Consider the following 55,403-nt stretch of genomic DNA (forward strand, 5'->3'; position numbering starts at 1 on the left):
CGCGCAGCCTTTCGGCATAGTCGCGATAGATGCGCGCGTCATCCTCTTCAGAGGAGATGGCCAGCGCCAGCACCTCTTGTTCGCTCAGGTCTTTGAAACGTTTGCGGTTGAGGGAAAATCGCATCGAGAAGGCTCCGTGGTCTGGCCCTCACAGTAGGGCCATCGGCGGGTTCCAGCAAATGCAAAGCGCCTTGCCCTTGGCGGCGCGCGTGATGGACCTACCTGTTGCGGGATGGTCGGCCCTTGCTCCGACGCCACGCGAATAACGAGGTTTGGAACATGAGATTAGTTTTCTTGGCACCCCTATTGGTGGCGGGCTGCGCCGAAGTGGCGACAGCGCCGGTGCAAAACCCCATTCCGGCCCCGGTTGCGCCGAGGGGGCAGATTACGCCACCGGCGGCCACAACAACACCGCCCACACAGACCGCGCCACGCCCCGCACGGACAGAAGCGCGCGCCTCCACGACCAAGCCCAAGCCCCTGCCCAATTCGGTGATCGACGCGGTGAATGAGCCGTCTAGTAACTCTAGCAGTTCCAGCACGCCTACAGCGCCCACGCCTGCCAAGCCACTGGCGGAATCCTGCAAAGAAGGCAGTTGGTGGGGTCTGATTGGCCGTCCCCGCGCGGCGGCAAACATCGTGTCCGAGCCCAAGCGCGTCTATACCGAGGGCGACCCGGTGACGATGGATGCCAACCCCAACCGCACCAACATCGTGTTGGACGCGGAAGGGAAGATCGCCAAGGTCACCTGCGGCTAGGCTAGGTTTTCGGTCTAGCCCTTCGGACGCTTGTCGAGAATGCGCACGGCTTTGCCCTCTGACCGGGCAACGCCGCCTACGTCCATGACCTCGACCTTGACCGAGATGCCGACGGTTTGCTTGATTTGCGCCGAAAGCGCTTTGATCGCGGTGGCGCGGGCGTCGGGGGTCACGCTGGCATCGGCGCATTCGCAGAACACGCGCATCTGATCCATTCGGTCGGGCCGCGACAGTTCGATCTGGAAATGCGGGGCAAGCCCCGGCGTGGCCATCAGCGCTTCTTCGATCTGGGTGGGGAAGACGTTGACGCCGCGCAGGATGATCATGTCGTCGCTGCGGCCCGTCACCTTCTCCATCCGCCGCATGGAGCGCGCGGTGCCCGCCAGCAGCCGTGTCAGATCGCGGGTGCGGTAGCGGATGATCGGAAAGGCCTGTTTGGTGAGGGAGGTGAACACCAGCTCGCCCATCTCGCCGTCCTCAACCGGCGCGCCGGTTTCGGGGTTAATAATCTCGGGGTAGAAGTGATCCTCCCAGATGTGCAGCCCGTCCTTGGTCTCCACACATTCCATCGAAACGCCCGGCCCCATGACTTCGCTGAGGCCGTAGATATCGACCGCATGCATGTCGAAGGCCTGCTCGATCTCAAGCCGCATGGCATTGGTCCAAGGCTCAGCCCCAAAGATGCCCACCTCTAGCGAGGATTGGCGCGGATCAATACCTTGGTTGGCGAATTCATCCAAAATCGACAGGGCGTAGGAGGGCGTCACCGTGATGCCTTTGGGCTGGAAATCTTCGATCAGCCGCACTTGGCGCGGGGTCATCCCGCCCGAGATTGGCACGGTCGACAGGCCAAGCGCATCGGCCCCAAGGTGAATGCCCAAGCCGCCAGTAAACAGCCCATAGCCATAGGCGTTGTGCAGCATGTCGCCGGGACGCATCCCCGCCGCGCGCAGGGAACGGGCGACGACTTGGCCCCAGTTCGCCAGATCATCCTTGGTGTAGCCCACCACCGTCGGCTGCCCGGTGGTGCCAGATGATGCGTGAATGCGCGCCACCTGATTGCGCGGCACGGCGAACATGCCAAAGGGGTAATTGTCGCGCAGATCGGTTTTGACGGTGAAGGGAAAGCGCGAGAGATCGGAAAGCTGTTTCAGATCGTCGGGGTGCACGCCTGCATCGTCAAAGCTTTGCTTGTAGAAAGGCACGTTGTCATAGGCGTGGCGCAGGGACCATTTCAGACGGTCCAATTGCAGGGCGCTGATCTCGTCCCGGCTGGCGATCTCAATCGGGTCGAGCGTGTCCTTCGCGGGGGTCAGGTCTTTCATCAGGTCGGCTCCTCCTCGGTAAATAGCTGGCCCTTGATGCTGCGGGAGAGCCCGCGAAACAGGGCCACGACACGGTCATCCTCACCCGTGACGGTCACATCATAGATGCCCGACCTACCGCTGCGCGACACTTCGCGTGCGGTGGCGGTCAGCCGCTCCTCCGGCTGGCCGGGGCTGAGATATGTGATCTGGTTTTGCTGGGCGACAGTGGTCTGGTTGTAGCTGTTGCAGGCAAAGGCAAAGGCGCTGTCGGCCAGTGTGAAGATAAATCCGCCGTGGCAAATCCCGTGACCGTTCAGCATGTCCGGGCGCACCGACATCGACAAAACCGCGCCGCCGGGGGTCACATCGTCGATGGTCATGCCCAATCCGGCAGAGGCCGAATCTTGGGCGAACATCACCTCGGCACATTTGCGGGCGCGGGCTTCTGGGGTCATTCCATCGGGCCTTTGTGTTTCATTTTTTCGATTGGTTGCACAATTTTGTAACGCTTTCAAGAAATTTTGAGCGGCGCATTCGACCATGTCAGGGCTTGATTTGGCCCCCATCAGGGTCAACTGTAAAGCCATGAGCATAGAGCCCCCATCGCCGATCACGGCCTTCGAGCGCCCCGCGGAACAGGTCGCATTCCACCGCACGGAACTGTCGCTGATCCTATCGCTTTATGGCCGGATGGTCGCCGCCGGAGAGTGGCGCGATTATGGGATTTCCCACCTTAAAGAAGTGGCGGTCTTTTCAGTCTTTCGGCGCACGGCGGAGATACCGCTTTACCGGATTGAAAAGCGGCCAAAGCTGCGCAACCGCCAAGGCATGTATGCTGTGGTGGGCACCGGCGGGCAGGTGCTGCGCCGGGGCCACGACCTTAAGGCCGTGCTGCGGGTGTTGGAACGCAAGCTGATCCGGTCGGTGGATTAAACGCCGGGGCGGCGATGTGCAGTCACCGGCCCGTCGCCAGCGGCTTCGATCCGGGCGATGGCATCGGTGATGTTTTCATAGCTCACGGCCATCGCGTGGGCATTGGCGTGGATCATCGTTTCGGCATCGACCACCAACGCGACATGGCCTTTCCAGAACAGCAGGTCGTTGGGTTGGTAGTCACCGTCGACCGGCGCGCCCACGGTGCGCTCCTGCTGGTGGCTGTCACCGGGGCAGGGGATGCCGCAGGCCAGCAGCGCCGCCTGCACGAGACCGGAACAATCAATCCCCCAGCGGCTGTTGCCGCCCCAAAGGTAGGGTGTGCCGAGGAACAGCGCCGCGATCTGCGCGGGGTCGGCCTCCTGGCGATCGATGGGGGCAAGGTGGCCGCGCGGGATATGGCCCTGCGGGGTCTCGGCAAAATCCTTGGTCTCAGCAATGACCGTGACGGGTGAGCCGAAACTGAGGCTCAGCAGGTCGGGCGATTTCAGATCGGCGCTGGTATAGGCATGGGTGGCAGGCACGCACACGCGATGCGTAGCCTTGCGCGGTATGCTCAGCGCGCGTTGCAGGACGTAGCCGCAATAGCCATCCTTCTCGGCCTGCACATAGGCCCAGCCCGAAGCTTCATGCAGCACGGTCAACGGCTCACCAAACAACACCTGCCGATCGCGTGGGCCGTCGGGACGGCGGAAGAGGTCTGCCACCGGCACCGCCACCTGCGCGGCGCGGCTTTGGCTCGCCAGCGCCGGGTCCGGGGTGAGACGTGGATCGCTCATGGCTTTAGCAGGGCTGGCAGCGCAGCATAGAGCGCGCGGGTGCCTTGGCCCGCGCCGCCTTTGGGGCGGGCGGGGGCGTCGGCGGGCTGCCAGCCGTAGATGTCAAAATGGGCATATTTGCTCTCGGTCACAAAGCGGCGCAGGAAAAGCGCTGCGGTGATCGACCCGGCAAAGCCGCCCTTGGGCGCGTTGTCGAGATCGGCAATACCGGGCTCGATCAGCGCCTCGTAAGCGTCATGGAAAGGCATCCGCCAGACCGGATCGGCAGACCCCGCAGCGGCGTCTTCCAAGGCCGAGACGAAAGCGGCATCGTCGCTGTAATAGGGCGCGAGGTCAGGCCCCACGGCGACCCGCGCGGCCCCGGTGAGCGTCGCCATCGAGATGATCTGATCCGGTTTGTCCTCATCCGCCAGCGCCAGCGCATCGGCCAATACCAGACGCCCTTCAGCGTCGGTGTTGTTGATCTCAACCGTCAGCCCCTTGCGCGAGGTCAGGATGTCACCGGGGCGGAAGGCGTTGCCGGAGACCGAATTCTCTACCGCCGGGATCAGCACGCGCAGCTGCACGGCCATGCCGGTGGCCATGATCATATGCGCCAGACCCAGCACGGCGGCGGCGCCGCCCATGTCCTTTTTCATCAGCGCCATGGACGCACCGGGTTTCAGGTTCAGCCCGCCGGTGTCGAAACAGACGCCTTTGCCCACCAGCGTCAGCTTTGGCCCCGTGTCGCCCCATGCCATGTCGATCAAACGCGGCGCGCGGTCGGCGGCGCGGCCAACGGTGTGGATCATCGGCAGGTTGTTCTCTAGCAGCGCATCACCGGTTGTGACTTCGATCTTCGCGCCATGCTGCTCGGCCAATTTGCGCGCGGCGGCTTCCAGGTCGGGCGGCCCCATGTCAGAGGCGGGGGTGTTGATCAGGTCGCGGGTCAGCATTTCACCCGTGGCCAGCGCCGCGATCTGATCGGCGTCGATGCTTTTGGGCGCGACAAGACGGGCGGCCAGCGTGGTTTGGTCGCGGTAACGGTCGAAACGGTAGCCCGCCAGCAGCCAGCCAAGCGCCTCGTTCGCGGCTTGGTCCTCTGGCAGGCCGCTTTCGATCCGGTAGTCCCCCGCAGGCAGGCGGGCGGCTGCGGCGGCAAGGTGAAAGCGGCCCCTGCGGCGCGCGGCTTCGGTGCCGTAGCCCGCCAATGCCAGCGCGGGGGTGCCTTCCTCCCCCGCACCACAAGCGCCTGACCAAGAGCACCCGCAAAACCGCTGGCCTTGACCCATGCCTGCACCGGGCCGGGCTGATCGGCAAGCCAGCCTTCAAGCGCGGCCTCGCTCAAGACATGAAGCGGCAGGGCGGCGGCGGAGGGGGCGGCGAATTCGGCGGACATGACAAACCTTTGCAAATCTGGATTTGCGTGCAGCCTACCTTTTCCATCGCCACCCGCAAGCAGTCAGATCGTGATGTCGGGCAAGTCCCATATCGCGGTGAGCGACCGTTCCCCGCTGCGGATCAACCGCGACAGGGTGGCGGCGGTCGCGGTGTCATCCCCCGCGTCGATACAGATCACCACATCCGCCGCCACCCGTGCGACCAGCGCCATGCCGACCTGCTCTGCAATGGCGATCAGGCGGTGCACGCTTTTGCGCAGCCCGGCGCGGTCTTGGTCCTTGTGCAGCTTTTTGCAATGCGACAGGCGCAGGGCCAATTCCTCCATCGCGCGGCAGACGACATCTTCGGCGCCCACCTCCCCGAGTTGCGTGTAGAGCAGGCCAAGCCGCTCTTGATCGACATAGACCTGCTCAGTCGGGCGTATTTGCATAAGTTGCATTGGTATCATCCTTCAATCAGCCCCCACGGCCTTGAGACAATATGGCGCGGGAAGGTGTGCAAAGGGTTGCGATGGCTGTGCCTTTTCTCTCGAATTCGTATGGCATTTGCGCTATCTGCGCTAAAACCACATCACGCATTAAGGGACGTTTACACATGGACAAGGCCAAGGCTCTGCCGTCGTATCTGTTGCAACGCTATCAAGGGTGGAAGGCGACCGGCTATGCCGAGAACCAAACCTGGTACCGCCGATTGGCCGCCGAGGGGCAACGCCCGCGCGCGATGGTGATCTCTTGCTGCGACAGCCGCGTGCATGTGACCTCGATCTTCGGGGCCGATCAGGGCGAGTTCTTCATCCACCGCAATATCGCCAACCTCGTCCCGCCCTATGAGCCGGATGGCAAACAGCACGGTACTTCGGCGGCGGTGGAATATGCCGTCAACGCGTTGAAGGTCGCGCATCTGATCGTGCTGGGCCATTCCAGCTGCGGCGGCGTCGCGGGCTGCATCCAGATGTGCAAAGGCAACGCGCCCGAGCTTGAGAACCAAGACAGTTTCGTGGGCCGCTGGATGGACCTGCTGCGCCCGAAATACGAGACGGTTGAAAAGGTCGAAGACCCGGCAGAGCAGCAGCTTTTGCTGGAGCGTCAGGCGGTGATGACCTCGCTTGAGAACCTGATGACCTTCCCGTGGATCAAAGAAAAGGTCGAAGATGGCACGCTGAGCTTGCACGGCCTGTGGACCGACATCGGCGAGGGAAGCTTGGAATATTACGACGCCAAGGCGCAGACCTTCGAGCCGGTTTGAGCCCATCGCAGACGCATGAGACAGAGACGAAAAAGGGGGCCGTTTGGCCCCCTTTCTTATTCTTAGACTGGGGCTGAACCTCAGCCCTTTTTCAGCACTTCGCGGCCCAGCAGTTCGGCGATTTGAACGGCGTTCAGGGCGGCACCCTTGCGCAGGTTGTCGCTGACGCACCACAGGTTGATGCCGTTGTCGATGGTGCTGTCCTGGCGGATGCGGCTGATGAAGGTGGCGAAGTCACCCACACATTCCACCGGCGTGACGTAGCCGCCGTCTTCGCGCTTGTCGATCACCATGAGACCCGGCGCTTCGCGCAGGATGTCGCGGGCTTCGGCTTCGTCGAGGTGGTCTTCGAATTCGATGTTGATCGATTCCGCATGGCCCACGAAGACCGGCACGCGCACGCAGGTCGCGGTGACTTTGATCGACGGGTCGACGATCTTTTTGGTCTCGGCGACCATCTTCCATTCTTCCTTGGTCGATCCGTCTTCGAGGAAGACGTCGATATGCGGAATCACGTTGAAGGCAATCTGCTTGGTGAACTTGCTGGCGGGCTTGTCATCGGTCGGGTTGTAGATGCTTTTGGTCTGATCCCAAAGCTCATCAATGCCTTCCTTGCCCGCGCCGGAAACCGACTGGTAAGTCGAGACGACGACGCGCTTGATCTTGGCGCGATCGTGCAGCGGCTTCAGCGCCACGACCATCTGCGCGGTCGAGCAGTTGGGGTTGGCGATGATGTTTTTCTTGGAATAGCCGTGCACGTCCTGCGGGTTCACCTCGGGCACGATCAGCGGCACGTCTTGATCATAGCGGTAAAGCGAGGAGTTATCGATCACCACGCAGCCCGCCTTGGCAGCGGCAGGGGCGTATTTCTTAGTCGCTTCCGAGCCCACGGCAAAAAGCGCCATGTCCCAGCCAGTGAAGTCGAAAGTGTCGAGGTCTTTGGTCTTGAGGGTCTTGTCCCCAAAGCTGATCTCGGACCCCAGCGAGCGGCGGCTGGCCAGAGCCACGATCTCGTCCACGGGGAACTGACGCTCCGCAAGGATGTTCAACATTTCACGGCCCACATTGCCTGTGGCACCGACGACGGCGACGCGATAACCCATCTGATTACTCCAGTCTGTCCAATTAAATTTGACGCCATTTAACGTGCCTGCGGGGCATTGGCTAGGGCCAGCCGCGCGCAGACCGTGCAGAGCGCCGCTCTGCCGGGGTTAAAGAACCTTGATGACGTCCTTGTTGATCGCCAGCATATAGCCACGCCGGGCGATGTTTTTGACCAGCAGTTCCGACACCAATTGATTGCCCAAGGTGTCGCGCAAACGCTTGATCCGCGTGGCCCCGGCGGCCTCATCACAGTCGGCGGCGTTGCGGCCCGATATCATGCCTTCGATCTCGGACCCTGACAGCACGTCATCGTCCATCCGCGCTTCGGCCAAGACAGACATCGTCTCCATCGCCGCTGCGGTCAGTTTGAAACCGAGGTTGTTAAGGTAAACGGTATTCTCTTCGCGGCTGATCAGCAGGGAATTCACCTGAATGCCGGTCCGCTCAATCTGCGCCATGCGGCGGTTAAAGCCGACCAGCATGAACAAAAACACCATCGCCGCGACCAGCATGGCGCTGGCAAAGACCAGCAGCACGACGATCACGATGCGGTAACTGGCCAAAGTCTCAGAAAAGGCGGTGCCGGACTGGGCGAGGATTTCGAGAAGCTTGATCTCGGCTTGGGTGGTCAGATCGTCATTCTCGATAAAGATCCGCTCAACCCGAGCATTAAAGACGTTCGCATCCGGCAGCGCCCAAAGCAGGACAAGCGCCCCGACCAAAAGCACGGCGACCACGGCGGCGATGCCACCGATCACGAAACGCCCGCCAAATCTGCGCATGTCAGAAGCGGAGGTAGAATGTTCCTGCACTGTCTTTCCTTTGATCCAAGCCTTCGTCACCGAAGACAGACAGCACATTCAACAATGTCCAGCCCTCCGCTGCAAGACGCGGCGTGAGTTCGGTTTCGGCGGAGGCTGGCTCACAGGCCCCGGAAATCTGCGCCACCCCGTAATGGAGGCGCAGCGGATTGTCTTGCTTGGCCTTGTAATCGGCAAAGCATCCAGCCGTTGCCGCAGCGGGCAGGGCCAGTATGACCGCCAGCGCGGTCAGCAAGGAGAGACATGGGTTTGAGAGACATGGGTTTTTCATATGTTTTTAATGCGCTTTCGCCCGCTGTTATTCAATAACCAAGGCGTTTTGGGCGCCTTGTTATTGGATAACGCCCCCTGTTATTGCCTGTCTTAGGCCCTCACCCCAATTTGGTGGCACCAACAGACACACGAACCGATACGCGGTCCCCGAGTTATGACCGCAGAGGATCAAGGGCGCAGCAACGCGCCGATAAACGAGAAGGGACCAGACCCATGTACCGCAAGTTCATTGCTACCATCGCCGCCGCAGCGGTTGCCATCACCGCTTTTGGTGCCCGCCCTGCCGCCGCCGATGAAAAGGAAGTGTTGCGCACCCTCGCCGCGATTGCGGGCGTCGCGATCGTGGGCAAGATGATCTACGACAACAACAAAGAGCGCAACGAGCGTGAGACGGTCACCCGCCGCCGTGCCGCCCCCGTCTATGAGGCGCCGCGCTATTACCCCACGGTTTCCAAGAGGCCACACCCGCGCCCCTATATCGATCCGCGCCCCGAGCCGCACCGCAGCGCCCGGACCTACCCAGAGCGCGACCGCGCCACCTACCCCGAGCGCGAAGTGCGCCCCCTGCCAGAGCGGGTGGACCGCAAGCTGCTGCCGCAGCAGTGCTTCCGCAGCTATGACGGCGAAGACGGCAAGGTGATGATGTTTGGCGAGCCCTGCCTTGAAAAGAATTATTCCCAAGTCGACCGACTGCCCAACTACTGCGCCAAGCGCGTGAAGACGGCGGACGGCGCACGCTACGGCTATGATGCCCGCTGCCTGCGCGACTCGGGTTACAGCTTGGCCCGTCGGTAAATCCGGCGTGCCTTGACCGAGCGGCACGTCCCTGTCGCTCGGGTGTTGAAAGGGGGGTGTTCGGGCGCCTCCCCTTTCTCTTTTTTGGTTGCACCTTTTCGGCGCATGCGGTTTCACCTCGCCCTATGATACCTGACTTTGAATTTGAACGCGGCGCGGCTGCCCGCGGCTTTCGCACCATTGCCGGGGTGGACGAAGTGGGCCGGGGCCCGCTTGCCGGGCCGGTCACCGCCGCCGCCGTGGTCTTTACCGAAGGGCAGATCCCCGAGGGGCTGAACGATTCCAAAAAGCTGACCGCCCGCGCCCGTGAACGGCTCTATGATGAGATCATGTCGGTGGCCGTGGTTTGCGTGGCCCATGCCACCGTCGAAGAGATCGAAGAACACAACATCTTGCGTGCCAGCCATCTGGCGATGACCCGCGCGCTGGCCGGATTGGCCTGTGCGGCGGACTACGCATTGATTGACGGCAATATGCTCCCGCGCGATCTGGCGCTGCCTGCGCAACCTGTGGTGAAGGGGGACGCGCGCTGCCTGTCCATTTCGGCGGCTTCCATCGTGGCCAAGACCGTGCGCGATAACCTCATGGTGGATTTGGCGCAACAGCATCCGGGTTACGGTTGGGAAACCAATATGGGCTACGGATCGAAAAGCCACATGGCCGCGCTGCAGGATCTTGGTGTGACCCCACACCATAGACGTTTGTTCAAGCCGGTACACAATATCTTGTATCAAGCCAATTTGTTAACCGATTGATTCAAAAAAGAAATTGACCACGAATCTCTGATGGCCCATTTTATCCACAACCAATGAGCGCTTAAGCGCCGGGTAATGAGGCAGAGATATGAAAACGATGACAAAGGGCGCTGCGGCGCTTCCCTTGAACACTATTGTTGCGGGCGATTGCATTGAGGCAATGAACGCCCTCCCAGCAGAGTCGGTAGATCTGATCTTCGCGGATCCGCCCTACAACTTGCAGTTGCGAGGTGATTTGCATCGCCCGGACAACTCCAAGGTCGATGCAGTTGATGACGAATGGGACCAATTCGCCAGCTTTAAGGCCTATGACGATTTTACCCGCGCTTGGCTCAAAGCCGCACGGCGTTTGCTGAAACCCGATGGCGCGATCTGGGTGATCGGCAGCTACCACAACATCTTCCGTGTCGGCGCAGCGCTGCAGGATCAAGGTTTCTGGATCCTTAATGACGTGGTTTGGCGCAAGTCCAACCCGATGCCGAACTTCCGCGGCAAGCGTTTCACCAATGCCCATGAGACGATGATCTGGGCCGGCAAGAGCGAGAACAGCAAATACACCTTTAATTACGAAGCGCTGAAGGCGCTGAACGAAGGCATTCAGATGCGTAGCGATTGGGTGCTGCCGATCTGCACCGGCCATGAGCGTCTGAAGGACGAAGCAGGCGACAAGGCGCATCCGACGCAAAAGCCCGAAAGCCTGCTGCACCGCATCCTCGTTGGTTCGACCAACCCCGGCGATGTGATTCTTGATCCGTTCTTTGGCACCGGCACCACCGGCGCTGTCGCCAAGATGCTGGGCCGTGATTTTATCGGCATCGAGCGCGAGGAAGCTTACCGCAAGGTGGCCGAGAAACGCATCTCGATGGTGCGCAAGTTCGACAACGAAGCGCTGCAAACCACCACCTCCAAACGTGCCGAGCCGCGCGTGCCCTTCGGCCAGTTGGTCGAGCGCGGCATGCTGCGCCCGGGTGAGAACCTCTATTCCATGAATGGCCGCCACAAGGCCAAGGTCCGTGCCGATGGCACCCTCATTGGCAGCGATGTCAAAGGGTCGATCCATCAGGTGGGCGCGGCCTATGAGAAAGCGCCAAGCTGCAACGGCTGGACCTATTGGTGCTACAAGAAAGACGGCAAGAATGTCCCCATCGACATTCTGCGTCAGCAGATCAGGGCCGAGATGGCCAACTGATCTACTCCGAACAATCGAACACCGCCGGCACCCGTGGCCCCTCTGCGTGAGGGGCAGCCACACGGGTGCCTACCTTGACCCCGCCCCACGGCGGGGTTTTTTTGTTGGATCGGCCTAATTCACCCACCGCTTGCGGGCCTGAAACTCACGCAGCACGGCGTCAATATAGCGGGCATCGAAATCGGATTTATTCACCACGTAGAGCACCCCGGCAGAGGCGGCTTTTTCCCACATGCCGGGGGAGGGCCAATCGCTGACCATAATCACCGGCGTCTGTGCATGGCGGTCGTCGCAGGCCAGTTCCAGCGCGAAATTCGCGCCCAACCCGTCGGGCAGGTTGTTGTCGAGCAGGATCAGCGCCTTGTCCCCCGCGCTTAGCGCCTTGCGCGCGGCGTCGATGCTGGGGGCGAACTCCACCCGCATCCCGCCATAGGCGCGGGCCAGAACGCGGCGCAGCCTCTCTCTGTCAAACTCACTGTCCTCGACGATCAGACAGGTGCCATCATACGCCGCCCCCGAGGGCGCTTGCTGTTGCTGCATCAATACCACTCCACTGGTAACAATCGCAGCCTATGTGACAGGCAAAGTTTAACTTTGCGTTGCCGCGCTCAGAGACGGGGCAGGGGATTGCTGGCTTTGTTGTAGGCTTTCCAGTCGGTGATCTCAGGGTAGTACATCTCGCGCCATTTGCGCACGCGCGGGTTCATGATGCGCCGCCACAGCGGGGGGACCATCGCGGCCATCGTCATCACCGGATAGCCATAGGGCAGCTGCGGCGCGTCGCCCGTACCATAGGTTTGCAAGACCGGGAAACGCCGATCGGGTTTGTAGTGGTGATCGGAATGGCGTTGCAGGTTGATCAACAGCCAGTTCGACGCTTTATGGGCCGCGTTCCAAGAGTGGCGTGGCTGAACGTGCTCATATTTACCGCCGCCCAGATGTTTGCGCGTCAGCCCATAGTGTTCGATGTAATTGACCAGTTCCAATTGCCAGATCGCGACCCCGGCCTGCACGAGGAACAGGCCCAAGCCGCTCCATCCGCCCAGCACCAGTGCTAGCAACAGAAAGGCGGCTTGCAGCGCCCAGTATTTGAAAAACGGATTGCCCGGATCGGTCCACGGCAGCCCCTTGCGCGCCAGCATGTTCTTTTCCGCATGAAAGGCCGAGGTCAGCGACTCGCGCAGCACGCGCGGGTAGAAGCGTTGAAACCCTTCGTTATAGCGCGCCGTCACCGTGTCACGCGGGGTGCCGACATGGCGGTGGTGCACCAGCAGATGTTCCGACCGGAAGTGAGAATAGAGCACCATGGCCAGCAAAATATCCGCTAGCCGCCGTTCGGTCTTGTTCCGCTGGTGCATCAATTCATGGCTGTAGTTAATCCCGATGGTGCCGGTGATGACGCCCACGCCGAAGAACAGGAGAATACGCTCTGCCGCATCCAGATGCGCGGCCCGCGTGGCGTAATAGATCAGACCAAAGACGGTCAGGAATTGCAGCGGTGTCCAGATCAGCGTGACGAGGCGATACCAATAGAGATCATCCTCCGTCGCCTCCAGATCAGCGTTGTCGAGGTTCAGCCCCAGCACCGCGTCGAGCAGGGAAAAGAGATACCACGTCACCAGCGGCAGCAGCGCGATGGTCCAGCCGCCTTGCAGGGCACAAAACCACGCCAGCGGGATCAGCAGCAGCGACAGCCAAAACGGCAGGGCGCGACTGAGGCGGGCAAGGTCTTGTGGGGCGATGATGCGGTTCGGCATGGGGCACCTCATTGTTGTGCGCCAGATATACCGCAGATCGCCGGGGGTACAAAGCCTGACGCGGCGCTAGCGGGTCAGATCAAAAGCCTTGCGCATCACGGTGGGCAGATCGCTGGGGCTGAACTGGTTTTGGCCGATGAATTCACCGTTTTGCGGCGCGGTATCATGGCTGACACGCGCGTGCTGCACGGTCAACATCAGGTGAAAATGGGTGAATGTATGGCGCACCTCGCTGGCAGAGGCTGCCAATCGGCTGTTAGCGGCGGGGTCCCTTCGGGGCGCGGCTCAGACGTGTCGACCCAGTCAGAACCGGGCCAACCTAGCATCCCGCCAAGCAGTCCCTTGTCAGGGCGCGTTTCCAGCAGCCATGCGCCGTCCTCGCGCTGGGCGAGGTAGACCGTGCCGTGCCGCACGGGTTTCGGCTTTTTCGGGGCTTTCTTTGGCAGCAGCGCCGCTGTGCCTTCTGCCCGCGCGACGCAGGGCTCGCGCCACGGGCAGATGCCGCAGGCGGGGGACTTTGGCGTGCAGATTGTAGCGCCCAGATCCATCACGGCCTGGGCATAGTCTCCGGGCCGGTCCTGCGGGGTCAGCGCGACGGCCCGCGCCATCAACTCGGGCTTCGCAGCGGGCAGCGGCGTGTGGATGTCATAGACCCGCGCCATCACCCGCTCGACATTGCCGTCGAGCACCGCGTGGGGCAGATCGAATGCGATGGAAGAGATCGCCGCTGCCGTATAGGGCCCGATTCCTGGCAGTTTCAGCAACGCATCATGATCCGCAGGGAAGCTGCCGCCATGGTCTGCCACCACCACACGCGCGCATTTCAACAGGTTGCGGGCGCGGGCGTAATAGCCAAGCCCCGCCCATTCGGCCATCACATCGGCATCTTCAGCCGCAGCAAGGGCCGCCACATCCGGCCAGCGGGCGGTGAACCGCGCGAAATAATCCTTTACCGTGGCCACGGTGGTCTGCTGCAACATGACCTCGCTCAGCCAGATGCGGTAGGGATCGGGCGTGACACCTGCCATCCGGTCGTGCGGCGGCACCCGCCACGGCAGGGCGCGGGCATGGGTGTCGTACCATTCCAGCAGGATCGGCGGCAGCTTGCTGACGGATGTATTCTCACGCAATGTTTAGGCCTTTCCACAGGGCAGGGGCTGGTGACGCTGGGGCAAATGGTTATGTATGTCAGCATATTCGGGAAACAAAGCCATGCCGCCACGTCGTACGACTACAAAAGGGTTTAAACGCACCGACAGCCTGCTCTCGCAGCAGATTCGCAAGGCGAGCGAGACCCGTGGCTTTGCGCAATCGCGCTTGTTGACCCATTGGACCGAGATCGCAGGCGAAGCAACTGCCGCCATCTCGCGCCCGGTTGAGGTCAGCTATGGCCGCAAGGAAGGCATCGGCGCCACGCTGACCCTGCTGACCACCGGGGCCAATGCGCCCATGCTGGAGATGCAGAAAGAGCAACTGCGCGCGCGGGTCAACGCGGTCTATGGCTATAACGCGATCGCGCGGGTGCGCATCACCCAGACGGCGGCGACCGGCTTTGCCGAAGGGCAGGTGGCGTTTGACCATAAGCCCAAGGCCGAAAAGGCCGCTCCGAGCCCTGCATTGCAACGCAAAGCAGCCGAAGCCGCTCAGCCCGTGGCCGACGAAGGGCTGCGCGAAGCCCTTGCACGTCTGGGCGAGAACATATTGAACAAGAACCAAAGCTGACCACCTAAAGCTGACGTAACAGACAAAGGAACACCTCATGAATCGCAGAAACGTAATCCTTGGCGGTCTCGCCACACTCGGCGTCGGTGGCTGGTTTGCCGCAAGCAGCTTCGGCTCCTCCCCCTCGGCAGCACCGCGCTGACACCTTTCGTTGGTGCCGCGAATGCCCAGACGACTGAAGGCGATGTGGATACCTCAGGCATCACCGAGATGGTCATGGGCGATGAAAACGCGCCGGTCACGATGATCGAATACGCCTCCTTCACCTGCCCGCATTGTGCGACCTTCCACAACGACACCTTCAAAAAGCTGAAGGCTGATTACATCGACAGCGGCAAAGTGAAATTCATCTACCGCGAAGTCTATTTCGACCGCTACGGCCTCTGGGCCTCCATGGTGGCGCGCTGCGGCGGGCAAGAGAAATTCTTTGGCATCGCTGACCTGATCTACAAATCGCAAAGTGAGTGGACCCGCGCGGGCGAGCCTGCGGCCATCGTCGACGAGCTGCGCAAGATTGGCCGTCTGGCTGGCCTTGATAACGAGACGTTGGACGAATGCCTGAAAGACGGCGCCAAAGCCGAGGCGCTGGTGGCATGGTACACCGAGAACTCCAAAGAGGATGATATCTCTAGCACGCCGAGCTTCGTCATCGACGGCAAGAAACACTCGAACATGTCCTATGCCGACATGAAAGAACTCCTCGACGACGCGCTGGCGGGCTAATGACCGCCCCGCTTGCAGGACTGAAAGTCGTCGAATTGGCGCGTGTTCTGGCCGGCCCTTGGGCCGGTCAGACACTGTCGGACCTCGGGTGCGAGGTGATCAAAGTGGAAAGCCCGGCGGGGGATGACACCCGCCAATGGGGCCCGCCCTTCGTCACCCGTGACGAGGATGTGACCGCTTCCTATTTCCATTCGACGAACCGGGGCAAAGCCTCTGTCACCGTGGATTTCCGGACCGAGGAAGGTCAGGCGCAGGTCAAGGAACTTTTGGCCGACGCGGATATCCTGATTGAGAATTTCAAGACTGGCGGATTGGCGAAATACGGGTTGGACTATGCCAGCCTGTCTGCGCAGTTCCCCAAGCTGATCTATTGCTCGATTACGGGTTTCGGCCAAACCGGTCCTTACGCCCACCGCGCGGGCTATGATTTCATCATCCAAGGCATGTCCGGACTGATGTCGATCACCGGCGAGCCGGACGGCCTCCCGCAGAAATCCGGCATGGCGATCACCGATATTTTCACGGGGGTCTATGCCAGCACCGCGATTTTGGCCGCTGTGCACCAGCGTCACCAAACCGGCGTGGGGCAACATATCGACATGGCGCTGCTGGACTGTGCGGTGGCAATCACTGGCAATCAGGCGATGAACTATCTGACCACCGGCAAGGCGCCGACACGGATGGGCAATGCGCATCCGAACCTGACGCCCTACGAGGTGTTTGAATGTTCCGATGGGCATCTCATCATCGCCACGGGCAATGACGGGCAGTACCAGAGGCTGTGTCAGTTGCTGGGGCTTGAGGATATGGCCACCGCGCCGGAATACCTCAAGAACGCCGACCGTGTAGCCAACCGGCCCGAGATGATCCGCCGCCTGACCGGGGCAACCCGTCTGCGTAGCCGGGATGATCTGCTGGCCGCTTGCGAGGCGCATGGCGTGCCTGCCGGGCCGATCAACGACATGGCCGATGTCATGGCCGATCCGCAGGTCGTGGCGCGGGGCATGCAGATCGAGCTTGATGGCGTGCCGGGGCTGCGCTCGCCCTTCACCTTTTCGGGGCCGAGCTTTCGTTGCACCGCCCTGCACCGAAATTGGGCGAAGACAACAAGGCCTAGGGCGGTGGCAGCCTGTCCAGCGCGGCGTGCAGCGCATTGCCTTCGGGCAGGGACAGGCGCACCGGCAGGGTCAGCACCTTGGCGCGGAACTCCATCGGCAGGCGCACGGCGTCTTTCTCGGTGGTGACAAGCTGGGCGCCGCGCATCGCGGCTTCGGTCTCTAGCCGGAGCATCAGCCGTGGCGTCAGCGGCTGGTGATCCTCCAGCGCTTCGGCATGGAGGATCGTAGCCCCCAGCCCGCGCAGCGTGGCGAAAAACTTCTCAGGGTGGCCGATGCCTGCAAAGGCGAGCACTTGGGAATCCGACCAATCCATCCCGGTCTGCAGGGGCGCGAGTTCGGCGCGTGCATGGGGCAGATCGGTGTTCGGTAGCCCTGCCGCGAAACGGGTCTGCGCCGCTTCATCCCCGATGGAAAGCAGCAGGTCAGCCCGCGCCAGCCCCGCCGCGACAGGCTCGCGCAGCGGCCCGGCGGGCAGGCACAGGCCGTTGCCGAAACCTTTGACCGCGTCCACCACGACGATGCTCAGATCCTGCGCCAAGGCGGGGTTCTGAAAGCCGTCATCCAGCACCACGACAGTGGCGCCCGAAGCCTCTGCCGCCTGCGCACCCGCGGCACGATCGCGGGCGACCCAGACATCCGAGAATGCGGCCAGTAGCAGCGGCTCGTCCCCCACCTCCTCGGCGCTGTGCTGTACGGGGTCGACCCGCACCGGCCCCTCCAGCGTGCCGCCATAGCCGCGTGAGACGACATGCGGGCGATGGCCGCGCTCTAGCAGATATTGCAGCACCGCCATCACCGTGGGCGTCTTGCCGGTGCCGCCCGCGTTGATATTGCCGACGCAGATCACCGGGATATCCAAGCGCAGCGGCGTACCTGTGGCCAGCCGCCGCGCGGTGGCAGCGGCATAAAGCGCGCCCAGTGGCTGCAGCAACCGTGCACGCCAATCGGGTCGGGGCTGATGCCAGAAATCAGGCGCGTGCATTTGAGGCCCCCGCATGGTCGTCGAGGCTGTCTTGGATCAATTCGATCACCCTATCGGCCAGTTCGGCCCCCTCGCTGATCACGTCCCAGCCCGCGTGGGCCATGGTCGCCGCCTGATCCGGTGCGATCAACCGCGAGACCGCATTGCCAAGCGCACCCGCATCGTTGACGATCCGCGCCGCCCCTGCTGTGGCAAGCCGCCCGTAGGACGGCAGAAAGTTCCGCACCTTGGGGCCATAGAGCACCGCAGATCCAAGCGCTGACGCCTCGAAGGGATCGCAGCCGCCATGGCCCGACACCAGCGAAGAGCCAAGGAACGACACGGGTGCGACGCGGAAAAACAGCCCCCGGTCGCCGGGGTCATCGGCCACCATGACTTGAGTGGTTTCATCGGGGTAGGGATCATCCCCCACCGCATCGCGGTGAATCCCCGCGCGCGGGCGCGTTCATAGGCGATATCGGCGGTAGGGTAGTCATGGGTGTGCAGGATCAGCAGCAACCGGTGCGACAGACGCAGCGCTTGGCGGTGAGCGGTCAGCACGACGGGTATCTCTTCGGGCAGGATTTGTGTCGCATACCAGACCGGGCGACCGACAAGGCATGCCGACATATCCGCCAGATCCGTTTCCGCGCAGCGCAGCGCTTGGCCGCCCGTCAGCAGTGGCGAAGTCACCTCTCCCTTGCTGCGCGGCAGGCCCAGTTGCACCAGACGGCGCAGCACGGCCGGAGAGCGGGTGAGCACCTGATCGAAGGCGGACAACAACTGTCGGGTCACATCGGGCATCCAGCGGTCCCGGCGACCATCGAAACCAGCGCTGTCGGCGTCGATCATCATCATCGGGCAGCCGCGCGCCGCGGTTTCCAACACCAGATTGGGCCTCAGCCCACCCCATGTCCACAGGCAAAAGCCGGGGCGCCAATGGTCAAGGAACCGCGCCACATTCTCGGGATGTTCACTGGGGGCGGGAAGGATGAAAAGATCGCGGGTGTCGGTCGGCGGGAGGTCTTGGGTGGCCGCGCTCTCCGAAAGGGTCACCAGCACCGCGACGCGGTCGCGCATCGCCATCAGACGTTTGGCAAGGTCGAGCACGGCCAAGACATTGCCCGCCTCGGCGGCATGCATCCAAACCAGCTCACCCTCGGGGCGCGCGGCATAGGGCGCTGCGTCTTCGGCCCCGCCCCGGCGCACAAGGGCGCGATAGGCTGCAAGCCCAAGCGACCGCGCCGCCATGGTGGTTTATTCCAGCTCTTCGGTGGGCGAGGCCGAGGTTTCCTCGTCGCGCAGGCGGTGCAGATGCGCGATGAAATAGCGCATATGGGCGTTATCCACGGTTCGGTGCGCTTCGGATTTCCATGCGTCATAGGCGCTGGCGTAGTTGGGGAAGATCCCGACGATATGGATGTCGTCGACGTTCTTGAAAGCGTTCTTGGTCGGATCGACAAGTTCGCCACCGAAAACAAGGTGCAGGCGTTGGGTCATGGAGCTGTCCTTTGATCTGTCAAAGCTGCGGTGCTGCGCATAGTGCCTAGCAGATGGGGCCGGTCACGCAAGGGCGTCGATCAGCGCGCGCTGCACCATTGGGCCGCCCGCGACGATACCATCCACGCGCGGGTCGGGATTGTTGAACCTGAGCGGCGCGCCCGTGGCGGTGGCGCAGGTGCCGCCCGCCTCGGCCACGATCAAGGTGCCAGCGGCGATGTCCCATTCCCACGTGCGGCGCAGGGTGATCATCGCGTCAAACGATGCATCCGCCACCAGTGCCATGCGGTATGCGAGCGAGGGACGGTAGCTGCGTTTGAACACAGGCGGTGCGCCGCCGTGCCAACGTTCTGCCACCAGCGCGGGCCGCGCGGCGAGGACGGTCGCCTCGGCCAGATCGCCGATCTCTGAGGTGCGGATCGGCGTGCCGTTCAGCGTGGCCCCACCGCCCCGGCTGGCAGCGTAGAGCATGTCGCGCATTGGCAGGTAGACCACCGCCGCCGTAACCTCGCCCGCCTCGGCCACCGCCAGTGAATGCGCCCATGTGTCAGAGCCTTCGACAAAGCTGCGGGTGCCGTCGATCGGATCGATGATGAAGACCCGTTCATGCCCCAGTCGGTCGGTATTGTCCTCAGTCTCCTCAGAGAGCCAGCCATAGCCGGGCCGTGCGCCGCGCAGTTCCGCCAGCAGCAGGTCATTCACCGCCAGATCGGCCTCGGTCACCGGGCCTGCGTTGTCGGGCTTGTCCCAGCGTTTTGCCGTGGCCCCGACAAAGCCGCGCGCGACCGCACCTGCCTTAAGGGCGGCGTCGATCAAAAGGGAGAGGTCGTCCTCAGGCACCGGCAAGGGTCATTCCCGGTACCAGCAGAGAGGGAACAACACGGCTGAGATGTCTGCGGGCATCATTGGCGGGGATCATCGCCCGCAGCATGTCGCGCAGATTGCCCGCGATGGTGCATTCGTTGATTGCATGGGTGATCTCACCATTCTCGACCCAAAGGCCCGAAGCTCCGCGCGAATAGTCGCCCGTATTGGGGTTGATCGTGCTGCCGATCATCGAGGTCACCAAAAGCCCGGTGCCCATCTCAGCGATCAGATCGTCGCGGCTGGCCTCACCTTGGGTCAGCGCGATGTTCCAGTTCGAGGGCTGCGGGCCAGAGCCGGGGCCCCGCGCGGCGTTGCCGGTGGGGGTAAGCTCCAGCTTGCGGGCCGTGGCAAGGTCGAGCGTCCAGCCTTGCAGGATGCCTTTTTCAACGATGGCGCGTTGCTGGGTCGGCAACCCTTCGGCATCGAAAGGACGTGAGCCGGTGGCACGGATGCGGGACGGGTCTTCGATCAGGGACAGACCTTCGGGCAGCACCTGTTCACCCATCGCATCGCGCAGGAATGACGCCCCGCGCGAAATCGCCTGACCGTTGATCGCGCCCAGCAGATGCCCGATCAGCGACGCGGCGATGCGTTCGTCAAACAGCACCGGATAGCTGCCGGTGGGCGGCTTGCGCGCATCCAGCCGCGCCAGCGCGCGTTCGCCCGCGCGGGTGCCGATCTCTTGCGCGTCGCGCAGGTCGGCCTGAAAGATGCGGCTGTCGCCGTCGTAGTCCCGCTCCATCCCCGTGCCGCTGCCCGCAATGGCAACGCAGGACAGCCCGCGTTCACTGCGGGCATAGCCGCCCTCAAACCCGTTGGTCGCCGCGAGATGGATTTTCTGTGCGCCATAGCCAGCGCCTGCGGATTGCACTTGGCTCACCCCTTCGACGGCCAGCGCGGCGGCTTCGGCGCGGGCAGCGTCATCTTGCAGGGCTTCGGGGGAAGGCTCTGGCGCGGGGTCGCAAAGCTCTAGCCCTTCCGCATCGCGGCGGGCAGAGAGTTGAGCGGGATCGGCCAGCCCCGCATAGGGGTCTTCGGGTGCTTCGCGGGCCATGGCGACGGCGCGTTCGGCCATCTCTTCAATCGTGCGCGCGGAGGTATCGGAGGCCGAGACATTGGCCGAGCGTTGCCCGACAAAGACCCGCAGCCCGATGTCCGTTCCTTCAGAGCGTTCGGCCTGTTCCAGCGCCCCGCCGCGCACTTCGATTGAGACGGAGCTTGCCGTGATCGCCATGGCATCGGCCGCATCCGCACCGGCCTTGGTGGCCGCCTGAAGGAGGGACTTGGTCAATGCATCAAGGGCGTCTGGCATGGTCTGGCTCCTTTTGGGGTTGGAAAAGGGGTAATCCCCCGCCCCGAGAGGGGCAAGGGCCGCGCTGTATTTTCCCACGCGGAAAGGGCGCGGACCAAGGCCGCGCCGGTTGTTATTTGATCTGCTGACCGTTGGCGAGGATGCCGCCCTCTTCGGTGAACTCGATTCTGGAGGTCAGGAATCTTCGCCTTCGCCCGGGACGGTAAAGAGCCCCATCATCATCCGCGCGCCCAGTGCCTGCTCCTGTGGGATCAGCCCCATGGTCACCAATTTGTCGAGCAAGGCCACGCCGCCGATCAACGACAGGTCCAGCGCGCCGACGGGCTTTGGCATGCCGGGCACGGTTTGCATGTCTTCGTTGTCAAAGGTGATCGCCCCCGTGGCATCGAACTCGGCCCCTGCTACGTCAAGCGTGACTTCGTTTACGTTCAATTCGTGAATTTCGCCCGGTGCCTCATCGCCCATGGTGGCGGTGACTTCGGGGTCCATCAGTTCAAACAGCAGCTTGGCCTTGCCCGACAGGTCCACGACCAAAGTTGCCGGGTCGCGAGGCAATTGGCCGGTGGGGTCAAAGATGCCCCAGATCATGTCCGACATCTTGAAGCTGTCGAGCTTGACGCCAAAGGCAAAGTCCTGCGGCTCTTCGGACTTCATCACCGGCATTTTCAGATTAAACGCACTTTCCGCCATGCTGAACTGGATCGGGAAGGGCATGTCGGCGGCGGTGACGCTGACTTCGATGTTCTGCTGGCCACCGTCATAGGAGAGCCCTTCGGGCCCCATCGCCACGCCCAGCTTCGCCCCGGTTGAGCTTGAGGCCAGCTGAAACTCTCCATTTTCGGGGTCAGAGACTTGCATGTCGGTGCGGCCTGCGCCAGCGGTAAAGCTGCCGCCAAAGGTCAGACCTTCGCGCATCATCGCGGCCACGTCGGCGCCTGCGTCGATCATCGGCAGCGCGCCGCTGCCATCAAAGACCACCTGATCCACGCCGCCCTTCACGGCGACACGGGCAGGGTCCTCGGGGGTTTTCATCACCACGTCATATTGCAGGCTGTCGATGCGGCCCGACTGGTCGTAGCGGCGCGTATCGGTCCCGGTCATTTCGGTCCGGCTGCTGACGCCGCTGCCGGTCAGGGTGAACTTGGCTTCTTCTTCGGTATAGCTTTCTTCGCCGACCTTGAGCCCCGCAAGCGTGAGCGAGATGCTGTCGGCGGCATAGTCATACTGCAGCGCCTCAGCGCTGCCGCTGGCGCGCATCACCGGGGCGGTCTGGGCGTAGTTCAACACCATCGACACCGGTTCATCCTCGGGCGTTTCGGGCGCGACGTTGATCGTCATCGGCATGACATTGGGCATGCGGATATTGACCGCGCCGTCACCTTCCGGCTCGAAACGCAGCGTGCCGAGCGACAGGGAAAAATCGCCACCCTCTTCAGCCATGTCCATCTTCAGGGTCACATCGCTGACGGTTAGGTCCGCACCGTTAAAGGCTTCGCTCGCCTCAACCTGATAGCCCATGCTCTGCATATACTGGCGCCAATCGCCCCAGACTTCGGCAGGGGTCAGGTCGGCCCAGAGGGGCGTCGAGGCCAGCGTGACCGGCAGGGCGAGAAGCAGCGACGCTGTGGGGATGCGAGACATCGGAAAATCCTTTTCGGCAATGAGTTGTGCATAGGGTCTGCCAATCCCCGCGCAGGGTCAAGCGACGCGAGGCTGGACCCGGGTTGATCGGCAGATTACCACAGCCTCCAAGTAATGTACAAAATTAGCGGAAGGATCACCCCATGGACATGACAGGCAAGACGATCATGATTACCGGTGCCAGCCGGGGCATCGGCGCCGCCGCCGCGCGGGTTTTCGCCGAGGCAGGCGCCAATGTCGCCCTGTTGGCGCGCAGTCAGGATGCCATCGCCGAATTGGCCGGAGAGTTGGGCAATCGCGCCATCGCCATCCCCTGCGATGTGACCCGCTATAACGAGATGACCTCTGCGGTTGAGACAACGCGCCGGGCGTTTGGCGGGCTGGATGTGCTGATCAACAATGCAGGCGTGATCGATCCGATCTCGCTCATGGCAGAGGCCGATCCGTCGGATTGGGCCAAGGCGATCAACATCAACGTGACTGGCGTCTTTCACGGCATGCGCGCGGCTCTGCCACTGATGAAGGAAAACGGCGGCGGCACGGTGCTGACGATCTCTTCGGGGGCCGCGCACAACCCGGTGGAGGCATGGAGCCACTACTGCGCCTCCAAGGCGGCGGCGAATATGCTGACCCAGTGTTTGCACCACGAGGAGAGCGGCAACGGCATCCGCGCCATCGGTCTGTCGCCGGGCACCGTGGCCACCGACATGCAGCGCGACATCAAAGACAGCGGCGTGAACCCGGTCAGCCAGCTTGACTGGGACGTGCATATCCCCGCCGATTGGCCCGCGCGCACGCTGCTGTGGATGTGCGGCCCCGAGGCGGATCGTTTCCTCGGCGATGAGATTTCCCTGCGGGATGAGGGCATCCGCAAGGCGGTGGGCCTCATATGATCGAGCTTGACCGCGCGGGCGACATCTGGACCGTCACGATCAACCGCCCCGACAAGGCCAATTCCCTGACCCATGCCATGCTGGTCGAACTCGCCGATATCATGGAGGAGGCACAGGCCGCCCGCGCGGTGATCCTGACCGGTCGCGGCAAGGTGTTCAGCGCGGGGGCCGATCTTGACGAAGCCCGCGCGGGACTGGCGAAATCGGATGTTTGGGAGCGTCTGTCGGGCGCAGTGGCTGCCCTGCCGGGGCTGAGCATTGCCGCGCTCAATGGCACGCTGGCGGGCGGTGCGATGGGCATGGCGCTGGCCTGCGATCTGCGCATCGCGGTGCCGGGGGCGAAATTCTTCTATCCGGTGATGAAGCTCGGGTTTTTGCCGCAGCCCTCGGACCCGGCGCGGATGGCGGCGCTGATCGGCCCTGCGCGGACCAAGCTTTTGCTGATGGGCGGGCAGAAGATCACGGCGGAGGAGGCGCTGACCTTTGGCCTGATCGACCGCCTTGTCGAGGCGGAAGAACTGCAGGATCACGCGCTGGCGCTGGCCGCCGATACGCTGGCTGCGCGGCCCGAAATCGCGCAGGAAATCAAACGGATGTGCAGCCCCGCCTAACGCTTGCGCGTGCCACCCGGCACTTTGGAACGAAAACCGGGCGGGCGTTTCGCCACCCATGCGGCGAATTTGGCCAGCCTCGGATGGCCACGCAGCGCTTCAGGCGTGTTGTAGTGCCGCGCCAACTCAGTCTCGGTCAGAGCGGCGTGCACCTCGCGGTGGCAAATGTGGTGCATCAGCACCGTCGGCCCCCCTTGCCGCCGCGCAGCTTGGGGATGAGATGATGCAGGCTCTGTGGCACATCCCGAGGAATGGGCCGGTGGCAGAGCGGGCAATCTGGTAAGTCCTCGCCTTCGGTCACGGTCCTCCCTTTCGCTTGCATTGCAGGGCCACGGCAGGCAAGAGGATGTGTCAAATCCTCCCCAAGGCAAGGACAGGCCGATGGCTTCCCCGTCAGAAAATCAGACCGAAGGGCGCGCCGCGTGACCCGCGCCTTGGTCATCGGGGGCGGCCCCGCAGGGCTGATGGCGGCCGAGGCCATGGCAAAGGCGGGGCTGTCGGTCACGCTTTGTGAGACGAAGCCCTCGGTCGGGCGCAAGTTCTTGATGGCGGGCAAATCCGGGTTGAACCTGACCAAGTCCGAACCGTTCGCGCCCTTTCTCGCCGCCTATGAAGAGGCGCAGACCGCCTTGCGCCCGATGCTGGAAGCCTTCGATACCCAAGCGGTGCAGGACTGGGCCGAAGGATTGGGGCAAGAGGTCTTTACCGGCTCGACGGGGCGGGTTTTCCCCCGTGCGATGAAAGCCTCTCCGCTGCTGCGGGCTTGGCTTGCGCGGCTGGCGGAATGCGGGGTGACGATCAACACCCGCTGGCAGTGGCAGGGCTGGGACGGGGATGCCTTTGTTTTCGATACGCCCGGCGGGCGGGAAGTGGTCGAGGCCGATGTGACGGTATTGGCCCTTGGCGGTGCAAGTTGGCGGCGGCTTGGCGCGACGGGGTCATGGGCGCCCCTGCTGGCCGAGCGCGGCGTGGCCCTGCGCGATTTCGCCCCGGCCAACGTCGGGCTGCTGGTCGATTGGTCGCCGCATATGACCCGACATTTCGGCGCGGCGCTCAAGGGTGTGGCATGGCGCGCTGGCCCCTACACCTCACGTGGGGAGGCGGTGATCTCGGCCCGTGGGCTGGAGGGCGGGGGCATTTACAGCGTCTCGCGCGGGCTGCGCGAAGGGCAGGGGCTGTCGCTTGATCTGCTGCCGGACTTGCAGGTCCGCGATGTCGCGGCACGTTTGGCGAAGCCGCGCGACAAGGACAGTCAGGCCAACCATCTGCGCAAGCGGCTGAAACTGACCCCCGCCCAGATCGCGCTGCTGCAAGAGATGGCGCGCCCGCTGCCGCAGGAGGCCGAGGCGCTGGCCGCCTTGCTGAAAGACCTGCCCATCGCCCACGCCGGGCTGCGTCCGATGGATGAGGCGATTTCGACGGCGGGGGGATAGCGCTCGACGCGCTGGATGCGGGGCTGATGCTGCGCGAGGTGCCGGGCGTCTTTGCCGCCGGGGAAATGCTGGATTGGGAAGCGCCCACGGGCGGCTATCTGATCAACGGTTGTCTGGCGACCGGCCATTGGGCGGGCCGCCATGCTGTGGAATGGGCGCGGCGTTAACCGTTTTCCTTGGCCATCGCGGCGACGAAGGCAGGGCGTTCGCGCAGGGATTTCGCCCAGAGGTTCAGTTTATCATCCACGCGCGGGAATTTCGCGCCGATGGACCAGTTGATGCAATGCACCGCCAGCAGGTCGGGGACGGTGATCTGATCGCCCATCAGAAACGGCCCCTCCAGGCGGTCAGACAGGTTTTTGGCCGCACGTTCGAACTCGGCCTTGAGGCTGTCTTTGATCGCGGGCACGCGCGCTTCCTCGGGGAAAATGAAACTGTGTTTTGCCGCCGCCCAGAGGATCGCGTCGAACTCGTCGATCAGCCAAAAGGTCAATGCGTCCTGCCGCGCGCGTTCGGGCGTGCCTGCAGGGGCGGTCAGCGCGCCGTGCTTGTCGGCCAGATAGGTCATGATCGCGAGGGAATCGGTCAGTACCTCATCGCCGTCCACAAGCGCGGGGATCTTGCCCGAAGGGTTGTATTTGCGCGCCTCTTCCGAGCGCGGCGCGGCGGGGTTCAGCGCGTAGGGTTGGCCCAATTCTTCGAGCATCCACATGACGCGAAAAGCGCGGGATTTGGTGCCGCCGATGACAGTATACATTGAATTTCCTCTCCCAAAATCAACGTTGTGCGCCCAGCATCGCCAGACGGATAAAGGCCCGCTCGACCAAAGCCAGCGCCGGGGCGTGCTGCCCAGCAGAGCGCAGCTTGAGGTCGGTTTCGGTCAGCACCGCAAGCGCGGTTTCCAGCTTCACCGCGCCCCAGTTGCGCGCCTGCCGCATGGCGCGGTCGCGGTCGCGCACGCCATAGATCGGCGCGCCGGGGTTAGCGGCGATGCGGTAGAGGGTGCGGAAATGCCGGGTCGCCATGATGATGAGGGTCACCGGGTTCACACCTTGGCCTTGAAGCTTGCTCATCACCGGGCCGATTTCGGCGGCGCGGGTCTCGGCGACGACATGCAGGATGTCGTCGACCTCAGCCTCGGTTGAGGTGGGGGCGCAGGCGGCAATGTCTTCCAGCCCGATGGGGGTGCTGTCGCCCAGTTTATAGAGCGTGATCTTCTCTAGCGTTTGGCGGAAATCACCCGGATCAAGGGTGCGGGCCAGATCGCTGAGCGCGGCCATGGCGTCGGCCTCGGGGGTGAGGCCCGCATCCTTTAGCATCTGTTCGATCTCGGCCCGGTCGGGCGGGTTATCATAGATCGCGGTGGCATAGGCGTTGGGGTGGCTCTCAAAGGCTTTGAGCACCTTGGAGGTTTTTTAGATCGCCCGCCGTGACGATGATCTGCGCGTCGCCCGGCTGCCAGTCTTTCAGCGCGTCGAGCAGGATTTTGGCGATATTGTCATTTGCCTCTTCCACCAGCGCCGCTCGGGGGCCGGGGAAGAACCCGACGGCCTTGATCGCGTCCATCAGCATCGCCGGATCGCGGCGCAATTCACCTGCTGGCATCCGGCTGAGGCGCATTTCCTCTTCGGCATTGGCGCCAAGCAGGTTTTTCAGGAATTCCTGCCGTTTCAACGCCACGCGCATGGCATCGCTGCCGTAGATCAAAAGCCCCGTCCGCGCGGGATCAGGCCGCGCGAAATAGGGCTTTGCGTCGCGCGGGGTGAGCTTCATTGCGGCAGGTCAGCTGCGTAAAGACGGCTCACGACGAGATCAGCCAGAATCACCATTAGGCGCTCCTGCGCGTCCAACTCGGCGGCACGGGTGGCGACGGTGGTGCCGGTGGCGGAATAGCCGGTAAAACTTTCGACCTTGCCCGAGGTCACGATTTGTCCGCTGTCGAGATCGCGCAGCGCGTAAGAGGTGGTGCCAAGCAGGTTATAGCGCCGGGTGTTGCCTTCGCTGTCGATGGCCAGCCCGTCTTCGGTTGTGGTGGTGGTCAGCGCCAGCCCCCAGCGGGGGTGGCGGCACGGCCCAAGCGGGTTTCCACCTCGCGCACCAGAAAATAGCCAAAGCGGTCTTCGGGCGCATCGACCAGCACGCGGTTTTGCAGGGCCGTGCCTGCGCCGCCGGGGCCATAGACCGGCTCGAACCCGCAGGCGGCGAGCGCCAGCAGGGGCAGAGCCAACAGGAAGCGGCGGCGCATATGGGTGGGCTTAGGCAACGACATTCACAATCCGTCCGGGCACGACGATGACCTTTTTCGGTGTGGCCCCGTCCAGCGTTCGAATGACAGCTTCATGCGCCAGCGCGATTTTTTCAACCTCTTCCTTCGGCATGTCGGCGGGCACCTGAATTTCCGCCCGGCGTTTGCCGTTGATCTGGATCGGCAGGGTCACGGTGTCATCGACCAGCATCTTCTCGTCGGCCTTGGGCCATGGGGCCTTGGTGATCAGCCCTTCGCCGCCTTGATGCGCCCAGATGTCTTCGGCCAGGTGCGGGGTCATCGGGGACATGAGCTGCGCCAGCGTCATGATCGCTTCGCGCTGCGCGGCATAGCCTGCCTTGGATTTCTGCAAGGTGGCGGTGAAGGCATAAAGCTTGGCAATCGCCGCGTTGAAGCCGAAGGATTCGACGCCCATCGTCACGTCATGGATCGTCTTGTGCATGGCGCGCAGCAACTCGTCGTCGCCGGTGCCTGCCGCATCGCGGTCCATTTCGCCCACGCGGTCGCAGATGTTCCAGACGCGGGAGAGGTGTTTATAAGACGCCTCGGCACCGCTGGCAGTCCATTCGACGTCCCGCTCGGGGGCGAATCGCTCAGCACGAACCAACGCGCGGTGTCGGCGCCGTAGTTCGAGATGATGTGCAGCGGGTCGACGACGTTCTTCTTGGATTTGGACATTTTAGCGGAGGGGATGATCTCCACCTCGGAGCCGTCGCTGAGTTTGCCCTCGGTCACCTCTTCGGGCAGGTGATAGACCGGGCGGCCATTGGCGTCGCGCGTCTGGTAGATCTCATGCGTCACCATACCTTGGGTAAAGAGCGCGTCGAAAGGCTCGGCCGCCCCTTCGGGCAGGTGGCCGGTGATCTGCATGGCGCGGGCAAAGAACCGGGCGTAGAGCAGGTGCAGAATCGCATGCTCAATGCCGCCGATATATTGATCGACGTTCATCCAGTAGGCAGCATCGTCCAGATCGGTCGGGGTATCGGCGCGCGGCGCGGTGAAGCGGGCGTAGTACCACGAGCTGTCGACGAAGGTGTCCATCGTGTCGGTCTCGCGCAGCGCGTCCTTGCCGCAGGCGGGGCAGGCGCAGTTGCGCCATGTCGGGTGGCGGTCAAGCGGGTTGCCGGGGGTCTCAAAGGTGACATCATAGGGCAGCTCGATCGGCAGGTTCTCTTTCTTTTCGGGCACCACGCCGCAGTCGTCGCAATGGACAACCGGGATCGGGCAGCCCCAGTAGCGCTGGCGCGAAAGGCCCCAGTCCCGCAGGCGGTATTTGGTGACGCCTTGGCCGATGCCGTTTTCCTCGCAGAAGGCGATGGCGGCATCGACGGCCACTTCGCCGGTCTGCCACTGGTCGCCTGCGAAGCCACGGTTGTAGAAGACCTTTTCGGACTTCTGCGGCACATAGGCCTCGGACAGCTTGGGCGAGACATCCTCGGACGGCAGAAAGGTCGAGATGATCGGCAGATCGTATTTGCTGGCAAAGTCGAAATCGCGCTGGTCGTGGCCTGGGCAGCCAAAGATTGCGCCGGTGCCGTAGTCCATCAAGATGAAGTTGGCGATATAGACGGGCAGTTCATGCGCCGTGTCAAAGGGATGGCGCACGCGGATGCCGGTGTCATAGCCCAGCTTCTCGGCGGTCTCGATCGCCTCTTCGGTGGTGCCGCCCTTGCGGCATTCGGCGCAGAAGGCGGCGACGGCTTCATCGTCGCGTTCCAGCGTCTTGGCCAGCGGGTGATCGGGGGAAATGCCGACAAAAGACGCGCCCAGCAGCGTGTCGGGGCGGGTGGTGTAGACTTCGATGCGGTCGAAACCTTCAGGCGCTTCGATGGTCGAGAAGGCAAACTGCAGCCCGCGCGATTTGCCGATCCAGTTCGCCTGCATCAGCTTTACCTTGGCGGGCCAGTTGTCGAGGCTGTCGAGCGCCGAGAGCAGCTCTTCGGAGTGATCCGAAATCTTAAAGAACCACTGCGTCAGCTCGCGCCGCTCTACCGGCGCGCCAGAGCGCCAGCCGCAGCCGTTCTCGACCTGCTCGTTGGCCAGCACGGTCATATCGACCGGGTCCCAGTTCACCACGGCGTTTTTGCGGTAGACCAGACCCTCTTTGAGGAAGTCGAGAAACAACGCCTGCTGCTGGCCGTAGTAGCCGGGGTGGCAGGTGGCGATCTCACGCGACCAGTCGATCGACAGGCCCAGAGGTTTCATTTGCTTCTTCATCTCGGCGATATTGGAATAGGTCCAATCCGCCGGGTGGCCGCCGATCGCCATAGCAGCATTCTCGGCGGGCATGCCAAAGGCGTCCCAGCCCATCGGGTGCAGCACGTTATGCCCGGTGGCAATCTTGTAGCGCGCGATCACATCGCCCATCGTGTAGTTGCGCACATGCCCCATGTGGATGCGGCCCGAGGGGTAGGGGAACATCTCAAGCACATAGTACTTCGGCTTGTCAGCGTTGCGGGTGGCCTGAAAGACGCCATCCTTTTCCCAGGCTTGCTGCCAGCGGGCTTCGATCTCGGCGGGGGTATAGCGGGGCATGAGGGGACCTTCGTGACATGAAAAACGCCGGGCTGCTGCTTTCACAAGGCCCGGCGTTGGAAAGGTGTTGAGTTAAGCGGGCTCAGAATTTGCTGTCGGACACGCGCATTTCCCGCGCCCGGCTGAGGATCGCATCCTCTACCGCGCGGGTCGTGGCCCGTGCCACGGGCTGACCGCCAGAGGTTTGCAGCGCCACGTTGAGCGAGCGGGCATCCAGTGCCGGGTCGTCGATCAGCACGGTCGCGCGATAGGCACGGCCACCGCCCGGAGGGTGCCGTAGCCCGTGACGATAACCCCGGTGAAAGGATCGACCGATTGCACCGGCAGGAAGTTCAACACTTCCAGCGAGGCCGACCAGAGGTACTTGTTCACTGAAACGCTGGAATCCGTGTTCTTGCGATTGAAGATCGACCAGATCGTATTGTCTGGATTGGTCTCAATGTTATTGGGATTGTTCGGGTTGGTGTATTGATCCGGCCGTTCCGTGGCTGGGCTGCCAAAGCCCCCACCACAGGCGGCAAGCGCGCTGAGCGCCAGAACGGAGATCGCCATCTTGCAAGCGGTACGAAGGGCCATTGCAGCTTTCCTTTGCCTGTTTGCGCTCCGGTCTATCCAAGCAGGCCCTTATCGGCAAGGTCTATGTCATAGGTGCCTGTTCGGGCGCTCTGCCCCTGCGCCAAAGGCAGTGACGGGCAGGCGGGGCAGGCCCGGGCGGCGAAACTGTGGCATAGCTGCACCAGCGTCAGCGACATTGAGGGCGGGGGCGCGCGAACCTTGCCAAGTGCGGGGCATTGGGGGCAAACACCCTTCATACCCTTACCGGATTCCCCGGTCTGGGCATATGAATTCAAACCGAGGGAAAACTCATGAAAAAGTTCTCTTCGCTACAACAGCCCTGGTTGCGACCGCCGGTGTAGCAGCAGCAGACGTAACATTCGGCGGCTACGGCCGTTTTGGTATCCTGTACAACGACACAGCAGCAGGCGACTCCACAGACGTCACCAGCCGTTTCCGTCTGCAGATCGACGCGACAGCTGAGTCCGACGCTGGCGTTGTCTTCGGTGCCCGTGCACGCATCCAGCAGAACAACTCGGATGAGCAGCAGTCGATCAACGAAGGTCCCGACAACGTTCTCGGTACAGCTGATGACTTCGCAGAAAATGCTGGCCCAGCCGGTACAGGCATCAACGGTGTGCGTTTCTTCGCTCGTACCGGTGGTTTTGAAGTCGGCGTTGGCAACATCTTCGGTGCTCTGGAATCCATGCCGGGTCAGTACCCGATCGACCTCGGCCTGACCGGCCTGGGCTATGACTACACCGCGTTCGGCGGCAACGGCGACGCATACTCCTCCGGTGGTAACGGCGCAGCTGGCTCCAACGGCGTTGAAGTCATGTACTCCGCTGGCGATCTGTCGGTTCACGTGTCGGCTTCCGACACCAACGACCGCGTTGCTGGTTACGTTGCTTACACATGGAGCGGCTGGACCTTCGCAGTTGGTGGTCAAGACTCCGACGACGCAGGCGACACCGAGTTCACAGCAACAGCTGGCGGTTCCTTCGGCATCGCCGACGTGACACTGGCGTTTGCTGACAACGGCACCAACGGTGACCGCGTTGTTCTGGCCGGTCGTTTCGACGTTGGCGCAGCGACAGACGTAGAAGTCTATGTTGCTGACCAAGACGGCGCAGGCAACGACACCGGCTACGGTGTTGACTTCAACCACGACCTGGGCGGCGGTGTCTCCCTGCGTGGTGGTGTTGCTCACCGCTTCAACGGCGACGACCGCGCCGACATGGGTGTTCGCTTCAACTTCTAAGTTGAACGACATACTCTGAATATTGGGGCAGGCCTTTCGGTCTGCCCCTTTTCTTTACTCAAGGCTGTTGTTTTCTGCGCGCCTGAAATGGAGGGCCGAAAATGAGTCTGAGCGACATCCAAAACCGCATCACGAAAGCCGAAGCCGATGCAGGCCGCGCGGCGGGGTCGGTCACCTTGATCGCCGTCAGCAAGGTTCAGCCCGATGCGCGTGTGCGTGCGGTCTTGGAAGAGGGGCACCGCTCTTTCGGCGAGAACCGCGTGCAAGAGGCGGCGGGCAAATGGCCCGGCTTCCGCGAAGAATTCGACGGCATCGACCTGCACATCATCGGCCCCTTGCAAAGCAACAAAGTCCGTCAGGCGATGGAACTGGCAGAGGCGATCCACACGGTCGACCGGCCCAAACTGGCCAAGACCATCGCGCGTCTGGCGCAGGAAATGGGCCGCTGTCCCGATCTGTTCATTCAGGTCAACACCGGCGAAGAAGATCAGAAGGCCGGGGTGATGCCCCGTGAGGCGGATGATTTCATTGCCGAATGCCGTGCGCTGGACCTGCCGGTCAAGGGGCTGATGTGCATCCCCCCGGTGGATGAGGCCCCATCGCTGCATTTCGCCCTGCTGGCCAAGATTGCCGCGCGCAACGATCTAAGCGGCCTGTCGATGGGCATGAGCGGTGACTTTGAGCAGGCCATCGCGCTTGGTGCTACCCATGTGCGCGTCGGCTCTGCCATCTTTGGCGAGCGGGTTAGCGAATAATCAGCCGCGTCGCCGGGCCGACACGGGCCGCGATCTCATGAAGATCGTCCCGCGCAAAGGCGATGCAGCCCTCGGTCGGGTAGCCGGGCCGCCGCCACTGGTGAATAAAGATCGCGGAGCCGCGCCCGGCCTCGGCCTCTGGCCAGTTCCAATCGGTCAGGATCACCAGATCATAGAGCGGATCGGCGCGGCGCAGCGCCTCGTGGCTATGGGGGTAGGGGACATGGACGCGGTGGTTGTAGTCAGGCTGGCCGCTGGCGTCCGACCACAGATCACCGGTCCCGATCGGCTGCGCCCAAGCGCTTGGGGCCGGGATGCGGTCAGGCCGGTAGAGCATGCCGACCAAGCGATGGACCCCGCGCGGCGTGGCACCATCGCCTTCGCGCTTGTCATGGGTCAGACCGCCCTTGCCGATGCTGCAGGCATAGCGCCGCCCCTGAAACCGCAGCCCCGTCGGGGTCAAAACCATATCGTTCGGGGTCACAGCAGATGCCCAGACTTCGCGGCTTTGGTGGCCAGATAGGCGCTGTTATGGCGGTTCTCGCCCACGGCCAGCGGGACGCGCTCGGTCACCGCAATGCCGCTTTGCTTCATCATCCCGACCTTGCGGGGGTTGTTGGTTAGCAGCCGCACGGCGGAGAAGCCCATGGAGCGCAGAATGTCGGCCCCGAGGCGGAAGTCGCGCTCATCATCCTCAAACCCCAGCCGGTGATTGGCCTCAACCGTGTCGAAACCCTGATCCTGCAAGGAATAGGCGCGCATCTTATTGGCAAGGCCGATGCCGCGCCCCTCTTGGTTGAGGTAAAGCAGCACGCCATTGCCCTCACCGCCCATCTGCGCCAATGCAGCCCGAAGCTGCGGGCCGCAGTCGCATTTTAGGCTGCCCATCAGATCGCCAGTAAAACAGGCCGAATGCAGCCGGCAGAGGACGGGCGTGTTGCGGGCAGGGCGGCCAATCTCGATGGCGTAATGCTCTTCGCCACCGTCCTCAGGGCGGAAGATATGCAGACGCCCGGCCTCGGACACCTCCATCGGCAGGCGGGCGTTGACCACCGGGTGCAGGGCGCTGCGACGGGCGAGGATGGGGGCGGCGGCGGTGAGATCGATCAGGGTCAACCCATGCAGTCGCGCGAAGTCAGCGCCCTGCGGCAGGTCCAGCACCAATGCGGCGGGGAGCATCCGCGCGGCCTTTACCAGATCAAGCGCGGCGCTGTGGGCGGCCGTATCCCCGCCCCGCGCGGTCTGCAGGGGCCCTTTCATCGGGGCGCGCAGGTCATCCGCCGGGTCGGCGATGCTTTGCACCCAAGCGGGCGTTGCACCGGGGGGCAGCAGCACGCGCGCGAGATTGCCATCATAGGCGCGCGCCTTAAGCGTTTCCGCCCGCCGCGCCGTGATTGCCAACACCGGCGCACCGCCCAAGGCCAGCACATCCGCAAGGCGCTGCGCGGTCAGCGTTTCCGCCGCCAGCACAAGCGCGGCCTGCGCCCCACCGGCCAAAACCACGGGCACGCCCATGCGTAAATCGGCCCGCGCACGCGCCAGTTGTTCGGTGATGTCCGGGGCGAAACTCATGGTTTGTTGCAACTCCGCAAAGGCTTCAGCGTTTATCTAAGTTATTTCCCAAGGAATTGAAACATTTCACGCTTTGTTGACACGAGGCTGTGAGACAGAGGTCACATACCTTGTCGGAGCCCGTGCCGAAGCGCATGTATAAGGCAACAGACGGAGAGATAGATGGCCCAGCTTAAGAAAATCCTGCTCGTTGACGATGACGATGACCTGCGCGAAGCGCTGAGCGAACAGCTTATCATGACCGAGGATTTCGATGTGTTCGAGGCCGCCAACGGCACCGAGGCGATGACCAAGGCGAAAGAGGCGCTCTATGATCTTATCATCCTCGACGTGGGTCTGCCCGATACCGATGGCCGTGAGCTTTGCCGTCTGATGCGCAAACAGGGGGTGAAAAGCCCGATCCTGATGCTGACCGGTCATGACACCGATGCCGATACCATCCTCGGCCTTGATGCGGGGGCGAATGACTATGTCACCAAACCGTTCAAATTCCCCGTCCTTCTGGCCCGTATCCGTGCGCAGCTCCGCCAGCACGAGCAGTCCGAAGATGCGGTGTTCCAGCTTGGACCCTATACGTTCAAACCCGCGATGAAGGTTCTGACCACGGAGGACGACCGCAAGGTGCGTCTGACCGAGAAAGAGACCAATATCCTCAAGTTCCTCTACCGCTCCAACGATGGTGTGGTGCCGCGCGATGTGTTGCTGCATGAGGTCTGGGGCTACAATGCGGGCGTCACGACCCACACGCTTGAAACCCATATTTACCGCCTGCGGCAGAAGATCGAGCCTGACCCTTCGAATGCCCGCTTGCTGGTGACTGAATCCGGTGGTTATCGCCTGATGGCATAAAAACCGGGAACCATTTCCAACCTCGTTTGGTTGGAAACCCTGAGAGGCGGGGTTTTCATGACCCGCCACTCGGTTTGAAGCCCGACTTTTGTACCCGGGTAAAGGTACATACCTCCCTGTTGGACTGGCCGGGCCATAGTGCCCGGCCTTTTTTTGTCCGGGGCGGGGTTGAGATCGTCACTCCGGCCCGGAGACACGCCGCAGGCGCCGGGCCATCGCCTGCCCGCCCGTCACGCCAAAGGCGTGCCGTATCATTCTGAGCGCACCTCCGGTGCGACCGGATAGGCGATTTAGAGAGGCTGGGCGCGACCTTCAGAACCCACATCAAGGCCGCACCATAAAGTGGCAACAAGCGGCCTTGGGTCGCCGACTCGCGGGCAGGCGATGGCCCTTACCGCAAGGAACCCCATTTCCGCATGGCACCGCCGCGCCACCCGCGTTATTGTGCCGACCTACCCCCAGACCGGAGCCTGCCCCCATGTCCTTTTCTCTCGCCACTTGGAACATCAACTCTGTCCGTCTGCGCGAGCCTTTGGTGCTGAAGCTGCTGGCCGAACACGGGCCGGATGTGCTCTGCCTTCAAGAATGCAAAAGCCCGGTCGACAAGATCCCGGTCGAGGCGTTCAAGGCGGCGGGATACACCCATATGGTTGCGCGTGGGCAGAAGGGCTACAACGGTGTGGCGATCCTGTCGAAGCTGCCCTTGGTGGATGCGGGCGATCAGGATTTCGCCATGTTGGGCCACGCCCGCCATGTGGCGGCCAAGCTGGAAAACGGCACCACGATTCACAATTTCTACGTCCCCGCAGGCGGCGACAAACCCAACCGCGAGATCAATGAGAAGTTTGGCCAGAAACTCGATTACCTCTCGGAAATGCGCGACTGGTTCCACGGCGACAAACCCGAGAAGTCGATCCTTGTGGGCGACTTGAACATCGCCCCGCGTGAGGATGATGTCTGGGACCACAAAAAGCTGTTGAAGATCGTCAGCCACACGCCCGTCGAGGTCGAAGCGCTTGGCGCGGTGCAGGATGCGGGCAATTGGGTCGATATCACCCGCCAAGATGTGCCCGCGGGCAATCTCTATAGCTGGTGGTCCTACCGCGCTGCCGATTGGGATGCCGCCGACAAGGGTCGCAGGCTCGATCATATCTGGGCCACATCGGATATCGCGCAGGCCGGGCACTCCAGCCATATCGTCCGCGATGCGCGCGGTTGGGAGAAACCCAGCGACCACGCGCCGGTTTTTGCCAGTTTTGACCTTTGAATCGCGTCCCCGCACGTCCATATAAGGCCAAACGCGATTAGCGAGGATAACAGCATGACCGACCTGAACCTTTCCACCGCCGCCCCTGCGGATGCCGACCTGATCAAGGACACGACCGAGGCGACCTTCATGGCTGACGTGGTCGATGCCTCGCAAACGGTGCCGGTCATCGTTGATTTCTGGGCGCCGTGGTGCGGCCCCTGCAAGACGCTTGGCCCGATGTTGGAGGACGCCGTGCGCGCGGCCAAGGGCGCGGTGAAGATGGTGAAGGTCAATGTCGATGAGGCCCAGAACATTGCGGGCCAATTGCAGATCCAATCGATCCCCACGGTCTATGCCTTTTTCAAAGGCCAGCCGGTCGACGGTTTCCAAGGCGCGCTGCCGCAGTCCGAGATCAAGGCTTTCGTCGACCGCGTGGTAAAGGCGGGGGCGGCGAAGCCCCGGTGATACGCTGGCCGATGCCGTCGCCGCCGCCGAAGAGATGCTGGCCGAGGGGGCTGCTGCCGATGCGGCGCAGACCTTTGCCGCAATTCTGGAAGAAGACCCGGTGAACGCGCCTGCCTATGGCGGGATGGTCCGGTCCCATATCGCGATGGGCGAGTTGGAGCAGGCCGAAGCCCTGTTGAACGGCGCGCCGATTGAGATCTCCAAGGCCCCCGAGCTTGAAGCCGCCCATGCCCAATTGCAACTGGCGCATCAGGCCGCCGATGCCGGCCCCGTGGCCGAGTTGACCGAGAAGGTAGAGGCGAACCCCGACGATCATCAGGCGCGGTTCGATCTGGCCCAAGCGCTTTACGCGCATGACGATGCCGAGGCCGCTGTCGATCATCTGCTGGAGCTTTTCCGCCGCGACAGAGAGTGGAACGAGGGCGCCGCCAAGACGCAGCTTTTCACTATCTTCGAAGCGCTGAAACCCAATGATCCGGTGGTGCTGAGCGGGCGTCGTAAACTGTCGTCAATGATATTTGCCTGAGGAGACGGGCGCGCTAAGTCCCTTGTCATGATCAAGCCCGCAGAACTGCCCAAGACTATTGCGATCTTTCCGTTGGCAGGGGCGCTGCTGCTGCCCCGCTCGCGCCTGCCGCTGCATATCTTCGAGCCGCGTTACCTTCAGATGATCGAAGACGCGCTCAAGACTGACACGCGGTTGATTGGCATGGTCCAGCCCAACGAGATGCCCGGCCGCGACGGCAACGGGCTGCACCAGATCGGCTGCGCGGGCCGCATCACCCAGTTTTCCGAGACCGAGGATGGCCGTTATATGGTGACTCTTGGCGGCGTCTCGCGCTTTCGCGTGGTGGAAGAGATTGAAGGCTTTTCCCCCTATCGCCGCTGCGATGTGAACTGGGCGGGCTTTGACCGTGACTTGGGCGAGGATGAGGTCGACGACAGTTTCGACCGGGTGCGGTTTCTTGATCTCTTGGGGCGGTATTTCGACACCCGCGGCCTCTCGGCTGATTGGGACACGTTGAAAGATGCCGAGGATGAGCTGCTGATAAACTCCCTGTCGATGATGTTGGAGTTTGAAGCCGAGGACAAACAGGCGTTGCTAGAGGCGCCTTCGCTGGAAACCCGGCGCGAGACATTGGTGACATTGATCGAATTCGCGATGCGCGGCGGTCAGGAAGAGGGCTTGATGCAATGACGGATGCCACCGTTCAATTCGACCGCCGGATGCTGGAGGCATTGATCTGCCCGCGCACCCAAACCACGCTGACCTATGACGCGGAAAAGCAAGAGCTGGTGTCGAAAGCTGCCGGGCTGTCCTATCCGATCCGCAATGGCATTCCGGTGATGCTGCCGGACGAAGCGCGGACGCTGTAACTGGACCCCGCTAAAGGGGCTTTCCACGCATCAATCGGGGCAAGTCGCCCGTCAGCCCCGCCGCTTCGCGGATGAAGGTCCGGCGCAGGCCGGGCAGGGCGTTGATCGCGGCCATGCCCATGTCGCGGGCCAAGCGCAAAAGTGCATTGTCGTTCGAAAACAGCCGGTTGAAGCTGTCGGTCGCCAGCGCAAGGCTGGCATTGTCGAACCGTCGCCATTCCTGATAGCGCGCCAGTACCGCGTCGTTTCCGGGGTCTTCGCCCCGTCGCACCGCATCGGCAATCACCTCGGCCAAGGCCGCCACATCGCGCAGACCTGCGTTCAATCCCTGACCTGCAATGGGGTGGACCCCATGCGCAGCATCCCCAAAAGCGCCACACGCGGGGCGGTCATGGAATGCGCAAGTGATAGGCCAAGTGGATAGCTGTAGCGCGGGCCGGTCAGAGAAATCTCACCCAGAAAGCTGCCAAAACGCGGGCGAAGGACGTCGAGATATTGCGCGTTTGGCAGGGCGTTGATCGCGGCGGCATTGGCTTTGGCTTCGCTCCAGACGATGAGCGAGCGGTTACCCGTCAACGGCAGGATTGCCAGCGGGCCGGGCGGCATGAAGAACTGATGCGCGATGCCGTGGTGGGGTTTCTCGTGGTTGACCACACAGACCAATGCGGTTTGTGCATAGGACCATGCGATGCGCTTGATCCCGGCGCGTTCGGCGGTGCCGCTGCCGCGCCCATCGGCCCCGACTGCCAGTCGCGCGCGCAGGGTCTTGCCACCCTCCAGCGTCAGGGTGATGCCTGTCGGCTCTACCGTTTGATCGGTGACGCGGGTGTCGTTCAACATGGTGATCGCCGGATCGGCCGCAACGGCCTTTAGCAAGGCGCGGCGCAGGTGGCGGTCTTCGACCATATGGCCCATCGGGCCGTCTTCGATCTCGGCATGGTCGAAATGCATGAACATGGGCGAGGGGCCGGTTCCGGCGCGCCCATCGGTGACCTTGATCTCAAGCATCGGCTGGGCGTCGCCGGCGATCTCGGGCCAGATGCCGATGCCTTCCATCAACCTGACCGAGGTCAGCGCCAGCGCATAGGCGCGGCCATCGAAGTCGGCATTCTCAAATGTCTGCGCGGGCAGGGCGTCAATCACCGCCACGCGCAAACCCGCGCGGCTGAGGGCCAGAGCAAGGGCAGGGCCGTTCAGCCCGCCGCCGATGATCGCGATATCGTGGTCAAAATCCATGGCCCTAGATATGACCTGCGCGCAGGGATTGTCCATGCGCCGAACGGTCGCTAGGTTCGCCACGAACATCGGCAAGGGGTACGACATGCGGGAATGGTTGGAAATGACGGCAGCGGATCTGGGGCGCGGAATCGCGGCGGGCGATATCGACCCCGTGGCGCTTTGCGATACCTTTCTTGATGCCATCGACGCACATCCGATGCGCGACCGTATCTATGCCCGCGTCACCCCCGAGCGCGCCCGCGCCGAAGCGGCGGCGGCGGCAGAGCGCGGCCGCGACGGCCAGCGCCTGTCGCCCCTCGATGGTGTGCCGATCTCTTGGAAAGACCTTTTTGACACCGCGGGCACGGCGACGGAGGCGGGGACCAAGCTGCTCGAAGGCCGCGTGCCGGAAAGCGACGCCGAAGTCCTCGCCAATGCCACGGCCATGGGGCTGGTCTGTTTGGGTAAGACCCATATGAGCGAATTGGCTTTTTCGGGCCTTGGTCATAACCCCAGCACTGCGACACCGCCTTGTGTCAACGAGCCTGACAGTGTGTCGGGCGGGTCGTCCTCCGGGGCGGCGGCTTCGGTTGCCTTTGGCCTGGCGGCGGCGGCGATTGGCTCCGATACGGGCGGGTCAGTGCGTATCCCGGCGGCGTGGAACGATCTGGTGGGGCTGAAAACCACAGCGGGCCGTGTCTCTCTGGCCGGGACGGTGCCGCTGGCGGCGAAGTTCGATACGGTCGGCCCGCTTTGCCGATCTGTCGAAGATGCAGCGCTGCTGCTGAGCGTTTTAGAAGGTGCCAAATCTCCCGATTTGCACGAAAGCGATCTCGAAGGTTGTCGTTTTGCGGTGTTGACCAACGTTGTGATGGAAGAGCTTTCCGAAGAGCCAAAGGCGGCTTTCAACGCGGCAGTGGAGCGGTTGCGAGACGCAGGTGCTACTGTCGATGAAATCGCCGTGCCCGAGGTCGAAGAGGCGATGCCGCTGAGTTCTTGTCTCTACACCACCGAAGCCTACGGGTTGTGGCGCGATGTGATCGAGGCCGATCCCGAGGCCATGTTCACTGAAATTTTTGAGCGTTTTCGGTTGGGTAAGGGGTTCTCTGGCCCTGATTACGTCGCCGCTTGGGCCAAGCTTGATCTGGCGCGGGCGGGCTATGACCGGGCCGTGGCGGGCTATGACGCGGTGCTGGTGCCGACCGCGCCGATGCTGCCGCCGAACATCGAGCGGCTGAACAGCGATCACGACTATTACCTCGCGCAGAATCTCCTTTCGCTGCGCAACACGCGAGTCGCGATCTCATGGGGCTCTGCGCGCTTACGTTGCCAACCGGAGCGCCGTCCTGCGGCATCTCTTTGATGTCCGCCCCCAACGCAGAAGAGCAGCTTTTGCGCCTTGGTGCAGCGGCTGAAGCGGCCCTGCGCGAGGCATAACAGCGCACGACCGAAAAGCCACAAGGGCCGCAAATCTCCCGGTTTTTCTGGACGGGAGAGGCGGCCTTGGGTACCTTGGGGCAAACGGGGCGCAAATGATCCCGATCCGAGGCAGTTTTGATGATGTATTCCGAGCGGTTTTCGAACCTTCCGGCCCACGTGTGGCCGCGCCTGCGTGCCTTGCTTGATGGGCATGAGGGCGGCGGTACGCCTATCCATATGACCATTGGCGAGCCGAAACATGCTTTCCCGGCTTGGGTCACGGATGAGATCACGAAACACGCCGAAGGTTTCAACAGATACCCGCCAAACGACGGCTCGCCCGAATTGCGCGCGGCCATCGCCGCATGGATCGCGCGGCGCTATGGTGTTGAGATGGACCCCGACAATGAAGTGATGGCGCTGAACGGCACGCGCGAGGGGCTATACAATGCCGTCATAGCGCTTTGCCCCGCGACGAAGAATGGGGAGAAATCGGCCATCCTGATGCCGAACCCGTTCTACCAAGTTTATATGATCGGCGCGATTTCCGGAGAAGCAGAGCCCATCATGGTGCCCGCCACGGCGGAGACGGGCCATCTGCCCGATTTCGCCAGCCTGCCCGAAGAGGTGCTGCGCCGCACCACGGCGGCCTATCTTTGCTCGCCCGCCAACCCGCAGGGCGTTGTCGCCTCGCGCGATTATTGGGCCGAACTGATCGCGCTGGCCGAGAAATATGATTTCCTGATCTTCGCCGATGAATGCTATTCCGAGATCTACCGCGACACGCCCCCCACCGGCGCGCTGGAGGTGGTTAAGGAACTCGGCACCGACCGCAACCGGGTGGTGATCTTTCACTCGCTGTCGAAACGCTCCAACCTGCCGGGGCTGCGTTCGGGCTTTGCCGCCAGCGGGGCAGAGACGATGCGCGAGATCAAGCAGCTGCGCAACTACGCGGGCGCGCCATTGCCGCTGCCCTTGCAACAGGCCGCTGCCGCTGTTTGGGCGGATGAGGCGCATGTGGAAGAGAACCGCGCGCTCTACCAAGAGAAATACGCCATCGCCGACCGGATCTTTGGCAATGTGCCGGGCTATGCGAGCCCCGAGGCGGGGTTCTTCTTGTGGCTCCCGGTCGAGGATGACGAGGCCGCAGCGCTGAAACTGTGGCGCGAGACAGGCGTGCGGGTGCTGCCCGGCAGCTATCTGGCGCAGAACGTAGACGGGGTTAATCCCGGTCAGAATTACATTCGGGTCGCCTTGGTGGCCCCAAAAGACGAAACGACGCGCGGGTTGGAAGCGATCCGCGACTGTCTGTATTCGACATAAGCGAGGGACGACATGGCATATCAGACACGGGGACGCGATCCATTGCTAGACAGCAACATGGCCGAGGCAATCGAAAAGCGCGGTCGTGAACTGCTGGGGCTGGCGCTGATCATGCTGGGCATTATGGCCGCCATGATGATCGGCAGCTATACGCCCGACGATCCCAACTGGATGGTCTCGACGGATGCGCCGGTGCAGAACTGGATGGGCCGGATCGGTGCCTCCATCGCTGCACCGTTGTTCATGATCGTTGGCTGGGGCGCTTGGGGCATTGCCATTGTCCTGCTGTTCTGGGGCGGGCGTTTCGCGCTGCATCAGGGCGATGACCGCGCCCTCGGGCGTCTGATCTTTGCCCCTATCGCCGTGGCGCTTGGGGCCATCTATGCCGCGACGCTGGCCCCCGGTCAGGAATGGCTGCTGACCCATAGCTTCGGTCTGGGCGGGCTTTTTGGCGATACCGTCATGGGCGCGCTGCTGACGATCCTGCCCATCGGCTCGACCCTGACGGTCAAGCTGATGTCGCTTTTGATGGGCGTGGCAATCGTGGCTCTTGGTGCCTTTGTACTGGGTTTCACCAAGGCTGAGTTGTTGCGCATCGCGCGGTTCCTGCTGGTCGGTCTGATCATGGCCTATGCCGGGTTGATGACCCTTCTGGGCCGTGGCGCCAGCGGTGCCGTTGTGGCCGCGCAGAACCTGTCGGCCCGTCAGGCCGAACGCCGCGAGCGTCGCCGTCAGGAGGCTGAGGAAGCCGAGACTTGGGCCGCACAGGACGCAAGTCAGGATTACTACGCGCAGCAAGCCCCCATGGCCGAGCCGGAAGCAGAGCCGCGCAGCCTGTTTGGCCGCATGCCCGGTCTTATCAAACGCCCCGAAGCGGACGATATGCCCGAGCCGGAACTGATCGAGACCTACAGCGACGCCATCGTGGATGAGACACCGGGCGAGGAGCGCATCAAGAGCAAGATCGCCGATGTCATCAAGAACCGCGTCCGCAATGCCAATGCGATCCACACGCCCACAACCGCCCCGCTGACCAAAGGCCGGGGCCGTGGACCGGACCCGCTGTTGCTGAACACCAGCCAGCCCGCCACCCTGCGCGCCGAGCCGCCTTTGACCGCCGGCGCCGCGACCTTGCGCCCCGAGCCGCTGCTGCGTAGGCCGCAGGTTCAGCCTGAGCCCACACCGGCACCGATGCACGAAGAGCGGGTGATGCAAGAGTCGATGGTTCAGGGCTACGAGGATACAGTGGCCTCTGAAACCCTACCTTTGCAGCAAGCGCCTGCACCCGAAACGATGAAAATCCCCGTGGCCGAGCCGCGCAAAGTGGTGCAGCAGCCGACCCGCAAGGCCGTCCAACCCTCGAAACAGGCGCAGGTCGAGGCGCAGCCCACCCTGACCTTTGACGACACGCACCCCGGTTTCGAATTGCCGCCGCTCAGCCTTTTGGAAAGCCCCGAAGGCGTGCAGCGTTTGCACCTGAGCGATGAGGCGCTGGAAGAAAACGCGCGCATGCTGGAAACCGTTCTGGATGATTATGGCGTCAAGGGCGAGATCGTCGCCGTGCGCCCCGGCCCCGTCGTCACCATGTATGAGCTTGAGCCTGCGCCGGGTCTCAAGGCCAGCCGCGTCATCGGTCTTGCGGATGACATCGCGCGCTCCATGGCCGCGCTGTCGGCGCGTGTCTCGACCGTACCGGGCCGCAGCGTGATCGGGATCGAACTGCCGAATGAACACCGCGAGAAGGTGATCCTGCGCGAAATCCTGTCGAGTCGTGATTTCGGCGACGGCAACCAGCGCCTGCCGCTGGCGCTTGGTAAGGACATTGGCGGTGATCCGGTTGTCGCCAACCTTGCGAAAATGCCGCACCTGTTGATCGCGGGGACCACCGGTTCGGGTAAATCGGTGGCGATCAACACGATGATCCTGTCGCTGCTGTACAAGCTGACGCCGCAGGAATGCCGGATGATCATGATCGACCCCAAGATGCTGGAACTGTCGGTCTATGACGGCATCCCTCACCTGCTGTCCCCCGTTGTGACCGACCCGAAAAAGGCCGTTGTCGCGCTGAAATGGACCGTCGGAGAGATGGAAGAGCGCTATCGCAAGATGTCCAAAATGGGCGTGCGGAACATCGAAGGCTACAACGGTCGCGTCCGCGAAGCGCTGGCCAAGGGCGAGATGTTCTCTCGCACTGTGCAAACCGGCTTTGACGAAGATACCGGCGAGCCGATCTTTGAGACCGAGGAAAATACCCCCGAGGCGCTGCCCTATATCGTCGTTATCGTAGACGAGATGGCCGACCTGATGATGGTCGCGGGCAAGGAAATCGAAGCCTGCATTCAGCGTCTGGCGCAGATGGCGCGGGCATCGGGTATCCACCTGATCATGGCGACGCAGCGCCCCTCGGTCGATGTTATCACCGGCACGATCAAGGCAAACTTCCCCACGCGGATTTCCTTCCAAGTGACCTCGAAAATCGACAGTCGCACGATCTTGGGTGAAATGGGTGCCGAGCAGCTGCTGGGCATGGGCGACATGCTCTATATGGCCGGCGGGGCCAAGATCACCCGTTGCCACGGCCCCTTCGTCAGCGACGAAGAGGTCGAAGAGATCGTCAACCACCTCAAGCAATTCGGTGAGCCCGACTATGTCGGTGGCGTGGTTGAAGGGCCGTCCGAGGATAAAGAAAGCAACATCGACGCGGTGCTGGGCCTTGGCGGCAATACCGATGGTGAAGACGCGCTTTATGACACCGCCGTTCAGGTGGTCATCAAAGACCGCAAATGCTCGACTTCTTACATCCAGCGCAAACTGGCGATCGGCTATAACAAGGCCGCGCGTTTGGTGGAGCAGATGGAGGAAGAGGGGCTCGTGTCTCCGGCCAACCATGTTGGCAAGCGCGAGATTCTGGTGCCGGAACAGGCATAGGCTACGCGCCCCCTCCCCTCTCGGGGGCGGTCATAAAGAAAACACCGCCGGGCCTCCCTCCCGGCGGTGTTTTTTTATGGGGCAGAGGCCGCGATAGCGAAAAACCGCCCCCTGATATCGAATATCACGCCCACCCGCCCTATGTCAGAACGTGAGGCAACACAGGACGAACAACATGCGTAAACTTACTTCTGCTATTCTGGCGGTTGGTCTGGCCGTATCGGCCCCCTCGCGGCGGCGGCACAGCAACTGTCGCTGAACGAGATCTCGGGCTATCTGAACCAGCTTCGCACCGCCAAGGGCGACTTCACCCAGATCAACGATGATGGGTCGATCAGCACGGGCACGATCTATATCAAACGCCCCGGTAAGGTACGTTTCGAATATAACGCCCCTGATTCCGGTCTGGTCGTCGCGGGTGCCAATACGGTTGTGATCTATGACAAGAAATCCAACCAACCGGCAGAGACTTACCCGTTGGCGCGCACCCCGCTGTCGATCATCTTGGCGGAAAACGTCAATCTGGGCCGCGCCAAAATGGTGACCGGTCACAGCTATGACGGCACCGCCACCACGGTCACGGCCCAAGACCCCGCCAACCCGCAATATGGCAACATCCAGATGAAGTTCACCGGCAACCCGGTGCAGCTGCGTCAGTGGATCATCAACGACGGCAATGGCAGTGCCACGACCGTTGTGCTGGGTGACATGCAGGTGGGGGGCAATATCTCCAACAGCCTGTTTGACACCGCAGGCGCACGGGCAGGCAGCAAACGCTAAGCGGCCCTGCTGAACAAAAAAGCCCCGGCTGATCCAGCCGGGGCGTTTTGCATTGGATTAGATCGTTTTTACCAGCGGCCCAAACGGCAGCCGGCGATCTGTCTTTCATACAGTTTGGCGCGGGAATCGACCTTGCCCGCGACCCCGACCAGCCAAGCCTTGCTGTTGTAGCTCTGCCGGGAAAAACCCGTGTGCCCCTCGTGATAGGCGAGGTATTGGTTGCGGGCGTCATGCAGAGACACGCCGTTCCGGTCGCGCGTCAGGTTCATGTACCAACCCATGAAATCGCTCGCGTCGCGGATCTCATCGCGTTTCGCACGCCAGCGGCCTTCGGATTCCAGATATTCATCCCATGTCGCGTCCAAGGCCTGTGAATAGCCAAAGGCGCTGGACTGGCGGCCCATCGGGATCACGCCCAGCACGTATTTGAACGGCGTCCGCGCGTCAGCCACGAATTTGCTTTCTTGATGGATGGTGGCCATCTGCACGTGGATCGGTACACCCCATTTGCGCTCGGTCGCGCGGAATGCCCTCAGATAGTCGGGGTGCTCTTTCAGGATCGTGCAGGCGTTATCCAGATCACGCGGGGCCGTTTGAGGCCCGCCGCCGCAGGATGCCACCAGCAGTACGATCATCATTGCGCAAAAATGCTTGCTCATCTGCCTCTCGCCTCTCGTTTTTTGTTAGGGGACGTTTTTTCAAAGGACTTTAACCGATTCACCCCCTTCATCACATCACTAAATTGGGAAATTACGCGCCGCGTTGCGCGATATTGCGCTGACCGCGCAGCCCTGCGCAGGCGGTATTCCGCGAAATCCCGACAAACCTGTTGATCGCCCGCCCGGAGTGCTGCCGGAAACCCACTGTCGGTGCTGCGTTCACAGTCTGTTTCCCCGCGCGGGGCCGCCTTGATTGGACAAAAGCCCCTTGAAAGGGCTACCGTCGAGGGGTAGGGGCAGCATGTTATGATACGTACGCGCGCAAAATATCACCTCGGGCAAATCGTCCGTCACAAGAAGCATCCCTTTCGGGGTGTGATTTTTGACGTCGACCCGGAATTCGCAAATACCGAAGAATGGTATGAGGCGATCCCCGAAGAGAACCGTCCGGTAAAAGATCAGCCGTTCTATCATCTCTTGGCTGAGAACGACCAAAGCTACTATGTGGCCTATGTGTCTGAGCAGAACCTCGTGGCGGACTATTCGGGCGAGCCGGTGGACCACCCCGACATCCCCGATCTGTTTGGCCCCTTCACCGACGGTGCTTATCCGTTGCATTTCCAGCTGAACTAAGCCCGGCGGCCCATTGCCCGCCAGAACATTGCTCTATCAGTAGCCCAAAGCACAGCCATCCTTGCGCGGATCACTGGCCCCTTCGAGCACACCGTCTTCGCGCACGCGGATCGCCTGCGCGCCGCCGATAGCAGTGGCAGGTATCTCGACCTTATGCCCCATATCGCTAAGCGTCTGGCGGACATCGTCGCCAAAACCACGCTCGACCTTCATCACCTGCCCATCTGCAAAGGCCCGCGGCGCGTCGATGGCGCTTTGTACATCCATGCCGAAATCTGTGAGGTTCGACGCAAAGCGCGCATGGCCGCAGGGTTGATACGCCCCGCCCATCACGCCAAAGGGCATGATCACGCGACCGTTTTCGCGGATCATGCCGGGGATGATCGTATGCATCGGGCGTTTGCCGCCTTTCAGCTCATTCGGGTGGCCTTGTTCCAGCGTGAAGCCCGCGCCACGGTTTTGCAGCAGGATGCCGAACTTATCCGACGCGATGCCAGAGCCGAAGCCATGGAAGATCGAATAGATCAGCGAGACCGACATCCCGTCACCATCCACTACGGTGATATAGATCGTGTCTTTGTGCACCGCCTCGCTGATCGGCGCGGCGGCGGCCATGGCGCGTTTGGGATCGATCAGCGCTGCAAGGGCGCGGGCGGTTTCTGGCGCCAACATATGCTCCAACCGCGTGGTGTGATCCGGGTCCGCCAGAAACCGGTTGCGCGCGTCATAGGCCAGTTTGGTGGCCTCGGCCTCAATATGCAGCCGCTCGGCTCCCAGTGGGTCCATTCCGGCGATGTCGAAGTGATCTAGGATATTCATCAGCAGCAGGGCGGTCGCCCCTTGGCCGTTGGGCGGATGTTCGACCACTTCGAGGTCTTTGTAGTGGCCCGACACGGGCGTCGAGACCTCGGCGCGGGCGCTGGCGAAATCCTCGGCGCTATGGCTGCCACCTGCGGCTTGCAGGGTGGCGATCATGTCCTCGGCGATCTCTCCGGTGTAGAAGGCATCGCGCCCTTTCGCGGCCACGCGGCGCAGCACTTCAGCCTGTCCCGGTGCGCGGAAAAGGTCACCGACGCGGGGCGTTTTGCCGTTGATGAGGAAGTGGTCCCGCGCGCGCCCCTGAAGGGTGCCGCCGTCCGTGGCCCAATCAAAAGCCACGCGCGGGGCGACGGGCACCCCGGCGTCGGCATAGTGGATCGCGGGGGCCAGCAACGCGTCCAGCCCCAGCTTGCCGAGGCTGTCGGACAGGTGGCAAAAGGCATCTATGGCGGTGGGAATGGTCACCGCATCGGCTGAGCGCAGCGGCACCGTCTTCTCGCCCTTGTCGCGCAGCTTGGCGGCGTCCAGCGCTGCGGGTGCGCGGCCTGAGCCGTTTAGCGCATGGACTTCTTCGCTCCCCGCCGGAGAGTAGAGCACGAAGCAATCGCCGCCGATCCCGGTCATCTGCGGCTCGCAAATGCCCAGCAGGACCGCCCCGGCAATGGCCGCGTCCATGGCGTTGCCCCCGCGCGCAAGGATATCGATCGCCGCCCGCGCGGCGAGCGGGTGCGACGTGGCGCAGATGCCATTGGTGGCCAAGACCGGTGACCGGCCGGGAAAGTGAAAATCGCGCATGTGCTGTCCCTCGCTGATATATCAGCGTGACCCTAGACGGTCATTTCGGTTCTGCCAATGCGGGGAAAGATCCTCGGCACCGCGTACTGGGTGGGGGCTATTAAACACGGTGCCGAGGGAAGCTATTTGCAGCTACAGGCACTCTTTTGCCCTACAACCAAGGCGCAATTGTGATCCCAGCGGGGCCGTTTTGCGAAATCTGCCTGCCGCACTGCCGCAGGGGTTAACGCGGCGGCAACCCGACCGGGAGCCGCAGGTCGATCCGGTTTTCTTGGGCCAGACGGCGATAGCTCAGGTCTTTTGCTAGATCGCGGATCAGAAACCAGCCAAAACCCCCTTCGGGAAGATCGCAGACCGGGCGGTCGATCTCTTGCGGCAGGCCCAAGGGCGCTTGCAAATCGGGCATCGGCAGTCCCTCGTCCGACACGGCAAGGTGCAGGCCATCGGGCGCATGATGGCAGGCAATGTGGATGGGGCCGGGAAGGTCGGCATCCGAATAGGCATGTTCGACGATATTGTTGAGCATTTCGGCGACGACCAATCGCACCACGCAGACCTCTTCGGCCTCAAGCGCGAGGCAAGTGAGACCGTCCAGCAGAAGCGTCAGAGCCTCCCGCGCGGCGTGGGGGCCGCTGTGAACGGTGATCTCAAACGGGCAAAGCGCAGAGCGCGCGGCGGGTTGCCGCATGGCGCTATCCCCGGTGCGCGATGAGGGCGGCGTCCAGCGTGTGAAAAATGCCAAAGACCGTGTCCATCCGGGTAAGGGTAAAGACCTTTTCCACCGCCGGAGTTAGCCCGGCCAGCACCAAGGCCCGCTGCGGTGCCAAATGTTTCATCGCCGCCACAATCGCGCCCAGCCCGCTGGAATCGATGAAGTTGACCCGGTGCAGGTCAAGGATCACCACCGATGGCGCTTGGGTGGTGGCGCGGCGCACCGCGTCCTTGAACTCCAGCGCGGCGGCGGCGTCGATCCGTTCGTGCAGCACGCTGACCACGCAAAAGCGGTCTTCTGTTTTGGCGGAAACTTCCATAAACATGCCTCGAGACTTTGAAGTTCGAGACGTGATTAACCGTAAAACCTTACCAACTGGTGTGCGGTGCAACTCTAGGAGAACGTGATGCGCAATGTCGTGATAACCGGTGCAGCCAGAACCCCGATGGGCGGTTTTCAAGGGGCTTTCCAAGGGCTGACAGCCGCGGAATTGGGCGGCAGTGCGATCAAGGCGGCGTTGGGGACGACGGACCCCGCCGAAGTGCAGGAGCTGCTGATGGGCTGTGTTTTGCCCGCAGGGCAGGGCCAAGCGCCCGCGCGTCAGGCCGGGTTCAAGGCGGGGCTGGGGGAAGGTGTGCCCGCCACCACGCTCAATAAAATGTGCGGCTCTGGCATGAAAGCGGCGATGATGGCCTTTGACCAAATCGCGCTTGGCCATACCGATGTGATGGTCGCGGGCGGCATGGAGAGCATGACCAACGCGCCCTATGTGCTGCCGAAAATGCGCGGCGGGGCGCGGTTGGGCCATGGGCAGGTGATCGACCATATGTTCCTTGATGGCTTGGAAGACGCCTATGACAAAGGCCGTCTGATGGGCACCTTTGCCGAAGATTGCGCCGAGCGGTTTCAGTTTACCCGTGAGACCCAAGACAACTATGCACTCGCGTCGCTGTCGCGGGCGATTGAGGCCCAAGAGGGCGGTGCCTTTGCCGATGAAATCGCCCCGGTTGAGGTGACATCGCGCAAGGGCAGCACCACGGTCGGCGCGGATGAGCAGCCTGCCAGCGCCCGGCCTGAGAAGATCCCTCAGTTAAAACCAGCCTTCCGTGAGGGGGTACGGTGACGGCGGCGAATTCCTCGTCGATCTCGGATGGGGCGGCGGCGTTGGTGCTGGCGGATGAGGAGACCGCCAAGACCCGCAGCCAGACCATCCGCGCTCGGATCGTCGGCCATGCCAGCCACGCCCAAGCGCCGGGGCTTTTCACCACCGCACCCGTGCCCGCAGCGCAGAAACTGCTGGAGCGGATCGGCTGGAAAAAGAAGACGTGGACCTGTGGGAGGTCAATGAAGCCTTCGCCGTGGTGCCGCTGGCCTTCATGCATGAGATGGACCTGTCGCATGACATCGTGAACGTCAACGGCGGCGCCTGTGCGCTTGGCCATCCCATCGGTGCCTCAGGCGCGCGGATCATGGTGACCCTGTTGAACGCACTGGAGAAGCGCGGGTTGAAGCGCGGTATCGCGGCGATCTGCATCGGCGGCGGCGAAGGCACGGCCATCGCGATTGAACGCCCCTGATCCCACGGCTTTTTGACGTATCCAAAGGGGGCGGGCTGCCTCCCTTTCTCTATCTGCAATATGAGTTTTTCCATGACAGTCGACTACCAAACCCTATCGAAAACCATTGCCGCTCTGACGGAGGGCGAAGACGATGCCGTGGCGCTGATGGCCACCATCGCCTGCGAGGTACATCACGCAGATGACCGGTTCGACTGGACCGGGTTCTACCGTGTCACCGCGCCTGAGCTGCTTAAGATCGGGCCCTATCAAGGCGGACACGGCTGTTTGGTGATCCCGTTTTCGCGCGGGGTCTGCGGGGCTGCGGCCCGCACGGGCGAGGTGCAATTGGTGGAAGATGTCGATGCCTTCCCGGGCCATATCGCCTGCGCCTCGTCGACGCGGTCGGAATTGGTGCTGCCGGTCTGGAACTGCGCGGGGGACTTGCTGGGGGTCTTTGATATCGACAGCGACCAGCCCAATGCATTCACCCAAGCGGATGCCGATGCATTGGCCGCGATCCTCAAAGACAGTTTCGCTGCGGTCGCCTGACCGCCACGCGCCGCTTGATCCGCGGGGCGGCATCTGCGAGGGGGAACCATGGATAGCGAATATAACCCGCCGCAGGACCCGCTGGTCATTCTGCATGAAGACGCCGAAGTTTTGCTGGTCGATAAGCCCTCCGGTTTGCTGAGCGTGCCCGGCAAAGGCGAGCATCTGGCCGATTGCCTGATCGCGCGGGTGCAGGCGGTCTTTCCCGAGGCGTTGCTGGTGCATCGGTTGGATCGGGACACCTCGGGCGTGATGATCTTTGCGATGACACCCCATGCACAGCGCCATCTTGGGCTGCAGTTTGAAAAACGCATGACGCGAAAAACCTATGTTGCTCGGGTCTGGGGTGTGCCGGAAGAGAAGTCCGGCACGGTCGATCTGCCGCTGATCGTTGATTGGCCCAATCGTCCGCTGCAGATGGTGTGTCATGAGACCGGCAAGCCCGCGCAGACCGACTGGAAAAAGATCAAGTCCGATGGCGAGACCGCGCGCATGCGCCTGTTCCCCAAAACAGGACGCAGCCACCAGCTGCGCGTGCATATGCTGGCGCTTGGGCATCCTATTCTGGGCGATCCGTTCTATGCCACCGGGCCTGCGCGGGATTTTCCTCGGTTGATGCTGCACAGTGAAGAGTTGCGGTTTAACCATCCGCAGGGCGGGGCATCGACCAAGGTCCGGGCGAAGGCGCCGTTCTGAAGGGCGCTCCGTGCCCAGCCTTTCGATGTGAGGCGGGGGCGGGATCGGTATTTAAGAAAGGATGAAGGAGAAGGGGGCCGTGGCGCTGCGGTGAAGTTTTGCTTTGTGGCAATCGGGGGTGAAAATGGCGGGGTTTGCGATTACCTCTAGCCTATCTGTTCACAGATTGACCCGGAGGATATCATGGGCTTGCGTATCAACGACACTATTCCCGACCTTACCGTCGAAACCGATCAGGGCAGTTTTTCGCTGCATGAGTTCGTCGGTGACAGCTGGGCGATCCTGTTCTCGCATCCGAAGGATTTCACCCCCGTTTGCACGACCGAATTCGGCGCCGTGGCGCGGCTCTCCGATGAGTGGGAAAAGCGCGGCACCAAGGTGATCGGCGTGAGTGTTGACGGGGTGGAAGAGCATAAAAAGTGGAAGGGCGATATTGAGAAGGTTGCGGGGACGAAGGCCGGTTTCCCGATTATCGCTGACGCAGGGCTCGAGGTATCGAAGGCTTTTGATATGCTGCCCGCCGAAGCCTATATGCCTGATGGCCGCACGCCCAATGACAGTGCCACTGTACGCTCGGTCTTTATCATTTCGCCGGATAAGCAGTTGAAGCTGAGCATGACCTACCCGATGAACGTGGGCCGCAACTTTGCCGAGGTCCTGCGGGCGCTGGATGGGTTGCAGACTGCCGGCAAGAATGGCGTCGCAACGCCGGCGGATTGGCAGGTGGGCGAGGATGTGATCATTCCCGCGACCGTGTCAGACGAGGACGCCAAGGCGAAGTTCGGGGCGTTTGAGACTGTGTTGCCCTATCTGCGTAAGGCCAAGCTGCCGGGTTGATGCGCTGTTAGCGATGGCCGAGCTTATGCGCGAAGGCCATCGCTTTTTCATGCAGCAAGCGGCGCTGTTTGCGCAGGCCATAGAGCGGCGACCGGCGGAATTGTCCCCGATTTCCGCCTGAACGGGCGGAAATGTCACTGTCGAACCGGCCAGCGGTCACGAGGCTTTGGGCGGTTGCCAGCCCCATGTCGGAACGTGTGAGGACTTGTCTTAACATATTGTCTGCGGGGCAGAAAATAGGCTCGGAGGCGGCAAGGAAAGCATTGGCTCCGGCGCGGTTCCAGATCAGCGCATGGGCGAGCATGGGGAAATAGTGGGCGCGGAGCACCTCAATGCCTGCGACCTTGGCCATGGGACTGGTGATCTTCAAGCGCGTTGCGCCTAAGTTGACGCAGTGCCAATCGTCGCGGGCGCGGAGCCATTTTATCAGTTGCGGTACGGCAGTTTTGAAATCAGGCTGCAGGGCGATATCATCTTCGAAAACGAAGCCGATCTCATCGCCGCTTTCTAGAAAGGCCGTGGCGGCGCGCTGGTGGGAGACGTAGCATCCGACCTCACCTTGGGTCATCGAGCGGCCCATGAACCGTCGGGCTTTGCTATCATCATAGGGCGCGAACTGCGCGAGGTCGATTTCACGCCCGTCAAATGCGTCTACGCGGATCGGGTCGACTTGCGCCCCGTCCAGTTCGGCCTTCGCGCTGTCCAGCCGTTGGGGGAGGCGGCGAGATTGATGACGAATCCCTTGGGGCGCTGCGGCATGGATTTGACCTCATCCCTGTCGGCCCGGGGGACGGCAACAGGTTCTTACGGGTTAAACTTTGGGGGTGGGTCGACCGCGCAGCCAGTTTTTGAATCGTTTGAAGGCGGAAGGCGGTTTGTGGGCGACGCTGACAAACCCGATGTGCTGGCAAGCGCCGGGTTTCAGAAAGGCCGTGAATTTACCCTGTTTGCGCAGGTGACGCGAAATATGGCTTTCACGTTTGAAACCGCTGAAGCCGCCAACCTCTTTCCAGAGGGAGAGGGGGCAAGATGCGGGTTGAACGTATAGCCATACCATTTAGGGCTGAGAGCATCCATGCGCGCGTAGGAGACGCCTGCACAGTCCTCCTTGACGATCTGGGCGCGGGCCGCGTCTTCGATGAAGAAGTTATCGGTGTCGCGGAAACAGACCGAGGAAACATCGGGATGTGCCTCTAGCAGGCGCAGGGCGTCATCTAAAAAATCGTGGCGGGTGAATTCCCAGTCGTCTTCCATGTGAAAGACATAAGGCGTGCGCACCTTGGCATACATGGCGTCAACGGCGGGGTGGTGTCCGACCTGTTTGCCCAGATCAATGCGTTGGCCGTGGGGGCAGAGACGGTCGAAGACCGCGCTTGTTTCGGCATCGCCAAAGTCGTTGATGCCAATGATGGGGAGCTTACGCAGTTCCGGGCCGAGGCTTTCGAGCGTTTGTTGCAGGACATCAGGGCGCAGCCCCATGGTGATGCAAATCGTGACCAGATTCTCTGCGCTCATGTCTTGTACTGCCCTGCGGGAAAAACTGCGGACCCCGGTGAGGGTCCGCAGCAGGTTTTAATCAACCTTCTGCCGGTTCTTTCTTCTCGGCAGCGACTTCTTCACCAGTTTCCTGATCGACAACTTTCATCGACAGGCGCACCTTGCCGCGATCGTCAAAGCCCAGAAGCTTCACTTTCACTTCCTGACCTTCCTTCAG

General features: G+C 62.4%; 48 protein-coding genes and 15 pseudogenes (2 of these 63 cut by a window edge). 28 read left to right on the forward strand and 35 right to left on the reverse strand.

Features of this window, described 5'->3' with window-relative positions:
* Positions 1-124 carry the 5' end (the start) of an iron exporter MbfA gene (mbfA, locus tag ACFQAU_RS09230; protein WP_067622184.1) on the reverse strand. The gene continues 851 nt to the left of window position 1, outside the view, so 124 of the gene's 975 nt are visible here — the first part of the coding sequence; it begins with the start codon at positions 122-124; its stop codon lies off the left edge, out of view.
* A 155-nt stretch (positions 125-279) separates the two neighbouring features.
* On the opposite strand from mbfA, the gene ACFQAU_RS09235 reads away from it, so the two are divergent.
* A complete protein-coding gene (locus ACFQAU_RS09235) occupies positions 280-759 on the forward strand; it encodes an I78 family peptidase inhibitor (protein WP_132444098.1) in 480 nt (159 codons plus the stop codon).
* Between the two features lie 14 nt (positions 760-773).
* Here the strand turns inward: ACFQAU_RS09235 and paaK are convergent, their stop codons facing one another.
* Positions 774-2,084 (reverse strand): phenylacetate--CoA ligase PaaK, encoded by a 1,311-nt coding sequence (gene paaK, locus ACFQAU_RS09240; RefSeq protein WP_132444099.1) that lies wholly within the window; start codon positions 2,082-2,084, stop codon positions 774-776.
* A complete protein-coding gene (gene paaI, locus ACFQAU_RS09245; protein ID WP_067942039.1) occupies positions 2,084-2,521 on the reverse strand; it encodes a hydroxyphenylacetyl-CoA thioesterase PaaI in 438 nt (145 codons plus the stop codon). The genes paaK and paaI overlap by 1 nt, the downstream gene beginning before the upstream one ends.
* Before the next feature lie 130 nt (positions 2,522-2,651).
* Between paaI and ACFQAU_RS09250 the strand changes: the two genes are divergently transcribed.
* Positions 2,652-2,999, forward strand: coding sequence for a DUF2794 domain-containing protein (locus ACFQAU_RS09250; protein ID WP_067622201.1), 348 nt, complete (start codon positions 2,652-2,654; stop codon positions 2,997-2,999).
* On the opposite strand, the gene ACFQAU_RS09255 is transcribed toward ACFQAU_RS09250, so the two are convergent.
* The 3 genes and pseudogenes from ACFQAU_RS09255 to ACFQAU_RS09265 form a co-directional block, all read right to left on the reverse strand.
* Entirely contained in the window at positions 2,996-3,778 is a 783-nt protein-coding gene (locus ACFQAU_RS09255) for a C40 family peptidase (RefSeq protein ID WP_132444100.1), read from the reverse strand. The two genes, ACFQAU_RS09250 and ACFQAU_RS09255, sit on opposite strands and share 4 nt — an antisense overlap.
* A pseudogene (locus ACFQAU_RS09260) lies at positions 3,775-5,156 on the reverse strand (leucyl aminopeptidase family protein). The gene ACFQAU_RS09255 and the pseudogene ACFQAU_RS09260 overlap by 4 nt, the downstream one beginning before the upstream one ends.
* Positions 5,157-5,219: 63 nt before the next feature.
* Positions 5,220-5,597 (reverse strand): hypothetical protein, encoded by a 378-nt coding sequence (locus ACFQAU_RS09265; protein ID WP_120349985.1) that lies wholly within the window; start codon positions 5,595-5,597, stop codon positions 5,220-5,222.
* A 155-nt stretch (positions 5,598-5,752) separates the two neighbouring features.
* Here ACFQAU_RS09265 and ACFQAU_RS09270 point away from each other — a divergent pair, with 155 nt between their 5' ends.
* Positions 5,753-6,403, forward strand: coding sequence for a carbonic anhydrase (locus ACFQAU_RS09270; RefSeq protein WP_067942032.1), 651 nt, complete (start codon positions 5,753-5,755; stop codon positions 6,401-6,403).
* Between the two features lie 80 nt (positions 6,404-6,483).
* Here ACFQAU_RS09270 and ACFQAU_RS09275 read toward each other — a convergent pair whose 3' ends face one another.
* From ACFQAU_RS09275 to ACFQAU_RS09285, 3 genes are all read right to left on the reverse strand, one after another.
* Positions 6,484-7,506, reverse strand: a complete 1,023-nt coding sequence (locus ACFQAU_RS09275; RefSeq protein WP_067623574.1) for an aspartate-semialdehyde dehydrogenase — start codon at positions 7,504-7,506, stop codon at positions 6,484-6,486.
* A 108-nt stretch (positions 7,507-7,614) separates the two neighbouring features.
* Positions 7,615-8,289, reverse strand: a complete 675-nt coding sequence (locus ACFQAU_RS09280; protein ID WP_082849503.1) for a winged helix-turn-helix domain-containing protein — start codon at positions 8,287-8,289, stop codon at positions 7,615-7,617.
* Position 8,290: 1 nt separating this feature from the next.
* Entirely contained in the window at positions 8,291-8,599 is a 309-nt protein-coding gene (locus tag ACFQAU_RS09285) for a hypothetical protein (protein WP_120349986.1), read from the reverse strand.
* A gap of 215 nt (positions 8,600-8,814) precedes the next feature.
* Between ACFQAU_RS09285 and ACFQAU_RS09290 the strand changes: the two genes are divergently transcribed.
* The 3 genes from ACFQAU_RS09290 (at position 8,815) to ACFQAU_RS09300 (ending at position 11,340) form a co-directional block, all read left to right on the forward strand.
* A complete protein-coding gene (locus tag ACFQAU_RS09290; RefSeq protein ID WP_067942030.1) occupies positions 8,815-9,396 on the forward strand; it encodes a hypothetical protein in 582 nt (193 codons plus the stop codon).
* A 125-nt stretch (positions 9,397-9,521) separates the two neighbouring features.
* A complete protein-coding gene (locus ACFQAU_RS09295) occupies positions 9,522-10,151 on the forward strand; it encodes a ribonuclease HII (RefSeq protein WP_132444102.1) in 630 nt (209 codons plus the stop codon).
* An 88-nt stretch (positions 10,152-10,239) separates the two neighbouring features.
* Entirely contained in the window at positions 10,240-11,340 is a 1,101-nt protein-coding gene (locus ACFQAU_RS09300) for a site-specific DNA-methyltransferase (RefSeq protein ID WP_067942027.1), read from the forward strand.
* Positions 11,341-11,454: 114 nt separating this feature from the next.
* On the opposite strand, the gene ACFQAU_RS09305 is transcribed toward ACFQAU_RS09300, so the two are convergent.
* The 3 genes and pseudogenes from ACFQAU_RS09305 to mutY form a co-directional block, all read right to left on the reverse strand.
* Positions 11,455-11,880 (reverse strand): response regulator, encoded by a 426-nt coding sequence (locus tag ACFQAU_RS09305; protein WP_120349989.1) that lies wholly within the window; start codon positions 11,878-11,880, stop codon positions 11,455-11,457.
* Between the two features lie 68 nt (positions 11,881-11,948).
* Complete coding sequence (locus tag ACFQAU_RS09310; protein ID WP_132444103.1) at positions 11,949-13,097, reverse strand: alkane 1-monooxygenase; 1,149 nt, start codon at positions 13,095-13,097, stop codon at positions 11,949-11,951.
* A gap of 66 nt (positions 13,098-13,163) precedes the next feature.
* Positions 13,164-14,227: pseudogene (gene mutY / locus ACFQAU_RS09315) on the reverse strand (A/G-specific adenine glycosylase).
* A gap of 82 nt (positions 14,228-14,309) precedes the next feature.
* On the opposite strand from mutY, the gene ACFQAU_RS09320 reads away from it, so the two are divergent.
* The 3 genes and pseudogenes from ACFQAU_RS09320 (at position 14,310) to ACFQAU_RS09330 (ending at position 16,659) form a co-directional block, all read left to right on the forward strand.
* Positions 14,310-14,819 carry a DUF721 domain-containing protein gene (locus ACFQAU_RS09320; RefSeq protein ID WP_132444104.1) on the forward strand — a complete coding sequence of 170 codons (510 nt, stop codon included), beginning with the start codon at positions 14,310-14,312 and terminating at the stop codon, positions 14,817-14,819.
* 144 nt (positions 14,820-14,963) lie between these two features.
* Positions 14,964-15,542, forward strand: a pseudogene (locus ACFQAU_RS09325) (DsbA family protein); the annotation flags it as partial.
* Positions 15,542-16,659 (forward strand): annotated as a pseudogene (locus ACFQAU_RS09330) (CaiB/BaiF CoA transferase family protein). The pseudogenes ACFQAU_RS09325 and ACFQAU_RS09330, both read left to right, overlap by 1 nt.
* On the opposite strand, the gene lpxK reads toward ACFQAU_RS09330, so the two are convergent.
* The 7 genes from lpxK to ACFQAU_RS09365 form a co-directional block, all read right to left on the reverse strand.
* On the reverse strand, positions 16,656-17,642 hold the full coding sequence (gene lpxK / locus ACFQAU_RS09335) for a tetraacyldisaccharide 4'-kinase (protein ID WP_132444106.1): 987 nt from the start codon (positions 17,640-17,642) through the stop codon (positions 16,656-16,658). The pseudogene ACFQAU_RS09330 and the gene lpxK sit on opposite strands and share 4 nt — an antisense overlap.
* Positions 17,629-17,772, reverse strand: a complete 144-nt coding sequence (locus ACFQAU_RS09340; protein ID WP_386281849.1) for a hypothetical protein — start codon at positions 17,770-17,772, stop codon at positions 17,629-17,631. The genes lpxK and ACFQAU_RS09340 overlap by 14 nt, the downstream gene beginning before the upstream one ends.
* Entirely contained in the window at positions 17,769-18,872 is a 1,104-nt protein-coding gene (locus ACFQAU_RS09345; RefSeq protein WP_386281852.1) for a 3-deoxy-D-manno-octulosonic acid transferase, read from the reverse strand. The genes ACFQAU_RS09340 and ACFQAU_RS09345 overlap by 4 nt, the downstream gene beginning before the upstream one ends.
* Before the next feature lie 6 nt (positions 18,873-18,878).
* The gene (locus ACFQAU_RS09350; RefSeq protein ID WP_132444107.1) at positions 18,879-19,121 is read right to left on the reverse strand and encodes a DUF4170 domain-containing protein; all 243 of its coding nucleotides are present in this window, start codon (positions 19,119-19,121) and stop codon (positions 18,879-18,881) included.
* A 63-nt stretch (positions 19,122-19,184) separates the two neighbouring features.
* Positions 19,185-19,961 carry a 3'(2'),5'-bisphosphate nucleotidase CysQ gene (locus ACFQAU_RS09355; RefSeq protein WP_132444108.1) on the reverse strand — a complete coding sequence of 259 codons (777 nt, stop codon included), beginning with the start codon at positions 19,959-19,961 and terminating at the stop codon, positions 19,185-19,187.
* Positions 19,954-21,300 (reverse strand): TldD/PmbA family protein, encoded by a 1,347-nt coding sequence (locus ACFQAU_RS09360; RefSeq protein WP_132444109.1) that lies wholly within the window; start codon positions 21,298-21,300, stop codon positions 19,954-19,956. Before ACFQAU_RS09360 ends, ACFQAU_RS09355 begins: the two co-directional genes overlap by 8 nt.
* A 174-nt stretch (positions 21,301-21,474) precedes the next feature.
* On the reverse strand, positions 21,475-22,941 hold the full coding sequence (locus ACFQAU_RS09365) for a DUF2125 domain-containing protein (protein WP_386281858.1): 1,467 nt from the start codon (positions 22,939-22,941) through the stop codon (positions 21,475-21,477).
* Positions 22,942-23,084: 143 nt separating this feature from the next.
* Here ACFQAU_RS09365 and ACFQAU_RS09370 point away from each other — a divergent pair, with 143 nt between their 5' ends.
* Positions 23,085-23,834: an SDR family oxidoreductase gene (locus ACFQAU_RS09370; RefSeq protein WP_132444110.1), complete on the forward strand. Its 750-nt coding sequence runs from the start codon at positions 23,085-23,087 to the stop codon at positions 23,832-23,834.
* Positions 23,831-24,445: an enoyl-CoA hydratase/isomerase family protein gene (locus ACFQAU_RS09375; RefSeq protein WP_132444111.1), complete on the forward strand. Its 615-nt coding sequence runs from the start codon at positions 23,831-23,833 to the stop codon at positions 24,443-24,445. The genes ACFQAU_RS09370 and ACFQAU_RS09375 overlap by 4 nt, the downstream gene beginning before the upstream one ends.
* Here ACFQAU_RS09375 and ACFQAU_RS09380 read toward each other — a convergent pair.
* Positions 24,442-24,767: pseudogene (locus ACFQAU_RS09380) on the reverse strand (HNH endonuclease). The gene ACFQAU_RS09375 and the pseudogene ACFQAU_RS09380 sit on opposite strands and share 4 nt — an antisense overlap.
* A 100-nt stretch (positions 24,768-24,867) precedes the next feature.
* Between ACFQAU_RS09380 and ACFQAU_RS09385 the strand changes: the two are divergent.
* Positions 24,868-26,045 (forward strand): annotated as a pseudogene (locus tag ACFQAU_RS09385) (TIGR03862 family flavoprotein).
* Here ACFQAU_RS09385 and ACFQAU_RS09390 read toward each other — a convergent pair.
* The 5 genes and pseudogenes from ACFQAU_RS09390 to ACFQAU_RS09410 form a co-directional block, all read right to left on the reverse strand.
* A complete protein-coding gene (locus ACFQAU_RS09390; RefSeq protein ID WP_067624420.1) occupies positions 26,042-26,635 on the reverse strand; it encodes a glutathione S-transferase family protein in 594 nt (197 codons plus the stop codon). The pseudogene ACFQAU_RS09385 and the gene ACFQAU_RS09390 overlap by 4 nt on opposite strands.
* Before the next feature lie 19 nt (positions 26,636-26,654).
* Positions 26,655-27,651 (reverse strand): annotated as a pseudogene (gene holA, locus ACFQAU_RS09395) (DNA polymerase III subunit delta).
* Positions 27,648-28,147: pseudogene (gene lptE, locus ACFQAU_RS09400) on the reverse strand (LPS assembly lipoprotein LptE). The pseudogenes holA and lptE overlap by 4 nt, the downstream one beginning before the upstream one ends.
* Positions 28,134-30,679: pseudogene (gene leuS / locus ACFQAU_RS09405) on the reverse strand (leucine--tRNA ligase). Before leuS ends, lptE begins: the two co-directional pseudogenes overlap by 14 nt.
* 82 nt (positions 30,680-30,761) lie before the next feature.
* A pseudogene (locus tag ACFQAU_RS09410) lies at positions 30,762-31,255 on the reverse strand (DUF3576 domain-containing protein).
* Between the two features lie 265 nt (positions 31,256-31,520).
* Between ACFQAU_RS09410 and ACFQAU_RS09415 the strand changes: the two are divergent.
* Both ACFQAU_RS09415 and ACFQAU_RS09420 read left to right on the forward strand, forming a co-directional pair.
* On the forward strand, positions 31,521-32,495 hold the full coding sequence (locus tag ACFQAU_RS09415) for a porin (protein WP_386281864.1): 975 nt from the start codon (positions 31,521-31,523) through the stop codon (positions 32,493-32,495).
* A 101-nt stretch (positions 32,496-32,596) separates the two neighbouring features.
* Positions 32,597-33,250: a YggS family pyridoxal phosphate-dependent enzyme gene (locus ACFQAU_RS09420; RefSeq protein ID WP_132444117.1), complete on the forward strand. Its 654-nt coding sequence runs from the start codon at positions 32,597-32,599 to the stop codon at positions 33,248-33,250.
* On the opposite strand, the gene ACFQAU_RS09425 is transcribed toward ACFQAU_RS09420, so the two are convergent.
* Positions 33,240-33,734 (reverse strand): L,D-transpeptidase family protein, encoded by a 495-nt coding sequence (locus tag ACFQAU_RS09425; protein WP_132444118.1) that lies wholly within the window; start codon positions 33,732-33,734, stop codon positions 33,240-33,242. The two genes, ACFQAU_RS09420 and ACFQAU_RS09425, sit on opposite strands and share 11 nt — an antisense overlap.
* Positions 33,731-34,822, reverse strand: a complete 1,092-nt coding sequence (gene ribA, locus ACFQAU_RS09430; protein WP_132444119.1) for a GTP cyclohydrolase II — start codon at positions 34,820-34,822, stop codon at positions 33,731-33,733. Before ribA ends, ACFQAU_RS09425 begins: the two co-directional genes overlap by 4 nt.
* 162 nt (positions 34,823-34,984) lie before the next feature.
* Here ribA and ACFQAU_RS09435 point away from each other — a divergent pair, with 162 nt between their 5' ends.
* The 5 genes and pseudogenes from ACFQAU_RS09435 to ACFQAU_RS09455 all read left to right on the forward strand — a co-directional run bounded on the left by ACFQAU_RS09435 (position 34,985) and on the right by ACFQAU_RS09455 (position 38,762).
* Positions 34,985-35,671 (forward strand): response regulator transcription factor, encoded by a 687-nt coding sequence (locus ACFQAU_RS09435; RefSeq protein WP_067261731.1) that lies wholly within the window; start codon positions 34,985-34,987, stop codon positions 35,669-35,671.
* 478 nt (positions 35,672-36,149) lie between these two features.
* Positions 36,150-36,938, forward strand: a complete 789-nt coding sequence (locus tag ACFQAU_RS09440; RefSeq protein WP_132444120.1) for an exodeoxyribonuclease III — start codon at positions 36,150-36,152, stop codon at positions 36,936-36,938.
* Between the two features lie 54 nt (positions 36,939-36,992).
* Positions 36,993-37,911: pseudogene (gene trxA / locus ACFQAU_RS09445) on the forward strand (thioredoxin).
* A 27-nt stretch (positions 37,912-37,938) separates the two neighbouring features.
* Positions 37,939-38,583 carry an LON peptidase substrate-binding domain-containing protein gene (locus tag ACFQAU_RS09450; protein WP_067624388.1) on the forward strand — a complete coding sequence of 215 codons (645 nt, stop codon included), beginning with the start codon at positions 37,939-37,941 and terminating at the stop codon, positions 38,581-38,583.
* The gene (locus tag ACFQAU_RS09455) at positions 38,580-38,762 is read left to right on the forward strand and encodes a Trm112 family protein (protein ID WP_132444122.1); all 183 of its coding nucleotides are present in this window, start codon (positions 38,580-38,582) and stop codon (positions 38,760-38,762) included. The genes ACFQAU_RS09450 and ACFQAU_RS09455 overlap by 4 nt, the downstream gene beginning before the upstream one ends.
* Positions 38,763-38,772: 10 nt before the next feature.
* Here ACFQAU_RS09455 and ACFQAU_RS09460 read toward each other — a convergent pair.
* A pseudogene (locus tag ACFQAU_RS09460) lies at positions 38,773-40,034 on the reverse strand (FAD-dependent monooxygenase).
* Positions 40,035-40,083: 49 nt separating this feature from the next.
* Between ACFQAU_RS09460 and ACFQAU_RS09465 the strand changes: the two are divergent.
* The 4 genes and pseudogenes from ACFQAU_RS09465 to ACFQAU_RS09480 all read left to right on the forward strand — a co-directional run bounded on the left by ACFQAU_RS09465 (position 40,084) and on the right by ACFQAU_RS09480 (position 46,430).
* Positions 40,084-41,417: pseudogene (locus ACFQAU_RS09465) on the forward strand (amidase).
* Between the two features lie 120 nt (positions 41,418-41,537).
* Positions 41,538-42,722 carry an aminotransferase class I/II-fold pyridoxal phosphate-dependent enzyme gene (locus ACFQAU_RS09470; protein WP_132444124.1) on the forward strand — a complete coding sequence of 395 codons (1,185 nt, stop codon included), beginning with the start codon at positions 41,538-41,540 and terminating at the stop codon, positions 42,720-42,722.
* 12 nt (positions 42,723-42,734) lie between these two features.
* A complete protein-coding gene (locus ACFQAU_RS09475) occupies positions 42,735-45,650 on the forward strand; it encodes a DNA translocase FtsK (RefSeq protein ID WP_132444125.1) in 2,916 nt (971 codons plus the stop codon).
* Positions 45,651-45,983: 333 nt separating this feature from the next.
* Positions 45,984-46,430, forward strand: a complete 447-nt coding sequence (locus ACFQAU_RS09480) for a LolA family protein (protein WP_386283860.1) — start codon at positions 45,984-45,986, stop codon at positions 46,428-46,430.
* A gap of 68 nt (positions 46,431-46,498) precedes the next feature.
* Here the strand turns inward: ACFQAU_RS09480 and ACFQAU_RS09485 are convergent, their stop codons facing one another.
* Entirely contained in the window at positions 46,499-47,089 is a 591-nt protein-coding gene (locus ACFQAU_RS09485; RefSeq protein WP_067631275.1) for a transglycosylase SLT domain-containing protein, read from the reverse strand.
* A gap of 306 nt (positions 47,090-47,395) precedes the next feature.
* Between ACFQAU_RS09485 and hspQ the strand changes: the two genes are divergently transcribed.
* The gene (gene hspQ / locus ACFQAU_RS09490) at positions 47,396-47,722 is read left to right on the forward strand and encodes a heat shock protein HspQ (RefSeq protein WP_132444127.1); all 327 of its coding nucleotides are present in this window, start codon (positions 47,396-47,398) and stop codon (positions 47,720-47,722) included.
* A gap of 36 nt (positions 47,723-47,758) precedes the next feature.
* On the opposite strand, the gene ACFQAU_RS09495 is transcribed toward hspQ, so the two are convergent.
* The 3 genes from ACFQAU_RS09495 to ACFQAU_RS09505 form a co-directional block, all read right to left on the reverse strand.
* On the reverse strand, positions 47,759-49,336 hold the full coding sequence (locus ACFQAU_RS09495; RefSeq protein WP_132444128.1) for a gamma-glutamyltransferase family protein: 1,578 nt from the start codon (positions 49,334-49,336) through the stop codon (positions 47,759-47,761).
* A gap of 223 nt (positions 49,337-49,559) precedes the next feature.
* Positions 49,560-50,024, reverse strand: a complete 465-nt coding sequence (locus ACFQAU_RS09500; protein WP_067631267.1) for an ATP-binding protein — start codon at positions 50,022-50,024, stop codon at positions 49,560-49,562.
* Positions 50,025-50,028: 4 nt separating this feature from the next.
* A complete protein-coding gene (locus tag ACFQAU_RS09505) occupies positions 50,029-50,367 on the reverse strand; it encodes an STAS domain-containing protein (protein ID WP_132444187.1) in 339 nt (112 codons plus the stop codon).
* Positions 50,368-50,454: 87 nt separating this feature from the next.
* Between ACFQAU_RS09505 and ACFQAU_RS09510 the strand changes: the two are divergent.
* From ACFQAU_RS09510 to ACFQAU_RS09525, 4 genes and pseudogenes are all read left to right on the forward strand, one after another.
* A pseudogene (locus ACFQAU_RS09510) lies at positions 50,455-51,625 on the forward strand (thiolase family protein).
* A gap of 72 nt (positions 51,626-51,697) precedes the next feature.
* Positions 51,698-52,156 (forward strand): GAF domain-containing protein, encoded by a 459-nt coding sequence (locus ACFQAU_RS09515; protein WP_132444130.1) that lies wholly within the window; start codon positions 51,698-51,700, stop codon positions 52,154-52,156.
* A gap of 48 nt (positions 52,157-52,204) precedes the next feature.
* Positions 52,205-52,852, forward strand: a complete 648-nt coding sequence (locus tag ACFQAU_RS09520) for a pseudouridine synthase (RefSeq protein ID WP_120350023.1) — start codon at positions 52,205-52,207, stop codon at positions 52,850-52,852.
* Positions 52,853-53,035: 183 nt separating this feature from the next.
* Entirely contained in the window at positions 53,036-53,689 is a 654-nt protein-coding gene (locus ACFQAU_RS09525) for a peroxiredoxin (protein ID WP_067937672.1), read from the forward strand.
* 7 nt (positions 53,690-53,696) lie between these two features.
* Here ACFQAU_RS09525 and ACFQAU_RS09530 read toward each other — a convergent pair whose 3' ends face one another.
* The 3 genes and pseudogenes from ACFQAU_RS09530 to pnp all read right to left on the reverse strand — a co-directional run.
* Positions 53,697-54,452, reverse strand: a complete 756-nt coding sequence (locus ACFQAU_RS09530) for a glycosyltransferase family 25 protein (protein WP_386283863.1) — start codon at positions 54,450-54,452, stop codon at positions 53,697-53,699.
* 158 nt (positions 54,453-54,610) lie between these two features.
* The gene (locus ACFQAU_RS09535) at positions 54,611-55,204 is read right to left on the reverse strand and encodes a glycosyltransferase (protein ID WP_386281884.1); all 594 of its coding nucleotides are present in this window, start codon (positions 55,202-55,204) and stop codon (positions 54,611-54,613) included.
* Between the two features lie 61 nt (positions 55,205-55,265).
* Positions 55,266-55,403, reverse strand: a pseudogene (gene pnp / locus ACFQAU_RS09540) (polyribonucleotide nucleotidyltransferase) (it continues 2,003 nt past the right edge of the window).

It is taken from the genome of Sulfitobacter profundi, assembly GCF_042661425.1.
GTDB classification, from domain to species: Bacteria; Pseudomonadota; Alphaproteobacteria; order Rhodobacterales; family Rhodobacteraceae; genus Sulfitobacter; species Sulfitobacter profundi.

Coding starts and splice junctions, on each gene's coding strand:
- ACFQAU_RS09235 (WP_132444098.1), top strand. CDS start 280: ATGAGATTAGTTTTCTTGGCACCCCTATTGGTGGCGGGCTGCGCCGAA.
- paaK (WP_132444099.1), bottom strand. CDS start 2,084: ATGAAAGACCTGACCCCCGCGAAGGACACGCTCGACCCGATTGAGATC.
- paaI (WP_067942039.1), bottom strand. CDS start 2,521: ATGACCCCAGAAGCCCGCGCCCGCAAATGTGCCGAGGTGATGTTCGCC.
- ACFQAU_RS09250 (WP_067622201.1), top strand. CDS start 2,652: ATGAGCATAGAGCCCCCATCGCCGATCACGGCCTTCGAGCGCCCCGCG.
- ACFQAU_RS09255 (WP_132444100.1), bottom strand. CDS start 3,778: ATGAGCGATCCACGTCTCACCCCGGACCCGGCGCTGGCGAGCCAAAGC.
- ACFQAU_RS09265 (WP_120349985.1), bottom strand. CDS start 5,597: ATGCAACTTATGCAAATACGCCCGACTGAGCAGGTCTATGTCGATCAA.
- ACFQAU_RS09270 (WP_067942032.1), top strand. CDS start 5,753: ATGGACAAGGCCAAGGCTCTGCCGTCGTATCTGTTGCAACGCTATCAA.
- ACFQAU_RS09275 (WP_067623574.1), bottom strand. CDS start 7,506: ATGGGTTATCGCGTCGCCGTCGTCGGTGCCACAGGCAATGTGGGCCGT.
- ACFQAU_RS09280 (WP_082849503.1), bottom strand. CDS start 8,289: ATGCGCAGATTTGGCGGGCGTTTCGTGATCGGTGGCATCGCCGCCGTG.
- ACFQAU_RS09285 (WP_120349986.1), bottom strand. CDS start 8,599: ATGAAAAACCCATGTCTCTCAAACCCATGTCTCTCCTTGCTGACCGCG.
- ACFQAU_RS09290 (WP_067942030.1), top strand. CDS start 8,815: ATGTACCGCAAGTTCATTGCTACCATCGCCGCCGCAGCGGTTGCCATC.
- ACFQAU_RS09295 (WP_132444102.1), top strand. CDS start 9,522: ATGATACCTGACTTTGAATTTGAACGCGGCGCGGCTGCCCGCGGCTTT.
- ACFQAU_RS09300 (WP_067942027.1), top strand. CDS start 10,240: ATGAAAACGATGACAAAGGGCGCTGCGGCGCTTCCCTTGAACACTATT.
- ACFQAU_RS09305 (WP_120349989.1), bottom strand. CDS start 11,880: ATGCAGCAACAGCAAGCGCCCTCGGGGGCGGCGTATGATGGCACCTGT.
- ACFQAU_RS09310 (WP_132444103.1), bottom strand. CDS start 13,097: ATGCCGAACCGCATCATCGCCCCACAAGACCTTGCCCGCCTCAGTCGC.
- ACFQAU_RS09320 (WP_132444104.1), top strand. CDS start 14,310: ATGCCGCCACGTCGTACGACTACAAAAGGGTTTAAACGCACCGACAGC.
- lpxK (WP_132444106.1), bottom strand. CDS start 17,642: ATGCACGCGCCTGATTTCTGGCATCAGCCCCGACCCGATTGGCGTGCA.
- ACFQAU_RS09345 (WP_386281852.1), bottom strand. CDS start 18,872: ATGGCGGCGCGGTCGCTTGGGCTTGCAGCCTATCGCGCCCTTGTGCGC.
- ACFQAU_RS09350 (WP_132444107.1), bottom strand. CDS start 19,121: ATGACCCAACGCCTGCACCTTGTTTTCGGTGGCGAACTTGTCGATCCG.
- ACFQAU_RS09360 (WP_132444109.1), bottom strand. CDS start 21,300: ATGCCAGACGCCCTTGATGCATTGACCAAGTCCCTCCTTCAGGCGGCC.
- ACFQAU_RS09365 (WP_386281858.1), bottom strand. CDS start 22,941: ATGTCTCGCATCCCCACAGCGTCGCTGCTTCTCGCCCTGCCGGTCACG.
- ACFQAU_RS09370 (WP_132444110.1), top strand. CDS start 23,085: ATGGACATGACAGGCAAGACGATCATGATTACCGGTGCCAGCCGGGGC.
- ACFQAU_RS09375 (WP_132444111.1), top strand. CDS start 23,831: ATGATCGAGCTTGACCGCGCGGGCGACATCTGGACCGTCACGATCAAC.
- ACFQAU_RS09390 (WP_067624420.1), bottom strand. CDS start 26,635: ATGTATACTGTCATCGGCGGCACCAAATCCCGCGCTTTTCGCGTCATG.
- ACFQAU_RS09415 (WP_386281864.1), top strand. CDS start 31,521: ATGAATTCAAACCGAGGGAAAACTCATGAAAAAGTTCTCTTCGCTACA.
- ACFQAU_RS09420 (WP_132444117.1), top strand. CDS start 32,597: ATGAGTCTGAGCGACATCCAAAACCGCATCACGAAAGCCGAAGCCGAT.
- ribA (WP_132444119.1), bottom strand. CDS start 34,822: ATGAGTTTCGCCCCGGACATCACCGAACAACTGGCGCGTGCGCGGGCC.
- ACFQAU_RS09435 (WP_067261731.1), top strand. CDS start 34,985: ATGGCCCAGCTTAAGAAAATCCTGCTCGTTGACGATGACGATGACCTG.
- ACFQAU_RS09440 (WP_132444120.1), top strand. CDS start 36,150: ATGTCCTTTTCTCTCGCCACTTGGAACATCAACTCTGTCCGTCTGCGC.
- ACFQAU_RS09450 (WP_067624388.1), top strand. CDS start 37,939: ATGATCAAGCCCGCAGAACTGCCCAAGACTATTGCGATCTTTCCGTTG.
- ACFQAU_RS09455 (WP_132444122.1), top strand. CDS start 38,580: ATGACGGATGCCACCGTTCAATTCGACCGCCGGATGCTGGAGGCATTG.
- ACFQAU_RS09470 (WP_132444124.1), top strand. CDS start 41,538: ATGATGTATTCCGAGCGGTTTTCGAACCTTCCGGCCCACGTGTGGCCG.
- ACFQAU_RS09475 (WP_132444125.1), top strand. CDS start 42,735: ATGGCATATCAGACACGGGGACGCGATCCATTGCTAGACAGCAACATG.
- ACFQAU_RS09485 (WP_067631275.1), bottom strand. CDS start 47,089: ATGAGCAAGCATTTTTGCGCAATGATGATCGTACTGCTGGTGGCATCC.
- hspQ (WP_132444127.1), top strand. CDS start 47,396: ATGATACGTACGCGCGCAAAATATCACCTCGGGCAAATCGTCCGTCAC.
- ACFQAU_RS09495 (WP_132444128.1), bottom strand. CDS start 49,336: ATGCGCGATTTTCACTTTCCCGGCCGGTCACCGGTCTTGGCCACCAAT.
- ACFQAU_RS09500 (WP_067631267.1), bottom strand. CDS start 50,024: ATGCGGCAACCCGCCGCGCGCTCTGCGCTTTGCCCGTTTGAGATCACC.
- ACFQAU_RS09505 (WP_132444187.1), bottom strand. CDS start 50,367: ATGGAAGTTTCCGCCAAAACAGAAGACCGCTTTTGCGTGGTCAGCGTG.
- ACFQAU_RS09515 (WP_132444130.1), top strand. CDS start 51,698: ATGACAGTCGACTACCAAACCCTATCGAAAACCATTGCCGCTCTGACG.
- ACFQAU_RS09520 (WP_120350023.1), top strand. CDS start 52,205: ATGGATAGCGAATATAACCCGCCGCAGGACCCGCTGGTCATTCTGCAT.
- ACFQAU_RS09525 (WP_067937672.1), top strand. CDS start 53,036: ATGGGCTTGCGTATCAACGACACTATTCCCGACCTTACCGTCGAAACC.
- ACFQAU_RS09535 (WP_386281884.1), bottom strand. CDS start 55,204: ATGAGCGCAGAGAATCTGGTCACGATTTGCATCACCATGGGGCTGCGC.